The following is a 48135-nucleotide window of genomic DNA, read 5'->3' on the forward strand; positions in this document are numbered from 1 at the left end:
CGCCGCGCGCGCCCGCCGCGTTGGCCAGGATCACCGCCTGGGCTTGCACCAACTCTGCGCCCTGCCCGTCCAGCACACGCCACGCCTGACCGGCAGGCTCCACGCGCGCCGCCTTGCCCGGCAGCACGGTCACGCCAGCCGTTTCCAGCAGCGCATCGATCAGGCGGTTCGGCTGCACCAGCATGCCCTGGGAAAAGAACACGCCGCCGCGAGCCAGCGGCAATCCGGCCAGGGCGCTGGCCTCATCGCGGTCTACCTGGCGCACCCAATCGGCCGGAAACGCCAGGGCTTCCAAGGTGCCGGCCAGTGCGGCGGACTTGCCCGCATCGCGCTCGACCTGCACGGTCCCGCACACCCGCGGCGCGGCATCGCCCGCCAAGCCTTGCCAACGGGCCTGGGCGCGCTGGCTGCCCGCGCGCGACAGCCGCGCCCGCGCATTGTCGTCGCGCGCCACCACCGGCGTCAGCGCCGCCGCCAGATGGCCTGCATGCGCGGGTGCGCCCAGCGCCCGGCCCGCGTCCAGCACCGTGACGCGCCAGCCCCGGCCCGCCAACGCTTGCGCGATTCCGGCGCCTGCCAGCCCTGCCCCGATCACCACGGCATGGCCGGCGTCCACGCCCGGGGCGCTGGCCGCATGGCCGCCCGCCCGGACCGCGCCCATCGTCATTGGCTGTTTGCCGCCGAAACCAGGCTCGCTCCGCACATCGAACCCTGCGTCCTGCAAGGCCTGCCGCAACTGGGCCGTGCACGCCCAGGTCGCCATCGTCGCCCCGGGCGCAGCCAGGGCAGCCAGATCCCGCAACAGTGCCGGGGCCCACATCCCGGGATTGCGCTCGGGCGCGAAACCATCCAGGAAAAAGGCGTCGACCCGCGCGCTCAGGCGCGGCGCCAGCACCTGCGCATCGCCAAAACCCAGCGTCAACGTCACGGCGCCGTTCTCGAATTCCAGGCGATGCAGCCCCGGTAGCAGCGCGGGCCATTGCGCGATCAGGCGCTGCGCCAGCGCCGCGAATGGCGCTGCCGCCTCACGCGCCAGCAACGCGGACAAATCCTGTTGCGTGAACGGATGCGCTTCCATCGACACCATATGCAGTGTGGCGGGCCGTTGCGGATCGTCGCGCCACGCCTTCCACAGCGCCAGGAAATTCAGCCCCAGGCCAAAACCCGTCTCGCATACGGTGAACGACTGGCGCCCGCGCCAGCGGCCCGGCAGGCCGTTGCCGTGCTGGAACACGCGCTCTGCCTGGCCCGCCTCGCCCTCAGGCGAGTAATGGGCATCGCCATATGTACGGCTGTACAGCTTGCCGTCAGCATCGAATTCGACCACTGCGGGCGTCAAGGGAACATAAGGCGCGGACATGGAATCCCGGGAAATCAATCAAGGTTGCGACAAAAGCAAATTATCGAGCGTCGGCCGCGCCAGCGTTGGATGGACGCCACGCGAAGCCCGCGTTTCAGGCCTTTGCCTCAAATTTGTCGCATACATAGGCTTACACTGGTCCACATGGATACCTATGATCAGCCCCGTTCGCAGGCTTCGCCCATAGACCTGTGCGCCGCAATCGACGCGGCCGTCACTGCGGCTCATGGCGGTGCGGCCATCCTGCAATCCTACGCGCACCATCGCGCCGATCTCGTGATCGACCGCAAGGCGCGCAACGATCTCGTGTCCCAAGCGGACCGCGAGGCCGAAGCCGTCATTATCCAGGAGCTTCAGGCCCGCACACCCAAGTTCGGCATCGTGGCCGAAGAGACCGGCGGCAAGCCCAAGGGCATTGCCACCTGGTACATCGACCCGCTGGACGGCACCACCAATTTCCTGCACGACATTCCGCACTATGCCGTGTCCATCGCGCTGATCGCCCACGCGGGCACCGCAGTCTCGGCCACCGAGACGCTGACGGAAGACACGCCCGTGATCGGCGTGGTGTATGACCCCACCCGCGAAGAATTGTTCACCGCGGTGTACGGCATCGGCGCCTGGCTCAACGGCCGGCGCATCAAATGCTCGCGCACGCAGACGATCGAAGACGCCGTGCTGGCCACAGGGTTCCCGTTCCGCGACTTTTCTTTTGCCGACCAGTACATGCCGATGCTGAACGACGCCATCAAGCGCGCACGCGGCGTGCGCCGCATGGGCGCGGCCGCGCTGGACCTGGCGTGGACGGCCTGCGGGCGTTACGACGGCTATTGGGAAATGGGCCTGGCGCCTTGGGACGTGGCGGCCGGCACACTCATCTTGCGCGAAGCGGGCGGCGCGTGCTCGGACATGCACAAGCTGGATCCGTGGCCGATCGGCGGACGCGTCGTGGCAGGCAATCCCGCCATCGAACGCGCCCTGCATGAGATGATCGCGCCCCACCTCGCCAATCCCGGCTGAGTCGGGCGTTACGCGGTCGCCTTGCTTGCGGGCGCGGCGGCCGGCGCATCGGGCCGCAGTTCGCGGCGCAGGATCTTGCCCACGTTGCTCTTGGGCAGTTCGTCGCGGAATTCCACGAAGCGCGGGCGCTTGTAGCCCGTCAGCTTTTCACGGCACCAGTCCTGCACCTGCGCCTCGGTCAATGACGGATCGCTCTTCACCACGAACACCTTGACCGCTTCGCCCGAGTGCTCGTCCGGCACGCCGATGGCCGCGCATTCCAGCACGCCCGGCAGTTGCGCCACCACCGCCTCGACCTCGTTCGGATACACCTTGAAGCCGGACACCGCGATCATGTCCTTCTTGCGGTCGACGATGCGCGTGTAGCCCTGCTCGTCCATGATGCCGATGTCGCCCGTGCGGAAGTACCCGTCGGCCGTCATGGACTGGCGCGTCTCTTCGGGCTTCTGCCAATAGCCCAGCATGACTTGCGGCCCGCGGATGCCCACTTCGCCGCGCTCGCCCAGCGGCACTTCACGGCCGGCATCGTCAAGGATGGCCACGTCGGTGGACGGCAGCGGCAAGCCGATGGAGCCCGAGTAGGCCGTGGCATTGGTGGGGTTCACCGTGGCCACGGGCGAGGTCTCTGACAAGCCGTAGCCTTCGATCAGCGGCCTGCCGGTGATCTTCAGCCAGCGCTCGGCCACGGGTTGCTGCACGGCCATGCCGCCGCCCAGCGTCAACCGCAAGGCCGAAAAATCCAGCTTCGCGAAATCCGGATTGTGCGCCAACGCGTTGAACAGCGTATTGACGCCGGGAAACAGATTGACGGGCACCTTGCGCCACGCGTTGATCAGCGAGGGCTGGTCGCGCGGATTGATGATGAGCACGTTGCGCATGCCCGCATGCAGGCCATACAGGCCGCACACCGTCATCGCGAACACGTGGTACAGCGGCAGCGCGCTGATGATCGTCAGTTGGCTGTTCGCCAGGTCATGCACCACGGGCTGCGCCACCGCTTCCGTCTGCAGCACGTTGGCCGTCAGGTTGCGGTGCGACAGCATGGCGCCCTTGGGCACGCCGGTGGTGCCGCCCGTGTATTGCAGCACCGCCACATCGTCCATCGTCAGCGCAGGCGGTGTGAACGGCAGGCCCGCGCCTTCGTCCAGCACCTTCGGCAGCATGCGCGCGCCGTCGATCTGCCAGGCCGGCACGATCTTCTTGATATGGCGGGCGGCGAAGTTGACGATCGGCGCCTTCAGGCCGCCCAGCAAGTCGCCCGGCCCGGTCACGACGACATGTTTGAGCTGCCCGCGGTTCTTCACCGCCTGCAGCGTGTGCGCGAAGTTTTCCAGGATCAGGATGACGGACGCGCCGCTGTCCTGCAATTGGCGCTCGAGTTCGTCGGCCATGTACAGCGGATTCACGTTCACCACGACGAGTCCCGCGCGCAGCGTGCCCAGCATGCCGACCAGATACGCCGGCACGTTCGGCATCATCAGCGCCACCCGGGCGCCCTTGGGCAGACCCAGGCTTTGCAGCCATCCGGAGAACGCGCGCGCATGTCGGTCCAGCTGCGCATAGGTGATATCGCTGCCCATCGCCGTGCAGGCGATGCGCGAGGCGTATTGCTTGCAGGCCCGGTCCAGCAAGTCGGCCAGTGAGGAATAACCCTCAGTGGAGATCTCTGCCGGCACCCCCTGCGGGTAATGGGCAAGCCACGGACGCGTCATGGTAGTTGTCTCCATTAAATAGATTTTTGATTGATGATAACCTTGTTGCGTTCCCTTATTCCGCCTGACTTCCCCCATGAAACTGCTCGAACCCATCGTCGCCTGGCATCAGGATATCTCCAAGATCCGCCGCGATATCCACGCGCATCCTGAATTGGCCTTCGAAGAATTCCGCACCGCCGACGTGGTCGCGGCCAAGCTCGAAGAATGGGGCATCGAAGTCGACCGCGGCCTGGGCGGCACCGGCGTCGTCGGCGTCATCCGCGGCAACCAGCCCGGCGACCGCGCCGTGGGCCTGCGCGCCGACATGGACGCGCTGCCCATGCAAGAGGTCAACACTTTCGCGCATGCCAGCAAGAACGAAGGCAAGATGCACGCCTGCGGCCACGACGGCCACACCGCCATGCTGCTGGCCGCGGCGCAGTACCTGGCGAAGCACCGCGATTACGCGGGCACCGTCTACGTGATCTTCCAGCCCGCCGAGGAAGGCGGCGGCGGCGCCAAGCGCATGATCGACGACGGCCTGTTCAAGCGCTTCCCGATGGAAGCGGTCTTCGGCATGCACAACTGGCCCGGCATGAAGCCCGGCCAGTTCGGCCTGACGCCCGGCCCCATCATGGCGTCCAGCAACGAATTCTCGATCGTGGTCAAGGGCAAGGGCACGCACGCCGGCATGCCCAATCTGGGCATCGACCCCGTCATGGCCGCCGTGCAGTTGGCGCAATCGCTGCAGACCATCATCACGCGCAACCGCAATCCGCTCGATGCGGCGGTGCTCAGCATCACGCAGATCCACGCCGGCAGCGCCGACAACGTCGTGCCCAACCACGCCGAGTTGCGCGGCACCGTGCGCACCTTCACGCTGGACGTGCTGGACCTGATCGAACGCCGTATGGAAGCGATCACGCGCCACACCTGCGCCGCCATGGATTGCGAAGTGGAATTCACGTTCCAGCGCAACTATCCGCCCACGATCAACCACGCCGAAGAAGCCGCGTTCTGTGCCGACGTGCTGCGCGACATCGTGGGCGAAGCCAACGTCAACGACCACGTGCAACCCACGATGGGCGCGGAAGACTTCGCGTTCATGCTGCAGGAACTGCCCGGCTGCTACGTCTGGATCGGCAACGGCACGGGCGACCACCGCGACAGCGGCCACGGCCTGGGCCCTTGCATGCTGCACAACGGCAGCTACGACTTCAACGACGAATTGCTGCCCCTGGGCGGCACGTACTGGGTCCAGCTGGCGCTCAAGCGCCTGGCCAAGGCCTGACGCCTCCTACCCGCCGTCCGCCGCCCCGACCGCCAGGCACATCGCCAGGAAGCGGCCCGTGGCGCGGGCGGCGGCGTCCGCATGCGGCACCAGGATGCTCAGCGTCCGTGTCAGGGGCTTGGGCAACAGGCGCAATGCCGCCAACGCCCCGTCCTCGTGCCGCATCGACATGACCGACACGAACCCCACCCCCAAGCCGGCGCGCACCGCCTGCTTCACGCCTTCCACGCCCGCCAGCTCCAGCCCCACCGACGGCGTCAGCCCGGCATCCGCAAACGCGCGCTCGACCAGCCTGCGCACGCCCGACCCGGGCTCGCGCATGACCAGGGGAGACGCGGCAAGATCCCGCAACGTCACCGCCCCCTTGCCCGCCAGCGTGTGGTCGGCCCGCACGATCGCGACGACCTCGTCCTGCCGCCAGGCATGTACCGCGGTGTCCGCCGGCAGCCCAGTGGGCACGTCGCCTTCAATAAAGGCCAGGTCCAGCGCAGGCAGCCGTTCAACGATTTCCCGCGTGTTGCCATCCGACAGGTGCAGGCTGACCGCTGGGAAGGCATGGCGGAAATCCGCCACCAGGCGCGGCAACAGGTAGCTGGCGGGGGTGGTGCTGGCGCCCAGGCGCAACGCGCCCGTCTCCAGTCCGCGCCAGGTTTCGCGCACGGCCTGCGCCTGGCGGTACACCTGCCGCAGTTGCCGGGCCTGTTCGGCCAGGCGCTCGCCGGCCTCGGTCAGCGCGATGCCGTGGCCGCTGCGCCGGTACAGGGGTTCGCCGAACCATTCCTGCAGCATGCGCAGTTGGCCCGACACCGCGGGTTGGGACAAATGCAGCACCTGCGCGGCGCGGCTGATGTTGCCGGTATCGGCGACGCAGGCAAAGGTCAGCAACTGGTCCGGAGTCATGGCAGCCTTAATATCAGAATTTCTGATAGTACATATCGAAAATAAAGATTTTTCAAATAGTATGCCGAGATCTAATATTTCGTGTAGTTATTTAGATATGCCCCAAGGGCCCGTCATGAGCACCTCTTCCAGCACTACCGCCCCCCTCCCGGCCACCGCGCCCCCCGCCTCGGCGGCTCCCGCTACGGCTCCCGCTACGGCGCCCGCTACGGCGCCCGCTACGGCCGCCGCGGCCACCGCCACGCCCTGGCGCGACAAGCTCAACGGCGTGCTGTTCGTCGGCCTGATGGCGGGCGCGGTGATGCAACTGGCCGACTTGCCCGTCATTCGCCAACTGGGCTTTTCGCCGCTGGTGGTGGGCATCGTCTGCGGCATGCTCTACGGCAACTTCCTGCGCGGCACGATGCCGGCGGATTGGGGCGTCGGCGTGAATTTCACCGCGCGGCGCCTGCTGCGCATCGCCGTGGCCTTTTATGGCTTGAACATCAGCATCCAGCAGATCGCGGCGGTGGGCCTGCCCGGACTGGCCGTCTCCGTCGCCGTCGTGCTGGGCACGCTGCTGATCGGCACTGTCGTGGGGCAACGCGTGCTGGGCCTGGACCGCGACACCGCCATGCTGACCGCGGCAGGCAGCGCGATCTGCGGCGCGGCCGCCGTACTGGCGTTCGAACCCACGCTGCGGGCCGCCCCGCACAAAAGCGCCGTCGCCGTCGCGACCGTGGTGCTGTTCGGCACCCTGTCCATGTTCCTGTACCCCATTCTCTACCACGCAGGCTGGTTGAATTTCGATACCCAGGCGCTGGGCATCTATATCGGCGGCACCATCCACGAAGTGGCGCAGGTCGTCGGCGCCGCCAGCAATATCGACCCCGCCACCACCGAAGTCGCCACCATCGTCAAGATGACCCGCGTTGCGCTGCTGGTGCCGGTACTGCTGGTCCTGGGCATGTACCTGCGCAGCGCCGCCAGCCAGGCCGGCGGCCAGGCCAAGGGCGCCAAGCTGCCCATTCCCTGGTTCGCGGTCGGGTTCCTGGTACTGGCGATCATCAACTCGCTGAACATCATCCCCGCCGACGCCATCGCCGCCGTCCGCCGCCTGGACGTCTTTGCCCTGACCATGGCCATGACGGCGCTGGGCATCGAAACCCGCTTCGCCCAGATCAAGAAAGCCGGCCCCCGCGTGATGGCCCTGGGCTTCATTCTGTATGCCTGGCTGTTGGTTGGCGGCTACGGTATCGTGAAGTTGGCGACCTGATCGCCGGCCCGCCGCGGCAATGCGCCGCGGCGGGCTCTGCCGCGCACGCCGCTGTCTCGTTTTTCCTGCATAATCGGCTGGTTCCCTTGCTTTGGAGTCGGCCGCATGACCTCCAGCACCAAAACCCCGTTTACGACTCTGCCCGCCCATCGCGACCCGGTATTGCGCGTCATGCCGATGCCGGCGGATGCGAACATCCACGGGGACGTCTTTGGCGGCTGGATCATGGCCCAGGTCGACATCGCCGGATCGATCCCCGCCGCCCGCCGCGCCGCCGGCCGTGTGGCGACCGTCGCGGTCAATGCCTTCCAATTCAAAGAGCCCGTGTTCGTGGGCGACCTTCTCAGCTTCTACGCATCCATTGCCAAGACCGGCACGACGTCGGTCACGGTGTCGGTCGAGGTCTACGCCGAACGCCAGCGCCTGGACGCCGAAGTCGTCAAGGTCACTGAGGCCACGCTGACCTACGTCGCCACCGACGAAGCGCGGCGCAGCCGCCCCCTTCCCACTCTTTGAGCCGTAACGCATGACGCAGTCCGCCGCCGCGCAGAAACCGCCCGCGACGCCCCGCCGCCTCGACCCGGAAGACGCTCAGACCGCGTTGGCCGAGGTGCAGGAACGCCTGCGCCGCCAGCAGTTGGTCGCCGACCTGGTGCATCGCCAGGAAGAAGGCGATGCCAAGGCCACCCTGGTCGAAGACCTGGTGCACCGCCAGCACGAGGCCGAACTCAAGACACTGCTCGACGGCCTGCATCCGGCTGACATCGCCTTCATCCTGGAATCGTTGCCCAAGGACGAACGCCAGACCATCTGGAAGCTGGTCAGCCCCGAGCACGACGCGGACGTGCTGCTTGAAGTCGAAGACTGGGTGCGGGAATCGCTGATCGAAGCGATGGACCGCCAGGACCTGGTCGCCGCGACCGGCAACATGGACGCCGACGAGCTGGCCGACCTGGCGCCCGACCTGCCGCCCGACGTGGTGGCCGAAGTGCAAAAGGGCCTGACCGAAGAAGAACGCGCGCAGTTGCTGGAGGCCATGGGCTATCCGGAAGACAGCGTGGGCGCGATCATGGACTTCGAGATGGTCCGGGTGCGCGAGGACGTCACGCTGGAAGTGGTGTTGCGCTATTTGCGCCGCCTGCACGAACTGCCCGACCACACGGACCAGATCTTCGTGGTGGACCGCCAGGACAAGCTGCAAGGCATCCTGCCGCTGTCGCGCCTGTTGGTCAGCGAACCCGAAACCGAAGTGCGCGCCGTCATGAATTCGGATTTCCTGGCGCTCAATCCGCTGGATTCCGACGCCGACGCCGCCGGCGCGTTCGAACGCTACGACCTGGTGTCCGCCCCCGTCATGGACGACCAGGGCCGCCTGATCGGCCGCGTCACCATCGCCGACGTCGTGGACGTGATGCGCGAAGACTCGCAGGAACAGGCGCTGTCGCGTGCCGGTCTGCAAGAAGAAGACATCTTCGCGCCCGTCAGCACCGCCTTGCGCAACCGCGCCCCCTGGCTGCTGCTGAACCTCTGTACCGCCGCCACGGCCTCTTTCGTGGCATCCCAGTTCGAAGGCACGGTCAGCCACATCGTGATCCTGGCGTTCCTGATGTCGATCGTCGCCGGCATCGGCGGCAATTCGGGCAACCAGACCATGACGCTCATCATCCGGGCGCTGGCCATGGGCCGGATCACCGGGCGCAACCTGTGGCAGCTGGTCAAGCGCGAACTGTTCGTGACGTTGCTGGTGGGGCTGTGCGGCAGCCTGGTGGCCGCCCTGTTCGCCTGGGTCATCTCGCATTCGATCTCGATCGCGCTGGTCATGATGGCGGCGATGATCTGCAACATGCTGGTCGGCGCCTCGGTCGGCGTGCTGGTGCCGATGGTGCGCGCCCGCTTCGGCAAGGATCCGGCGATGGGTTCGTCGGTACTGCTGACCTTCGCCACTGACTCGCTGGGCTTCTTCATCTTCCTGGGCCTGGCCACGTTCTTCCTCTTGTAGGCTCGCCGCAACAGTCACTAAATGTCTTGTCTGTCTGCCCCACCCTTCTCCGTGGGCAGGCAAGGCGAATGCCATTCCATGACAGACAAGTGACAGGGAAAATACAGGTGGCGCCATGTAAAGTCATGGAACCGTCATCCTTTCCCCTAGCACCCGCAATGACCGCCAAACTCCGGGCAGCGCTCTTTTTGCTGCTGCTCTCGACTTTCGCCGCCACCGCGCAAGCCTGTGAATCGCTGCCCTCGTGGGCGCAGTCGGCCTGCAACCGCCTGGACCAGATCTGGACCGAAGGCGGCCACGACCTCTACGTGAGCGGCTACTCGTGGCACAACCGGGCCACCTACAGCCCCGAAAAGATCGCCAGCTTCAATGAACTGGCTTGGGGCGGCGGCTACGGCCGCAGCATCTACGACGAAGACGGGGACTGGCAGGGCCTGTACGCCATGGCGTTCCTGGATTCGCACAGCAAAGTCGAACCCGTCGCCGGCTATGGCTTCCTGAAGATCGGGCAGGTCAGCGAGAACTTCCGCCTGGGCGCAGGCTACACCGTCTTCCTGACGGCGCGCCACGACATCATGAGCTATGTGCCGTTCCCGGGGATCCTGCCGCTGGTGGGCGCCGGCTACAAGAACGCCATGCTCTACGCGACCTACATCCCCGGCGCGTCCGGCGCGGGCAACGTGTTGTTCGTCTTCGGCCGCTGGCACTTCTAGGGCGCGGGGCCGCCGCTTAGAACGCCTGGCCCAATTTGCGGACCAGGTCGCCCAGGCGCCAATCGTCGATGCCATGGGCGCGCAGCGCGCGTTCGGTTTCCACCACGTAGTCCAGGCAAGGCCCGGAGTGCCCCACGGCGTTGCGCACGGAGGCCAGCAGACGGTCGTCGCTAAGGTCGGCGGCGTACTCCTGGCAGGTACGGTTCAACAGGAAGACCAGGCCCTGCACGGGCGCAGCCTCGGTGTGGCAGGTCAGCCAACGGGGGGTATAGGCGCCGGTCACCATTTCGCGGCGCCATAGCGCCTGGAACACCGTCGGCACATCGCTCGCCGCGATCTGGAACGCCACGCCACGGCAGCATCCGCCGCGGTTCAGCCCGAACACCAGGCCGGGATTGTCCGGCGACCCGCGATGGTCGTGCGACCACAGGCAGAGCGACCGGTGATAGCCGCGCACGGTCGCCAGGCGGCGCTCGCGCCACGCGAAACCGGGATGCCAGATCAGGGATCCATAAGCGAACACCCACAGGTCGTCCACGCCGTTCCATCCGGCCAGCAGATCGTCCACCGACAGCGCTTGCCGCGCTTTTGCCAGACCGGCACAGCCGGCGGGTACTGCCAACGACATAGGGTCCTCTGATATCCCGATTCATTCCCTAGCAGGAATGAGCGATATCCTACGCCGACCGGCACGCAAAAGAATTGCGAGATTGGCCCTTCGCAACACGCCGAAAGAAATTTGCATCCGCCGCGACCCGTGTGCGCGGAAAAAATTTGCGCGCCGGCGGTCAGACCGCGTCCAGCGGCAATTCCGTGGTGCTTTTGATGATTTCCATCGAGAAGCTGGCGCTGACGTCCAGCAGGTCCACCGCGCCGATCAGGCGGCGGTAGAAGCGGTCATAGGCCGCCATGTCCTCGACCACGACTTTCAGCAGGTAATCGATATCGCCCGCCATCCGGTGGAACTCCACCACGTTGGGCAACGCCATGACGGCGTTGATCAGGCTCTGCGTCCATTTTTCGTTGTGCTGGCTGGTCTTGATGGACACGAAGACCGTCAGGTTCAAGCCCAGCGCGCGCGGGTCCAGCAGGATGGCGTTGCGGGCGATGACGCCGTCGTCCTTCAGCTTCTGGATGCGGCGCCAGCACGGCGTGACGGACAGGTTCACCTGTTCGGCGATTTCGGCGACCGAACAGGTGGCGTCCTTCTGCAGCAACGCCAATATCTTGATGTCGGTCTGATCCATGGTTTCCTCGACGCGGTGGGTGCCAATCTTGCCTGCTGCGCCTGCCGGCGTCCAGCAGCGGCTGCCCGCAACTGGCCTGCCCGGGATCAATACGTGCCCGGATAGCCCCCGCCATCGATCAGGAGGCTCTGCGCGGTCATGTAGCCGGAATGCGCGGAACAGAGATAGGCGCACAACGCCCCGATCTCTTCGGGCTGCCCGTAGCGGCCCGCCGGATTCGCGCGCCCACGCTCGTCCCAAAGCTGGTCGAACGTCTTGCCGCCGGATTGCTCGACCATGCCCTGGATATGCCGGACCTGCGCGTCCGTGGCGAAGGCACCCGGCAGCAGGTTGTTGATGGTGACGTTGTGCCGCACGGTCTGGCGGGCCAGGCCGCCTACGAAACCGATCAGGCCCGACCGCGCGCCGTTGGACAGACCCAGCTCGGCATGCGGCGCCTTCACGCTGCGCGACACGATGTTCACGATGCGGCCGAAGCGCCGTTCGATCATGCCGTCGACCACGCGCCGGATCATGTCGATCGGCCCCAACATCATGGCGTCCAGCGACGCGATCCAGTCCTCGCGTGTCCAGTCCCGGAAGTCGCCGGGCAAAGGGCCGTCGGCATTGTTGATCAGGATGTCGGGATGCGGGCAGGCGGCGATCGCCGCGTCCCGGCCCTGCGGCTGGGTCAGGTCGGCCGACACCCAGCCCACGCCGATGCCGGTTTCCCGCGAGATCTCGGCGGCGGCCTGCTCCAGCGTTCGCGGGTTGCGGGCCGCGATGGTCACCGCCACCCCTTCACGCGCCAGTTGCAACGCGCAGGCCCGGCCCATGCCGCGGCTGCCGCCAAAGACCAATGCCGTTTTGCCGCTGATCCCCAGGTCCATCCCGACTCTCCCGTTGAAGGCGACGGCGCCCGTCCCGGCCCCCTATGGGCCCGCTACGCCGACGCGGACCAGTATAGGAGCGCCCGCGGCCGGCTGGAACGGGATTTTTCCCTGATCCCCGTCGATCAGCCCATCCACTGGCTGACCGGCGCGGCCGCGTCCTGCAGGGGCTGCGCCACCACGTCGATCAGCGCCGGGCCGTCATGCTCCATGGCGGCCTTGATGGCGGCGTCCAGCTTCGCCGGGTCCTCCACGCGCCAGGCCTTCACGCCATAGGCTTCGGCGATGCGGGCATGGTCGGTGCGGTTGAAGTCCACGCTGTAGTAGCGCTGGTCGTAGCCCGCCTTCTGGCTGGCCTTGATCCAGCCATAGACCGAATTCGAAAACACGATCAGCAACAACGGCGCCTTGTGCCGCACGATGGTTTCCAGTTCGCCCACCGTAAAGCCGAAGCTGCCGTCGCCCATCACCGACACGCACTTGGATTGCGGCCGGCCGACCCAAGCGCCCAGCGCGGCCGACATCGAAAAGCCCAATGCGCCGTGCGCGCGGTTGGTGATGAAGTGCCGGCCAGGGCGCGACACGTCGTAATAGGCCGAAAAATACGGGCAAGGCGTGCCGGGGTCCGCGCACACCACGGCGTCGTCGGGCAACAGGCGGTTCAGCGACTGCACCACGCGTTCGGGGCGGATCGGCGCCTCCAGGCTATTGGCCAGCGGCTCCAGCTGCGCCAGGCGCGCGGCCTTGGCGCGTCCGGCCAGCACGGCGCCGTCGACCGCATCGGAATTCCGGTGCGCAAGACGGGCCTGCACTTCGGCGCCCAGCGCTTCCAGCGCCAGCTTGGCGTCGCCCACCAGGCCGACTTCGGTCAGGTAATTGGCGCCGATCACCATCGGATCGATGTCGATGTGCAGGATGGGCACGTCGCGGTTGGGGAAGCGCCAGTGCTCGGTCGACGTCGACCCGGCGCGGCAGCCCACGAACAGCACCGCGTCGGCAGCGGCCACCACGTCGCGCGTAGCCATCACGCCGCCGTTCGAACCCACCACGCCGGCATTCAGCGGGTGCGTGTCCGCCAGGCTGCCCTGTCCGCTGACCGTCACGCAAACGGCCGCTTTCAGCGTTTCGGCCAAGATCTGCAAGGCGTCGCTGGCGCCGGCGATGACGACTCCGCCGCCGCAGATGATCACCGGCGCGCGTGCGCCGATCAGGCGCTGCGCGGCACGGGCCACGTCCGCGGGATCAGGCGCGAAGCGCATGGACGGGAACTGGCCGTGCTCGGGCTGCGCCCAGACGTCGGACGCGTCCACTTGCTGCTTCATCACGTCATACGGGAAGCACAGGTGCGCCGAACCGGGCTTGCCGGTCGTCATGGCGCGGAACGCCGCGCGCACCATGCCCGGAATCTGATCCGCCCGGTCAATCGTGCGGTTCCACTTCGTCAGGGGACGGTACAGCGCTTCCTGGTCCAGTTCCGTCAACGGGTACTTGCCGCGCGAACCCACCGCCACGTCGGACGTGATGCCCAGCACGGGAATCGACGATTCGTTGGCTTCGACCAGACCCGGCAGCAGATAGGTCGCGCCGCCGCCGCTGGGGCCTTCGCAGACGCCGACCTTGCCGGTCACGCGGGCATAGGCGTCGGCCATGTAGCCGGCGCTGCGCTCGTCGCGCGTCAGGATGTGCTGCATGCCGTGGTCCAGGCGGTACAGCGCGTCATAGAACGGCAGGCTGGTGTCGCCGCACAGGCCAAAAATATGTTTGACGCCGTTGTGCTGCAGCATCCGCACCATGGCTTCGGCGCCGGTCAGGTTTTCCATGTCATCTCCACGTGTATCGTGGACGGGACCGGGCGGCATGCCGCCCGGCCGTCCGCCACTCAGTTATCCAGATTGATGTTGCTGCTCTTGATGAAGGCGCTCCAGCGGTCGTACTCCGACTTCACGTACGCATCCAGCGCGGGGCCGTCAGACGCCACGATCTCGAAGCCCGCCTCGGTGACCTTCTTCTTGATGTCGGGATCGGCCAGCACGGCCTTGAAGTCGGCGGTCAGCTTCTTCACCGTCGCCTCGGGCGTGCCCTTCGGCGCGAACATGCCGCTCCACGAATAGGCGACGAAGCCCGGGAATCCGGACTCGGCCACCGTCGGCACATTCGGCAGTTCCGGCAGGCGCTTTTCGCCCGCCACGGCCAGCGGCTTGATCTTGCCGGCCTGGATCTGGCCGCGCAGCGCCGCGAAACTCAGCCAGGTCATGTTGGCCTGCCCGCCCACCACGGCCTGGATGGCCGGCCCGCCGCCGCCATACGGCACATGCAGCAGTTCCACCTTCGACAGCCGCTTGAGCTCTTCCGGCGCCAGGTGGTTCAGCGAACCGACGCCCGTGGATGCATAGTTGAATTTGTTCGGCGACTCTTTGGCGGCAGCCGCCAGGAACTCCTTCAGGTCATCCCCAGGCACGCCGGGATTCGCGCCGATCACCAGCGGAAACCGCACCGTCTGCGAAATCGCCACGAAATCCTTGAACGTGTCGTAAGGCAGCTTGGGCTTCACGGCGGGATTGATGCCGTGGTTGTCGAAGCTGACCAGCAGCGTGTTGCCGTCGGGTTCGGCCCGGGCCACGAATGCCGTGGCGATCTGGCTGGCCGCGCCCGGACGGTTTTCCACCACCACCGCGCGTCCGCCCAGTTGCTGCGACAGGCGCGGCTGCAAGATACGCGCCAGGATGTCGGTGCTGCCGCCCGGCGGGTACGGCACCACCAGGATCAGTGGCCGTTCTTCGGCGGCGGCGGGTGCGGCGATCATGGCGCCCCCGGCTGCGGCCGTCGCGCATAGCGCCGCCAGTACCCGCTTCATCGTGTGAGTCATTGTTTTTCCCCTGCTGTCGTGGTGTTGGCCGGCGCTGCCTTGACGGGTTCGGCCTGGTCCCGCATGTAAATCGTTGAAAAGCCCGTGCGGATCACGTCGGTGATCTGGTCCAGCCGACGGCCGATATGCGTGCCCATCAACCCGGGCAAGGCATCGATGTCGCGCTGCTCCAGCGCCTGCACGATGCGCAGGTGCTCGCCCTGGGTGTGGCCGCGCCGGCCCTGCTGCATGTCGATCCAGCGCACGAAGTGGATGCGGGCGTTGACGCTTTCCAACGCACGCACGAACTCTTCATTGCGCGACAAGCGGGCAAGCTGCAGGTGGAAGGCTTCGTCCAGTTCCAGCAGACGGGTCGCATCGCTGTCTTCGGGCACATCCCGGGACCGTTCGACAAACTGGCGCAAATTGGCCAGTTCCTCATCGCTTGCGCGTTCGCAAGCCGCACGCACGATGCCTGCCTCCAGTACCGCGCGGTATTCGTACAGGCTGTGGATCTGCTTGGCGTCCAGCAAGCGGGCGATGAAGCCCCGGTTGACCGACCGGGTCAGAAATCCCTCCACCATCAACTGGTTCAGCACCTCGCGCAGCGGTGTGCGGCTGACATTCAGGCGCCGCGCCAGTTCGACCTCGTTGATGCGTTCGCCCGGCTTGAAGTCATAGCGCACCGCCATCGCCTTGACCGCGCCGTACAGCTCGGCCTGGCCGGCGGAGGTGCGGGCGGCGGGTCGGATGGCTGAAGGGGTTTGCGTCATGCCGGAGGAAGTTCTTCAGGGAAGATGAAGTGCATACTAAAGTGCATACACTTTGCCCGACAACCCGGGTTTGCCCGGACGTGCGCGGGCAAACGCCCACCATCATCGCAAGAAGATCAAGCCAAAGGAAAAATGAAAACGGGCCCCAGCGGGCCCGGATGAACGCTTGATAAGCCGGAATGAATTACAGGCCGGTATCCAGCGTGTAGTGCGCGCCGTCGCGATTTTCCAGCGTCAGCGTGGTCAGCACGGGCATTGCGGCTGCGGCATCCTGCTCTACGTGAATACGCAGATTGGCCAGCGGCACATCCCAGCCGCCGGTAGCGGCTTCAGCCGTGACGTCGGCCACCAAGGCCAGGCGCTCGGCCACGGCCCGCGCATCCGCCGAGCGGGCGCCAATGCGCAGCAGGCTGCGCGCGCCGTTGGGGTGCGCCATCAAATCAGGCGACCACACGCACTCGGGCGTCAGGTGGCGGCAGAAGTACATGCGGATGCCGGGCAAGGGCTGCTCGGCAAAACGCACGGTATGGAAACGGGCCTGCACTTCCTGGCCGTCCAGCATGGCCGGACGCGTCAGTTCCTGCACGGGGTTCACGGCAAACCCCGCCGCCTTCAACCGTTCATAGGTGGCTTCGGCGTCATAGGTGCGGAACACCAGCGCTTCCAGCCCGAACGGCGAATCGGCGATTTCCTTTCGGGCAGGTGGCGCCCCCGGGGGCCAGCCCAGCAGTTCGACATACGTGCCTTCCAGCACGATCAGCCGATTGCACGACCCCAGGTTATGCACCGCCTTGTCGCTCAGGTGAAAGCCCTGGCGCTCAAAATGCGGCGCCAGCGCATCCAGCCGGTCGCGCACCATCACGACGGCATGGTCGAATTCGGTACGGCCGACAGAATGCAGCATGGCGTTATCCCCGGGTCAGACCAGCTTGCCGTGGCACTGCTTGTACTTCTTGCCGCTGCCGCACGGGCACGGGTCGTTGCGGCCGACCTTCGGCAACGCATTGCGCACCGGCTGCGCACCCTCTTCCGAATCCGTTTGAGCCAACGCTTCGTCGTAGTCGGAGTGATGGTATTGCACGTTCTGCACATGCGGCTGGGCGGCTTCGGCTTCGGCCTGTTCGACCTGCTCCGAGGACTGCACGCGCACCGTCATCAGCACGCGCACGACGTCGTCGCGGATGCGGTCCAGCATGCCCGAGAACAGTTCGAAGGCTTCGCGCTTGTATTCCTGCTTGGGGTTCTTCTGCGCATAGCCGCGCAGATGGATGCCCTGACGCAGGTAATCCAGCGCCGACAGATGCTCGCGCCAGTGCGTGTCGATCGCTTGCAGCATGATCGAACGCTCGAACTGCGACCACGATTCCGTCCCCACCTGGTCGACCTTGGCCTGGTAGGCGTCGCGGGCCGCAGCCACCACGCGCTCGCGCAGGTCTTCGTCGGTCAGGCTGGTTTCTTTTTCCAGCATCTCGGTCAGCGGCAGATGCAGTTGCCAGTCGGCTTCCAGCGCCTTCTGCAGCGCCGGCACGTCCCACTGCTCTTCCACCGATTCCGGCGGCACGTAGGTGTTGAAGAGCTCGGTCACGGCGGCGTCGCGCAGGTTCTGCACGGTGGCGCTCACGCTGGCGGCTTCCAGCACGTCGTTGCGCTGCGAGTACAGCACCTTGCGCTGGTCGTTGGCCACGTCGTCGTATTCCAGCAATTGCTTGCGGATGTCGAAGTTGCGGCCTTCCACCTTGCGCTGCGCGGTTTCGATCGAACGCGTCACCATGCCCGCCTCGATGGGCTCGCCTTCCGGCAGCTTCAGGCGTTCCATGATGGCGCGCACGCGGTCGCCCGCGAAGATACGCATCAGCGAGTCTTCCAGCGACAGGTAGAAGCGGGACGAGCCCGGGTCGCCCTGGCGGCCGGCACGGCCGCGCAGCTGGTTGTCGATACGGCGCGATTCGTGGCGCTCGGTGCCGATGATGCGCAGGCCGCCAGCGGCCTTGACCTGCTCGTTCAGCGGCTTCCATTCAGCACGCACCTTCTCGATGCGCGCGGTCTTTTCGGCTTCCGACAGCGATTCGTCGGCACGGATCAGGTCGACCTGCTTGTCGACGCTGCCGCCCAGCACGATGTCGGTGCCGCGGCCCGCCATGTTGGTGGCGATGGTGATGTGGCCCGGCTTGCCGGCTTCGGCGACGATCTCGGCCTCGCGGGCGTGCTGCTTGGCGTTCAGCACTTCGTGCGGCAGCTTGGCCTTCTTCAGGAGGCCCGACAGCAGCTCGGAGTTTTCGATGCTGGTGGTGCCCACCAGCACGGGCTGGCCGCGCTCGTGGCAATCGCGGATGTCTTCAAGGATCGCGTTGTACTTTTCCGGATCGGTCTTGAAGACCTGATCGTTCTGGTCCTTGCGGATCATGGGCTTGTTGGTCGGGATGATGACCGTTTCAAGCCCGTAGATTTCCTGGAATTCGTACGCTTCCGTGTCGGCCGTACCGGTCATGCCGGACAGCTTTTCGTACATGCGGAAGTAGTTCTGGAACGTGATGGAAGCCAGCGTCTGGTTCTCGTGCTGGATCTTCACGCCTTCCTTGGCTTCGACCGCCTGGTGCAAGCCATCGGACCAGCGGCGGCCCACCATCAGGCGGCCCGTGAATTCGTCGACGATCACCACTTCGCCGTCCTGCACGACGTACTGCTGGTCGCGGAAGAACAGGTTGTTGGCGCGCAGGGCCACCATCAGGTGGTGCATCAGCGCGATATGGCGGGGGTCGTACAGCGACTCGCCCTCCGGCAGGATGCCCAGGCGGGCCAGGATCGCTTCGGCGTTCTCGTGCCCGGCTTCGGACAGGTAGACCTGCTGGCTCTTTTCGTCGACCCAGTAGTCGCCTTCGGGTTCCGGCTCCTGCGGCTTGGGTTCGCTGGCCATCCGCTTGAGCAGCGGCGGCACCGCGTTCATGCGGATGTAGAGCTCGGTGTGGTCTTCGGCCTGGCCGGAGATGATCAGCGGCGTGCGGGCTTCGTCGATCAGGATCGAGTCCACTTCGTCGACGATGGCGTAGAACAGCACGCGTTGGCGGCGGTCCTCAACACGGTATTCCATGTTGTCGCGCAGGTAGTCGAAGCCGAATTCGTTGTTGGTGCCGTACGTGATGTCGGCGGCGTAAGCGGCCTTCTTCTCGTCGTTGGGCTGCTGGGGCACCACCACGCCGGTCGTCATGCCCAGGAAATGGTACAGGCGTCCCATCCATTCAGCGTCGCGGCGGGCCAGGTAGTCGTTCACCGTCACGACGTGGACGCCCTTGCCGGCGACCGCGTTCAGGTAGACGGGCAAGGTCGCCATCAGCGTCTTGCCTTCCCCCGTGCGCATTTCGGCGATCTTGCCGTAATGCAGCGCGATACCGCCCAACAACTGGGAATCGAAGTGGCGCATGCCGAATACCCGCTTGCCGGCTTCGCGCACAACGGCGAACGCTTCGGGCAACAGGTCGTCCAGTGTCGTGCCCTGGGCGTATCGGGATCGGAATTCGTCCGTCTTGGCCGCCAGCTCCGCATCGGAAAGCGCGGAAATCTTGGGCTCTTGCCCATTGACCTGGGTTACCAGCTTGCGATACTGCTTAAGCAGCCGGTCGTTGCGGCTACCTATGAGTTTTTTGAGCAGAGAAACCATGCGTATGTCGGCCGCACGTGCCACGCCGCGCCTGCAAAGGGCCAGGGCAGCGTCACCCGTGACTTTGATGTTATTGGTTGAGCGGGGGTCCGCTGGGAAACGAACCAGTTTAACGCACCTGGAGCGTAATAGCCTGGATCTATGACCAGGGTGCTGTTGTTGTCCTGTTGGACCGGTCAGCGCGCCGCAGGTTCAGCGGCCGCCGCCTGCGCCACGGCAGGCGGGGCGTGCTGCTGCGACCCCAGGAACAAACGCGGGTCCAGCGGCTGCCCGGCCAGGCGGACTTCAAAGTGCAGGTGCGGGCCCGTCGAACGGCCCGAACTGCCCACGCGCGCCACTTGCTGACCGCGGTCAACCAATTGCCCCTGCTTGACCATCAGCGACGAGGCATGCGCATAGCGCGTGATCAGCCCATCGCCATGGTCAATCTCGACCATGTTGCCGAAACCCGGCTGGAACTTGGCTTCCAGCACCACGCCGCCCGAGGCAGCAAGGATCGGCGTGCCGGACGGGGCCGCGAAATCCAGCCCTTCATGCATGGCCGTGCGCCCCGTCACCGGGTTGCGGCGCCAGCCGTACGAAGAACTCAGATAGGGATAGTCGGTGATCGGCATGGCGGTGGGCATGCGCGCCTGGTCCGCCGACCGCTTGGTCAGCGCCGCGTCCAGCAGTTTCAGGTTGTCGGACTGCTGCGCCAGCCGGGCCTGGATTTCGTCCAGCTGGCGGCCCAGCGCTTCGGCCGACGCCGCGCTGGGCGGCGGGTGGTCGGTGAACAGGTCGTCCATGACCTGGGTGGCTTCGGGCTGGGTCAGCGCTTCGGGCTGCGCCAGCGCCAGCTGCTTGGCCAGTTCCGGGTCGGTGTAGGCCACGCCGGCGACCTTGGCCACGCGCTGCCCCAACCCGTCGATACTGACCAGTTTGGCCTGCAGGGCGCCCACTTTGGCGGCCAGCAGGTTCATGTTGCCACGCAGGAAATCAGTGTCCCGGCCCGGTTGCCCCGCCAGCGGCCAGCCCACCGTCTGTACGGTCGGCATGATCGGAGTAAGGTATCGTTGTAGCGCGGCGCCAAAGATGGCTGCCGTCATGAGCGCGGCCCCGAGAAACAACGCCAGCCGCGCGCCTCCCAGGGTGAAATGCCCGTCCCGCCCGTCGCGGGCGTGCATAATCACGATTTTCAAGGTTGCTTCCTAATTCTTTAGAGCCGGGATGAATAGACCTGCTTCAACCCGTCAACGTTCCGGTTCCAGCCGGCGGAAAGAAAATACCGCACTGGGATGGCTGGGTCATGACATGCGGGGCGCCGGGGTACTGGCGACTGCCCGCAAGCACTTGCAAATTCAGTATGCGGTGGCGGCGGTTCTGCCCGCCCCGCTGGGTGCTGTCTGCCAGGTGGGCAAACTGGAAAACCAGTGCCTGCATCTGGTGGTGCCCAGTGCCGCCCATGCCGCCAAGATGCGTCAATTGGCGCCGCGCATCGCGCGTGCTTTGGCCGACCAAGGCTGGAACCTTAACGAAATTGCCGTCAAGGTACAAGCGGGGTTACCGAAGCCCGGCGCCCGTCAGCCACGCCCTCCCAAAGAGGCGCAACCCTTGGGCGACAAGGCCCTGGGCGCGTTCGAGACGCTACGCGACAACCTGCGCCCCGGCCCGTTGGCCGACGCGGTCGCCAAGCTCTTGAGGCATCACAAGAGTAGCTGAAACAAACCGGACTTGTCCGGCGCCGGAGGCGCCCGGAAACGAAGCGAAACCAAGTTCTCGGGCGGATGGCCCGATGGTTTGCAACCGGATGGCGACTTTTGCTTGGGAGAGATGGCGGCCAGCGCCATCCTTAAGCAGGAACCTGAAGCGATCGGGGACGGGCCCCGGTATTCAGGTTCCGGGAAAGCCTGGCGTCAGGCCAGCTTCCACTCGTGGCGAAACGCCTGCGGCGCCTCTTCCTGCGATTCATAGGTGACCAGTTCCCAGGCGTCTTGCTGAGCAAGCAGCGCGCGGGCCAGCTGATTGTTCAGGCCGTGGCCCGACTTGCACGCCACATAGCGCGCCACCAGGGGCTTGCCCAACAGATACAGGTCGCCGATGGCGTCCAGGATCTTGTGCTTCACGAATTCATCGTCGTAACGCAGCCCGTCGCTGTTCAGCACGCGGTACTCGTCCATGACGATGGCGTTGTCCAGGCTGCCGCCACGGGCCAGGCCCATCGAACGCAAGGCTTCCACTTCGTTCACGAACCCGAAGGTGCGCGCACGGGCGATTTCGCGCACGTACGAATGCGTGGCGAAATCGATCTCGGCGAAATTGGCCGTGGAGTCGATGGCGGGATGGCGGAAGTCGATCGAGAACGCCAGCGCGTAGCCCTCATGGGGTTCCAGGCGGGCCCATTTCTCGTTGCGGCCTTCGCCTTCGCGCACTTCCACCGTCTTTTTGACGCGGATGAATTGCTTGGGCGCGTTCTGCTCGACGATGCCCGCCGAGCGCAACAGATAAACGAACGTTGCCGCACTGCCGTCCATGATGGGGACTTCTTCGGCAGTGAGGTCGATATGCAGGTTGTCGATACCCAGGCCGGCAAGCGCCGACATGAGGTGCTCCACCGTGGAGACGCGGACATTGCCCTGTTGCAGGACGGACGCCATGCGCGTATCGCCCACGCCAGTAGCTTGCGCGGGCAAGTCAACGACCTGCGGCAGGTCCACGCGGTGGAAAACGATGCCAGTATTGGGTTGCGCCGGACGCAGGGTGAGTTCTACCCGCCGTCCGGAGTGGACGCCGACGCCTGTCGTGCGGACTAGATTCTGAATGCTGCGCTGTCGGAACATGAGACTTGGGTGTTAGAGCCAGGAAGCCGGCACGAAGAGAACAGATTGCCGGCGTAACTGACGTATTGTAACGCTGTCCGACCCTTGACGCCATCCGGCGCGCGGGATCGACCGATACCTCCGTCCCTTATTGGAACCGTGCAAGGGAAACACGGACCGCTCCGCCTCCGGCTTGCCCGCGGGGACAGGCAAGCCGGAGATGAGGGAGTGCGCTTAGAGCCTGTGACCGGCTCTCTGGTTCAATCCGCCTGCTTGCGCAGGAATGCCGGGATGTCGAAATGATCCATGCCCGAGCTTTCCAGCGCACGCACCTGGGCAGACGCCTGGCTGCGCGGATTGCGCATGACCGACGGCATGTCCAGATTGCGGTAATCGCCACCTTGGCCGGCCGGCATCGTGCCCATGGGCATGTTGTCGGTACCGGTGCGGAGCACTTCAGCGGTGTTCTGAACCAGTTGCGGACGCGCTTGCGCACGGCCCAGGCCAGTTGCCACCACGGTCACGCGCAGGTTTTCACCCATCGTCTCGTCGTAGGCGGTGCCGAAGATCACGGTCGCGTCGTCCGAAGCGTAGCTGCGGATCGTTTCCATGATTTCGCGCGTTTCGCGCATCTTCAGCGAGCGGCTGGCGGTGATGTTGACCAGCACGCCGCGAGCGCCGTTCAGGTCCACGCCTTCCAGCAGCGGGCAAGCGATGGCGTGCTCGGCGGCGACGCGTGCGCGGTCAGCGCCCGATGCCGATGCCGTGCCCATCATGGCCTGGCCTTGCTCGCCCATGATCGTCTTGACGTCTTCGAAGTCGACGTTGACGTTGCCTTCGACATTGATGATTTCGGCGATGCCCGCGCACGCGTTGTGCAGGATATCGTCGGCCGAACGGAAGCAGTCTTCCTGCGTCGCGTCCTCGTCCATCAACTCATACAGGTTCTCGTTGAGCACCACGATGAGCGAATGCACGTGCTTGGCCAATTCCGAGATACCGTCCTCGGCCATCTTCAGGCGCTTGTTGCCTTCGAAGGTGAAGGGCTTGGTGACCACGCCTACGGTCAGGATGCCCAGTTCCTTCGCCACTTCGGCCACGACCGGACCTGCGCCGGTGCCGGTGCCACCGCCCATGCCGGCGGTGATGAAGACCATGTGCGCGCCGTTCAGCGCAGCACGGATCTCCTCGCGCGCGGTTTCAGCCGACGCGCGTCCCTGCTCGGGCTTGGCGCCCGCGCCCAGGCCGGTACGGCCCAGACGAATCTGCACCGGGGCATTGGTTGCCGCCAGCGCTTGCGCATCGGTGTTGGCGCAGATGAAATCCACGCCGTGCACGCCGTTGCGAATCATGTGCGCGACGGCATTGCCGCCCGCACCGCCCACACCAACGACCTTGATTACGGTCCCTTTGGTGTTGTTCTCAAGCATCTCAAAGTTCATCATGATGACTCCCTCACAAGTCCGATTTTGCAAATCACAAAAATTCCCCAACAGCCTATCTTTTGTGAATCGCCTCAAAGCCGACGCCGACTACATAGGTCCGCCACGGGTTTGAGACGCCTCCTCTTTCTGGTGTTCCCCGCAATACCGCCACGGATCGCACCAAGGAGCAGGCCCCAACCTGCACCCTTTAATTCATAAACCATTCCTTCATGCGCGCCAGCAGGCTTTTGAAATTGCCCGTCTGCGCCGCGACCTTGCGGCCGCGCACGCGTTGCATGCGCGCTTCCTGCAGCAAGCCCATCACCGTCGAGAAGCGCGGATTGCGCATCACGTCGGCCAGGCTGCCTTCGTACTCGGGTACCGCCACGCGCACCGGCTTCAGGAACACGTCCTCGGCCAGTTCGATCATGCCGGGCAACTGCGCCGACCCGCCGGTCAGGACCACGCCCGAGGCCAGCAAGTCTTCGTAGCCGGAATCGCGCACGACCTGCTGCACTAGCGTGAACAGTTCTTCCACGCGCGGCTCGATCACGGCGCCCAGCGCCTGGCGCTTGACCTGGCGCGGACCGCGGTCGCCCAGGCCCGGCACTTCCACGGACTCGTCCGGGCTGGCCAGCACCTGCTTGGCCACGCCGTAGCGCAGCTTGATCTCTTCGGCGTCCGGCGTCGGCGTGCGCAACATGGCCGCGATGTCGTTGGTGATCTGGTCGCCGGCGATCGGCAGCACGGCGGTGTGGCGGATCGCCCCGCCGGTGAAGATGGCGACATCGGTCGTGCCGCCGCCGATGTCGACCAGCACGACGCCCAGTTCCTTCTCGTCGGCGGTCAGCACGGCCAGGCTGGAGGCCAGGGGCTGCAGGATCAGGTCCTGCACTTCCAGGCCGCAGCGGCGCACGCACTTGACGATGTTCTGCGCGGCGCTGACCGCGCCCGTCACGATGTGCACGCGCACTTCCAGGCGCAGGCCGCTCATGCCGATGGGCTCGCGGATGTCTTCCTGGCCGTCGACGATGAATTCCTGGGTCAGCACGTGCAGCACCTGCTGGTCCGTCGGGATGTTCACCGCCTTGGCGGTCTCGATGACGCGGGCAACGTCGGTGGCGGTGACTTCCTTGTCCTTCACAGCGACCATGCCGCTGGAGTTGAAGCTGCGGATATGGCTGCCGGCAATGCCGGTGTAGACGTCGCGAATCTTGCAATCTGCCATCAGCTCGGCTTCTTCAAGCGCGCGCTGAATGGAATTCACAGTGGTCTCGATGTTGACGACCACGCCCTTGCGCATGCCGCGCGATTCGTGCTGGCCGAGGCCGAGCACTTCGAATCGCCCTTCGGGCAAAATTTCAGCCACCACAGCCACCACCTTGCTGGTGCCGATATCGAGGGCGACGATAAGGTCCTTGATGTCACGGGTCATGGCGTTAGCGTTTCTTGGGAGGTTTCGGTATGGATTTGGATTTGGCTTCCGACGCGGGCAACGGAGCCAGCGCCAGGGCGAAACCATTGGGATAGCGCAAGTCGGCCTGCGTGATGGTGCGCCCTTCCAGGCGCCCCGACACGGCGGGCCAAGCCTGCACAAAGCGTTGAATGCGAGCCGCGAACGGCAGCGCGCCGGGCAAACCATGCGGGTCCGGCGCATCGGCGCCCGGATCGCGGCCCAGGTCCAGCATCATGCCGTTGGACAGCACCACGCGCCAGGCATAGCGCGGGCTCAGTTCCAACTGTTTGACATGCATGTCCAGCGGCGCGAACCAGCGCGCCAATTCTGCGTAGCGCTGCACGACCAGCGGTTCCGTGCCCTCGGGCCCGGAGAACTGCGGCAGCACCGTTTCGTCGTCCACCTCGCCCGTGTTCGCCGTGAACGCTTCGCCCCAGGTGTTGATCATCTGGTTCTCGTTCCACAGCGCCAGCGGCTGCTGTTCCTCGATCCGGACGCGCAGCACATTGGGCCAGATCCGGCGCACGGTGGCATGGCGCACCCACGGCACCGATTCGAAGATCTCGCGCGCGTCGTCCAGGTCCACCGTGAAGAAGTTGCCCTTGAAGCGGCCGGCGATCGCCGCCCTCACCGCCCCCGGCGACACATAGTGCAGCTCGGTGTCCGGCATCGACTCCAGCTCGATGGCCGACAGCGTGAAGAACGGGCGCTGCGCAACCCACACCACGCCCGCCAGGAGCATGGCGCAAACCGCCAGCACGGCTAGCGTGTTGGCGATCAGGTTGGTAGTGCGAGCGTCGTTCCACACGGATTATCCAGGTCAAGCGTTACGGGAGGCTTCGCGCACTTTGCACGAGGCCTCGGACAGAATCGCCACGCACAGTTCGGCGTAGCTGATCCCCACGGCCTTCGCGGCCATGGGCACCAGGGAATGGCTGGTCATGCCAGGCGAAGTATTCATTTCAAGCAGCCACGGGCGGTTGTCGCGGTCCAGCATGAAGTCGGCGCGACCCCAGCCTTCGCAACCCAGCGCCCGATACGCCTTGACGGCGATCGCGGAGACTTCTTCAGCCACTTCCGGCGGCAACGTGGCCGGGCAGAAGTACTGCGTGTCGTCCGAGAAATACTTGTGTTCGTAGTCGTAATTGCCGCCGGGCGCCGCGATCTCGATCACGGGCAGCGCGCGCGCGGCCTTGCCGGAACCCAGCACGGCCACCGTCAGCTCGCGGCCGGTGATGAACTGCTCGGCCAGCACTTCGCTGTCGAAACGGGCGGCCGCGGCGTAGGCGTCCTTCATGTCCGAATAGCCCACGACTTTGGTGATGCCGACGGTCGAGCCTTCATGCGGCGGCTTGATGATCAGCGGCAGGCTCAGGCGGTCGGGCACCAGGCGCAATTCCGTGTCGGCATCCAGCACTTCGAATTCAGGCGTGGGCAGGCCATGCTGCAACCACAAGCGCTTGGTCATGGTCTTGTCCATGGCCAGCGCCGAGGCCATCGGGCCGCTGCCGGTATAGGGAATGCCCAGCAGTTCCAGGGCGCCCTGGATCGTGCCGTCTTCGCCATAGCGGCCATGCAGGGCGATGAACACGCGGTCGAACCCTTCGGCGGCAAGCTCTGCCAGGCTGCGTTCGCCCGTGTCGAACAGGTGCGCGTCCACGCCGGCGCTTGCCAGCGCCTGCTGCACGCCTTTGCCAGACATCAGCGACACTTCGCGTTCGGCGGAACGACCGCCGTACAGAACACCCACTTTGCCGAATTGCGTGCTCATGCCAGTTCTCCTACTTGGGCGGGGACTTTGCTGATGGACCCCGCGCCCATCACAATCACCACGTCGCCGTCGCGCACGAAGTCCACCACCGCCTGGGGCAGTTCAGCCACGTCTTCGACGAAAACCGGTTCGACCTTGCCGGCTACGCGCAAGGCGCGCGACAGGGCGCGGCCGTCGGCCGCCACCAGGGGCGGTTCGCCGGCGGCATAGACCTCGGTCAACAGCACGGCGTCGGCCGTGCCCAGCACGCGCACGAAATCTTCAAAGCAATCCCGGGTCCGCGTGTAGCGGTGCGGCTGGAACGCCAGCACGATGCGGCGGTCGGGCCATGCGCCGCGCGCCGCCGCCAGGGTGGCTGCCATTTCGACCGGGTGATGGCCGTAGTCGTCGATGACCGTGAACGTGCCGCCGCCATGGCTGGCCGGCACGGGAAATTCGCCCGTCTGCGTGAAGCGGCGGCCCACGCCCTTGAACGCGGCCAGCGCGTCGCAAATCGCGTCGTCGGCCACGCCCAGTTCGGTCGCCACGGCAATCGCGGCCAGCGCGTTGCGCACGTTGTGCAGGCCGGGCAGGTTCAGCTCGACCTGCAGCGGCGGCAGCAGCGTGTCGCGGTGCGTGCGCTGCACGTTAAAGCGCATGCGCGTGCCTTCCGGCCGCACTTCATAGGCGCGCACCTGCGCGTCTTCATTCAAACCGTATGTCGTGATGGGACGCGACACGAAAGGCATGATCTCGCGCACGTTGGCGTCGTCTGAGCACAGCACGGCGCTGCCGTAGAACGGCAGGCGCTGCGTGAATTCGATGAACGCGCTCTTCAGGCGCGCCACATCGTGCCCGTAGGTGTCCATGTGGTCGGCGTCGATGTTGGTCACGATGGCCATCACCGGCAGCAGGTTCAGGAACGACGCGTCGGACTCGTCGGCCTCGACCACGATGTAATCGCCCTGCCCCAGCCGCGCGTTGGCGCCGGCCGAATTCAGGCGGCCGCCGATCACGAAAGTAGGGTCCAGGTCGCCGGCGGCGAGCACGCTGGCCACCAGGCTGGTCGTCGTGGTCTTGCCGTGCGTGCCGGCCACCGCGATGCCGCGCTTCAGACGCATCAGCTCGGCCAGCATGATGGCGCGCGGCACCACCGGGATGCGCGACGCGCGGGCCGCGATCACTTCGGGGTTGTCGCCCGCGACAGCGGTGGACGTCACGATGGCGCCCGCGCCCGTGACATTGCTGGCCACATGGCCGATCGCGATGTTCACGCCCAGGCTTGCCAGGCGGCGCGTCACGGCCGACTCGTTCAAGTCGGACCCGCTGATCGTGTAGCCCAGGTTGAGCAGCACTTCGGCAATGCCGCTCATGCCCGAGCCGCCGATGCCTACGAAATGGATATGTTGAATTCTGTGTTTCATGATGAACGCCCCGCTGCTTGTTCACAGACGTCGGCGATATGGGCTGCCGCTTCCGGGTGCGCATGCGCGCGGGCCCGGATGGCGACGGCTTCGAGTTCTTGTCGGGTGCGCTGGGCGAGCCAGTCCGCCAGCCACTCGGGCGTCAAGGCGGTCTGCGGCTGCAGCCAAGCGGCCTCCGCGTCGCTCAAAAAGCGCGCGTTGGCGGTTTGATGGTCATCGATGGCGTGCGGGAACGGCACGAACAGGGCGGCGACGCCCGCCGCGGCCACTTCGGACACCGTCATGGCGCCCGCGCGGCAGATCAGCAGATCCGCGTCGCCCATGGCGCCCGCCATGTCATCGATGAACGCGCGGCAATCGGCCTGCACGCCCGCCTGGGCGTAGGCCTGCTGCAGCGCGGGCAAATGTTGTTCGCCTGCCTGATGGACGACCATCGGCCGGCTGTCTTGCGGCAGGCGCGCCAGCGCCTGCGGCACCGTCGTGTTCAGCGCTTGGGCGCCCAGGCTGCCGCCCACGACCAGCACGCGCAGCGGGCCCGTGCGGCCGGCATAGCGCACGGCCGGGTCCGGCAGTTCGCACAGGTCCGCGCGCACCGGGTTGCCCATGGCTTCGCCCTTGGGCAGCACGCCGGGGAATCCGCTCAGCACGCGGCGCGACATCTTGGCCAGGCACTTGTTCGCAGTGCCCGCCACGGCATTTTGTTCATGCACGACCAGCGGCGTGCCGCGCAGCGCGGCGATCACGCCGCCCGGGAAGGCCACGTAGCCGCCCATGCCCAGCACCACGTCGGGCCGCACGTCCGACAGGCGCGACCACGCTTGGGCAAAGGCGCGCAACAGCAGGAATGGCAGCTTCAGCAAGGCGGACGCGCCCTTGCCGCGCACGCCCTGGAAGCGCAACGGCACCAGTTCGATACCGCGCGGCGGCACGAGCTTGCCTTCCATTTTGTCGGGGTTGCCCAGCCACAGCACGCGCCAGCCGCGTTCGCGCAGCACATCGGCCACAGCCAGGCCGGGCATGATGTGCCCGCCGGTGCCGCCGGCCATGATCAGGATGGTGCGGGCCGCGGTCATACCCGCCCCCCGCGCATCATGACCCGGTTTTCCACGTCCACCCGGATCAGCATGGCCAGGGCGCACAGGTTCATCACCACGCCCGAACCGCCGTAGCTCATCAGCGGCAGGGTCAGGCCCTTGGTGGGCAGCAGCCCCAGGCACACGCCCATGTTGATGAAGGACTGCACGCCGAACCACATGGCCACGCCGTGCGCGACCAGGCCCGCAAACGTGCGTTCCATGGCGATGGCCTGGCGGCCGATGTCGAAACCGCGGTAGACGATGATGGCGAATAGCGTGATCACCAGCATGACGCCGGCAAAGCCCAGCTCTTCGCCCACCACCGCCATCAGGAAGTCGGTGTGCGCTTCGGGCAGGTAATGCAGTTTTTCCACGCTGGCACCCAGACCCACGCCCAGCCATTCGCCGCGGCCCAGCGCGATCAGCGAGTGCGACAGCTGATAGGCGCTGCCGTAGGCGTTGTCTTCGTTCCAGGGATCCAGGTAGGCGAACAGTCGTGCGCGGCGCCACGGCGACAGCCAGATCAGCATCAGGAAGGTGCTGACCAGCACGGCCAAGAGGCTGCTGAAGTATTTGCCGTTGATGCCGCCCAGGAACAGGATGCCGATGGCGATCGCGACGATCACCATGAAGGCGCCCAGATCGGGCTCCAACAGCAGCAGCATGCCCACGCCAGCCAGCGCGAACGCCATCGGCAGGAAGCCGCGGGCGAACGCCTGCATGTGTTCCTGCTTGCGCACGGTGTAGTCGGCGGCGTAGAGCAGCGCGGCCAGCTTCATCAGTTCGGAAGGCTGGAAGTTCAGCGGACCCAGCGGAATCCAGCGGTGGGCGCCGTTGACCTCGCGGCCGATGCCCGGGATCAGCACCGCGACCAGCAGGATCATCGCCACCACGAACAGCGGCACGGCCATGCGTTGCCAGACGCGGATCGGGATCGCCAGCACCACCGCGCCGGCAAGCAGCCCGGCGCTGACGAACAGGCCGTGGCGGATCACGAAGTAGTAGCGGCCATAGGAGGCATAGCGCGGACCGTCGGCCAGCGCAATCGACGCCGAATACACCATCAGCAAGCCAAGCAGCAACAACGTCGACGCCGCGATGACCAGCGGCAGATCGAAGTTGCGCATCTTGGTACGGCCGGGCCGTACGGCATTGACGCTGGCGGTGAGGTCGGCGATCAGGCTCATGCCACCTCTCCACGGTCGCGGGCCAGGTCTTCGACCTCTTCCACGAACACCTGCCCGCGATGCGGGTAGTTGCGGAACATGTCCAGGCTGGCGCAGGCGGGCGACAGCAGCACGGCGTCTCCGGGCTGCGCCAGTTCCGCCGCGCCGCGCACGGCGTCATGCAGCGAATCGACGGTGACGCAAGTGACGCCGGTCGGGGCCAGCACGCGGCCGATCTCGGGCCCGTCCAGGCCGATCAGCATCACGGCGCGCGCATGGCGCGACACCACCGGGATCAACGGCGAGAAATCCTGCCCCTTGCCCTGGCCGCCCGCGATCAGCACCACGGGTTGCCCCAGGCCTTCCAGCGCGGCGACGGTCGCGCCCACGTTGGTGCCCTTGCTGTCGTTGATGTAGTCGACGCCACCGATCTGGCGCACGAAGGCCGCGCGATGGGGTTCGCCGGAGTACTCGCGCAGCGCCCGCAGCATGGCGCCCCAGCCCAGGTCGAGGCAGCGCGCCAGCTGCAACGCGGCCAGCGCGTTCAAGGCATTGTGGATGCCGCGGATGCGCAAGGCGTCCACCGGCATCAGGCGGCTCATGCGGCCGTTGGCGCGCACCGGTTCCGGCGCGTCCTTCTTCTTGCGCACGGGCGGCGCAGGTTCATCGAAATCGCTGGGTTCGGCCGCCACCAGCCAGGACACGCCCTGACCGAGTTCCAGGCCCATGTCGCCCACCAGCTCCGGCATGTCGCGGCCGAAGCTGCGCACGTTCAACGCGTTCACGGTCTGCACCATGCGCACGGTCAGCGGGTCGTCGCGGTTGACGATGGCGATGCGCGACATCTTCAGCAGGCGCGCCTTGGCCGCCGCATACGCGTCCATGCCACCATGCCAGTCCAGATGGTCTTGCGTGACGTTCAGCACGACGGCTGCATCCGCCATCAGCGAACGGGTCGTCTCCAGTTGGAAGCTGGACAGTTCCAGCACCCAGACCTGCGGCAGCGCGTCGTTGTCCAGCGCGTCGATCAGCGCCGTCAGGGCGGCGGGGCTGATATTGCCGGCCGCCACGACCGACAGGCCGCTAGCCTCGATCAAGTCGCGCGTCAGCGCGGTCACGGTGGTCTTGCCATTGGTGCCCGTCACCGCCAGCAGGCGCGGACGGTACTCGCGCGTGTCGGCCAGGTCGGCCAGCGCACGTGCGAACAATTCGATTTCGCCGACGACTTCGATGCCGCGGGCCTCGGCTTCGCGCAGCAGATCGCCGGCGGGCGCCTGGGCCGGCGCCAGGCCGGGGCTCAGCACGACTTGATCCACGCCATCCAGCAGTGCCGTGTCGAACGACGCGTCGCAACCCAGGCGGTATTCCACGTCGCTCTGCGCCAGCGCCTCGCGCAGCGCGGCCAATCCACCCGGCTCGGCGCGCGTGTCGGCCACACGCAAGCGGGCGCCCAGGCGGGCGCACCAGCGTGCGGCGGCGACACCCGTCTCGCCCAATCCGAGGATCAGGACGAGCGGCGCGTCAGCGCGGGAGGTTTCCATCGTATTCATCGCAACTTCAGGGTAGAGAGACCAATCAGCACCAGCATCATGCTGATGATCCAGAAACGCACGACCACCTGGGTTTCCTTCCAGCCGCCCACTTCAAAGTGATGATGCAACGGCGCCATGCGGAATATGCGTCGACCTGTTCCATAACGTCGCTTCGTGTACTTGAACCAGGTCACCTGGATCATCACCGACAGCGTTTCCACCACGAACACGCCGCCCATGATGAACAGCACGATCTCCTGGCGCACGATGACCGCGATGGTGCCCAGCGCGCCGCCCAGCGCCAGCGCGCCGACGTCGCCCATGAACACCTGGGCCGGATACGCGTTGAACCATAAAAATGCCAGGCCCGCGCCCCCGATCGCCGCGCACAGCACCATCAATTCAGAGGCGCCGGGGATATACGGGAACAGCAGGTACTTCGAATAGTCCACGCGGCCGACCACGTAGGCGAAGATGCCCAGCGCGCTGCCCACCATCACGGTCGGCATGATCGCCAGGCCGTCCAGGCCGTCGGTCAGGTTCACGGCGTTGCTGGTGCCCACGATCACGGCCCAGGTCAGCGCCACGAAGCCCAGCACGCCCAGCGGATAGCTCACCGATTTGAAGAACGGCACGATCAAGTCGGCGCGCGTCGGCAACGCCATCGTGAAGCCGCTGCCGACCCAGGCCTTGAACAACGGCCACAGTTCGGTGTTGGCGGGGGCCGACACGGCGAATGCCAGGTACACCGCGGCGATCATGCCGATGGTGGCCTGCCAGAAGAACTTCTGGCGCGCGGGCATGCCTTCCGGATCGCGATAGACGACCTTGCGGTAATCGTCCCGCCAGCCGATCCAGCCGAAACCGAACGTCACCAGCAGCACCACCCACACGAAGCGGTTGGTCCAGTCCGCCCACAGCAAGGTGCTGATGGCGATGGAGATCAGGATCAGCACGCCGCCCATCGTAGGGGTACCGGTCTTGACCAGATGCGTTTCCGGACCGTACGAACGCACGGCCTGGCCGATCTTCATTTCGGTCAACTTGCGAATCACACGCGGACCGGCGACGAGACCGATCAGCAACGCCGTCGCGCACGCCAGCACGGCGCGCAAGGTGATGTACTCGAACACGCCCAACGCGCGCACATCATCGGAAAGCAGACGGGCGATCTCAAGCAGCATGGTGCTCTCCCTGCCCCTTGGCCGCCTGTCCGTCATTCAAAGAAAAAGCCGTCACTACCCGCTCCATGCGCATAAAGCGCGATCCCTTTACCAATACGCAGGACGCGCGCAAACCGCGCAAGGCGGCAACCACTTCGTCTACCGATGCGCAGGCGTGCGCGCCAGTTCCGAATGCGGCCGCGGCCGCCCGGCTGGCTTCGCCCAGCGTGACCAGCGCGTCAAGCCCATGCTCGCGCGCGTAGATGCCCGCCTCGGCATGCAAGGCGGGACCGTTGTCCCCGATTTCACCCATGTCGCCCAACACCAGGACGCGCTTGCCGGCCATGCGGCCCAGCACGTCGATGGCGACACGAACCGAATCGGGGTTGGCATTGTAGGTGTCATCAATGAGCAACGTTCCGTCACCCATTTGCTTGTGCTGCATGCGGCCCGCAACGGGGACAAATCCCGCCAGGGCGCGCACCGCGCCGTCCAGCGGCACGCCCGCCGCGATGGCGCTGGCGATCGCGGCCAACGCATTGCGCAGGTTGTGCAGACCGGGCACCGGCAGGGACAGATCCGCCGTTCCGACCGGCGTCACGACGCGGCAGCGCGTGGCGCTCACGTCGGCAAGAATATTTTCCGCATAGACGTCCAGACCGGGCTGCAGGCCAAAGCGCAGCACGCGGCGCGGTTCGGCCAGCGCGTCCCAGATCGCGCAGTACGGTTCGTCCCCCGGGTACACGGCAATGCCGTCGTCCGGCAGGGCCGCGATCGCGGCGCCGTTTTCGCGCGCCACCGCTTCCACGGTATGCATGAATTCCTGGTGTTCGCGCTGCGCGTTCGTCACCAGCGTGACCGTCGGCGCGGCCATGGCGGCCAGCTGCGCGATTTCGCCCGGATGATTCATGCCCAGCTCGAAAACGGCCGCGCGATGTTCGGGGCGCAGGCGCAGCAGCGTCAGCGGCACGCCGATATCGTTGTTCAGATTGCCGGCGGTGGCCAAGCGACCTGCCTCGCCCCGCCACTCGGCCAGCATGGCCGAAATCATTTCCTTGGTCGTGGTCTTGCCGTTGCTGCCCGTCACCGCCACCACGGGCAGCGAGAACTGCGAACGCCATGCCGCGCCGATGCGCATCAGCGCCAGGCGGGTGTCGCCCAGCACCAGTTGCGGCAGCTTGGCGTCGCCGACGGCATGCGCCACGACCGCCGCGCAGGCGCCACGGCCTTCGGCCTGGTCCAGATAGTTGTGCGCGTCGAAGTTTTCACCGACCAGCGCCACGAACAATTCGCCCGTGCCGATACGGCGGGTGTCGGTGGACACGCCCTTGACCTGCGGCAGCAGCAACGCCAGGCGCGCCCATTCGCGGTCGTCGAAGGGCAGCTTTTCGCCCCCGATGTCCTGATAGGTTTCGTGCCCCTTGCCTGCCAACAGCACCACGTCTTCGGGCAAGGCGGCCCAGATCGTCTGCATGATGGCGCGTGCGCGGTCGACCTGGACATCGGCCTGCGCCGCTTCCGGGATGCCGGCCAGAATCTGTTGGACGATCGCTTCCGGCGATTCGGTGCGCGGATTGTCGCTGGACACCACCACGTGGTCGGCCAGTTCCGCCGCGATGCGGCCCATTTCCGGGCGCTTGCCCGGATCGCGCTCGCCGCCGCAGCCGAACAGGCAGATCAGGCGGCCCGAGCGGGCAACCGCCACGGCGCGCAATGCGGTCAACGCGCGCGACAGCGCATCCGGCGTGTGCGCGTAGTCCACCACCACCAGCGGGCCGCGGCCCGTGTGGGCTTGAGTCGTGACCGGCACCGTTTCCACGGTCTGCAGCCGGCCGTCCACCGGATCCGTCGCGGCCAGTTCGCGTGCGATCTGCGCGAACGGCAGGCCCAGCTTGTACAGCACGCCCGCCACCAGCAGCAGGTTCGACACGTTGTGCGCGCCCAGCAGGCGCGTCACGATCTGGGCTTCGCCATGCGGCGACACCAGCGTGAAGATCTGGCCTTGGGACGTGGCCTGAAGATCGCGCGCGCGCATCGCGGCGGGGATCTCGGGCGCATCGCTCAGGCTGTAGCCCATCGCGCCCGTGCCGGCGGGCAGGCTTGCGATCAGCCGGCGTCCGGCCGCGTCGTCGGCGTTGACGATAGCGGCGGTCAGGCCCGGCCAGCGGAACAGGCGGGCCTTGGCGGCCTCGTAGTGTTCCATCGTGCCGTGGTAATCAAGATGGTCGCGCGTCAGGTTCGTGAAGGCGGCCAGCGCAATGCGCACACCGTCCAGACGGCCCTGCTCGATGCCGATCGACGACGCTTCCATCGCCACGGCCTTCGCGCCGGCGTCGCGCATCGCGGCCAGCGTGCGGTGCACGGTCAGGACGTCGGGCGTCGTCAGGTCGCCGCCCAGCGTGCGGCCGTCGGGCAGCACGGCGCCCAAGGTGCCGAGGGTGCCGCAAGGCTTGTCGTTGCGGCTCAGCGCATGCGCGATCCATTGCACCGACGAGGTCTTGCCGTTGGTGCCCGTCACCGCCACCACCGCCAACGCGGCGGACGGACGGCCGTACCAGGTGTCGGCCAGCTCGCCCAGCAGGGCGCGCAGTCCGGTTACCGGCAACATCGGCGTGTCGGCTCCGGCGGCCTGGACGGCTTCGCTGGCCGGCGCTTCGTACAGCACCGCGCTGGCGCCCAGCGCCAGCGCCTTATCTATATAGAGACGTCCGTCGCTGGACAGGCCCGGGCAGGCGACAAACACATCGCCCGGCTCGATATCGCGCGAATCCAGCTTGAGGTGCGCCGTCAACGAGACGCGCGCATGCAACCACGCCACGATTTCAGCAACCGTGGCGACAGGGGAAGAGAGGAAGCCTTTGGCGCTCATCTGCCTGGCTCCTTGAGACCAGCAACAATCGTGGATTCAAAAGGCGCGTCCGGGCGCACCCCCATCAGCCTCAGGCTCCCCCCCACGATATGGGAGAACACGGGCGCGGCGATCGCGCCGCCGTAATAACCGCCGACCGTCGGTTCGTCGATGGACACGGCCACCACGATCTTCGGGTCCGACACCGGAGCGAAGCCCACGTACGAGCTCCGATAACGCTGCATGCTGTACTTGCCGTCGACGATCTTGCGCGCGGTGCCGCTCTTGCCGGCCACGCGGTAACCCTGCACCTGGGCGGCTTTCGTGCCTTCGGGGCCGGCGGCGGCCTCAAGCATCGCGCGCACCATGGCGGTGGTCTTCGGCGTATAGATCTTGACGCTGGTGGGGTCGCTGTCGCGCTTGACCAGCGTCAGCGACACCATGTCGCCGTTGCGGGCGAAGACGGTATAGGCGCGCGCCACCTGCAGCAGCGACACGGACAAGCCGTAGCCGTAGGCCATCGTCGCCTTTTCGATCAGGCGCCAGCGGTCCCACGGACGCAGACGGCCCGGCGCCGCACCGGGAAATCCCACCTGGGGCGCCTGGCCCAGGCCCAGCTCGGTGAAGCGGTCCCACATCTCGCGGGAATCCAGCTTCTCGGAGATCATGGTCATGCCGATATTGCTGGACTTGCGCAGCACGCCGGCCACGTCCAGCGTGCCGTTGCGGCTCACGTCGCTGATCGTGCTGCCCTGGTAGGTGAAGCGGCCGTTGCCGGTTTCAAACAGCGTCGACGTCGTGATGCGGCCCAGGTCCAGCGCCAGCGCGGCGGTGAACGGCTTCATGATCGAGCCCGGCTCGAAGGTATCGGTGATCGCCTGGTTGCGCAGTTTGGACCCGTGAAAGCTTTCGCGCTTGTTCGGATCGAAAGTCGGCACGTTGGCCAGCGCCAGAATCTCGCCCGTCTGCACGTCCACGACCACGGCGGTAGCGCCCTTGGCCTGGTGCTTGTCCATGGCGTCCTTCAATTCCTTGAACACCAGGTACTGCAAGCGGGTATCGATGGACAGGCGCAAGTCGCGGCCGTCTACCGGCAACGTCACCGCCTGCACGTCTTCGATGACCCGGCCCAGCCGGTCCTTGATGACGCGGCGGCTGCCCGGGCGGCCCGACAACTGCTGGTTGAACGTCAGCTCGACGCCTTCCTGGCCCTGGTCTTCGACGCTATTGAAGCCCACCACGTGGGCCATCACATCACCGTCCGGGTAGTAGCGGCGGGTCTCGGGCTGCTGATGCACGCCCGCCATGCCCAACTGCTTGATCTTGTCGGCCACGTCCATCGAGACCTGGCGCTTCAGGTAGACGAAGTTCTTGTCTTCGTCGACCAGGCGGTGGCGCAGATCGGCCACCGGCACTTCCAGCAGCTTGGCCAGCGCATCCATCTGCGCGGGCGTGCCCTGCTTGGCGTCTTCGGGAATGGCCCAGATGGCGCGCGCCGGCACACTGGAGGCCAGCACCGCGCCGTTGCGGTCCATGATCTTGCCGCGCGTGGCCGCCAGGGTCAGCGTGCGTTCGTAGCGGCGTTCGCCCTGCTGCTGCAGGAACTCCGTCGACAGCCCTTGCAGGAACAGCGCGCGGCCCGCCAGCACCGTGAACCCGCCGAACAGCAGGATCAGCACCAGACGCGCGCGCCAGGTGGGCAGTTGCCCACGCAGCACGGGGTTGTCGAAGAAGGGAACGCGTTTCATTGCGCGCCTCCGGGCGTGGAGACGGGCGCCTGATTCAGGTACAGCGTGCGGTCCGGAACGATGGGAATCATCTTCAGTCCGTCGCGCGCAATCACATCGACCCGCGCGTTGCGGGCGAGTTCGGCGCGGTCAAGCTGCAGCCGGCGCCAGTTGGTTTCCAGGTCGCGTTCCTGGGCCTGATCACGTCCCAGCTCAACAAAGAGCTGGCGCGACTGATACCGGCTGGTGACCAGGGAAATGGCCGACAGCATCAGTAACGCCGCAATGATCAGGTTGACACGACCCATTAGCGCCGCCCCCCCTTGCCGCCGCGGCGAGGCGGCGGGGCCAGGTCGCTGCCGGGCAGCGAGCCGATCTTCACGAACGCGAAGCCGCCCTCGGCGGGCAGCGGCGTTTCGGTGCGTTCGGCAACGCGCAGGACAGCGGAGCGGGCGCGGGCATTGGCCGAGACCTCATCGTCTTCAGCCTGGACACGGCCCAGGGAACGCAGGACGGGTTGGGGCATTTCACTTTCGCGCAGGGGCAGGCGCGCATGCGCGGCAGCCGGCCGAGCCGCCGCCACGATGCACTGCTTGACCATGCGGTCTTCAAGCGAATGAAAGCTGATCACCGCCAACCTCCCCCCCGGGGCAAGCAGGTCTAGAGCTGCCGCGAGGGTGCGCGCGAGCTCTTCGAGTTCCCGATTGATGTAAATCCGTAAAGCTTGAAAGGTGCGTGTGGCCGGATGCTGCCCCTTTTCGCGCGTGCGGACGGCGCTGGCGACGCACTCGGCAAGCTCGAGCGTGGTGCGCAGCGGCCTTGTTGCGCGGCGAGCAGCAATCGCCTTTGCAACCTGAAAAGCAAACCGTTCTTCGCCATAATCCGCTATGACCTCCCGCATCTCATCCACACTGGCTTGCGCCAGCCAATCCGCCACCGTGGGACCACGAGTGGTGTCCATCCGCATATCGAGCGGGCCGTCTCGCATGAACGAGAAACCGCGCTCGGCATCGTCAATCTGAGGCGACGAAACGCCCAGATCCAGCATCACGCCATCGACCTTGCCGATGCCGAGCTGCTCCAATTCTTCGGCCATGGTGGCAAAGCCGCCATGCACCACTGTGACCCGGGGGTCCGCCGCCGCCAACGCATGGGCTACCGCGATCGCCTCGGGGTCCTTGTCGAACACCACCAGACGCGCGTCTTTGCCCAAGCGCCCGAGCAGTTCGCGACTGTGCCCGCCGCGGCCGAAAGTGCCGTCGACAAACACGCCGCGTTCCGCACGCGTAGCCGTATCCGGCTCGGTCTGCGTGTGCGACCGTGTCGCGCCCTTGCCGCCGAAGTCGGGCAGCAAGAGTGCGTCCACCGTCGGCTCCAGCAGAACGGGCCGATGTTCGAATTCCATAGATTTTTCAGAACGAAAACTGATTCAACACATCCGGCATACCCTTGGCCAGGTCCTCAGCCTCGCGGCTGGCCAGGGTAGCGGCGTCCCACAGCTCGAAGTGCGCGCCCAGACCGAGCAGCATCACATCGCGCGTCATACCGGAAGCGTTGCGCAGTTCAGGAGCGATCAGGACCCGGCCGGAGCCATCCAGTTCCACGTCCTGAGCGTTGCCCAGCAACAGCCGCTGCAACGCACGAGCCGTCATGGGAAAGGCGGCGATCTGCTCGCGCTTCTTTTCCCACTCCGGCCGCGGGTACACCAGCAAGCAGCCGTCGGGGTGGCGGGTCAGGGTCAGCCGGCCATCGGCCTGCGACACGAGCGCGTCACGATGCCGGGTCGGAATCGAGATCCGTCCCTTGGCATCCAGCGTGAGCGCGCTGCTTCCCTGAAACACCACTTTTACCCCACTTAATTGCACAATTTCCTACTATTTCCCACTCTACGGTATGGCACAGGGGCGGTCAAGCGCGTGGTTGCAATTTTTTCAATCACAACAAGGACTTAGATCAATATGTAAAACCGCAAAAAGAAAAACCCCCTAATAAATCAGGAGGTTGCGGCACACTCTACAAGTCCTTCTTCAGAAGTAGCGCCTAAGGATGACTTTGCATTGTTTTACGAAGGGCCGTATCGCCCGTTCTGGCGAGGCTTCCCGCCCGGCGCACGGCCCGCGGCCATCAAAAAAATGGCGCGGCCGGTTCTGCCGGTCACGAACCCGCGCGACCAGGCGCGGGGCCTGGTCAACTCGATGGTGTGAATTCGATGCAAGACGGGTCTATAGGCCGGATTCTGTACACCAGGTTTCCCTGGCGGACGATCATTCCTCTACGCGGATCATTGCTGAGCCGCTCTAGCCACCTACCCGCATGCTTGGACGGAGCCGCCCTTCGCGACCCGAGGGCCGCACGCATGCCTATTTGATGTTGCTCCGGGTAGAGGTTGCCGCGTTTCACCCTGCGATGCCGCCTTTCGTTGCCGAATGGCGCGATACGGAGATGGCCGTACCTGTGCGTGCAAGCACGCCCGCTTCGCAGTCTCGTCTCTGTGGCCCTATTCCTCAACCGCGCCCGAAGACGCGACCGGACGGCCGTTAGCCGTTACCCTGCCCTATGGAGTCCGGACCTTCCTCGATGGATTCGCATCCACCGCGATCGTCCAACCCGCCTTGCGGTCCGTATTCTATTACAGGTCACGGCTCCGTCCCCGAAGCCCGCCTTGGCCGGACGCGCCGGCCGGCTGCAAACGAGCTTGCAGGGTTCCTGCGACAATACGCCCTGATCCGCTTAGACGCCGCAAAAAATACCCGATACATGGCCCTCGCTACTCTCATCACTCTTACCGACATCCAGCTGGCCTATGGCCACCATCCGCTGCTGGACCACGCCGACTTCGCCATCCAGGCCGGCGAGCGCATCGGCCTCATCGGCCGCAACGGCGCCGGCAAGTCGTCGCTGCTGAGGTTGCTCGACGGCAGGACGCTGCCCGACGACGGCGACATCGCCCGCACCTCGGGCCTGCGCGTCGCCACGGTCGAACAGGAACCCGAACTGGACGAAAACGCCACCGTGTTCGATGTCGTCTGCAACGTGGAAGGCGACCATGAAGACTGGCAGCGCCCCTCGCGCGTGCGCGCCATACTGGAAAAGCTGGGCTTGCCCGCCGATGTGCAGATCGCCGGCCTGTCCGGCGGCACCCGCAAGCGCGTCGCGCTGGCGCGCGCCCTCGTCGAAGAGCCCGACCTGCTGCTGCTGGACGAGCCCACCAACCATCTCGACTTCGACGGCATCGCCTGGCTGGAAGAGATGCTGCGCAGTTGGCGTGGCGCCGCGGTCATCATCACCCACGATCGCCGCTTCCTGGACGCCGTCACCACCCGCATCGTCGAACTCGACCGCGGCCGCCTGCTCAGCTTCCCGGGCAATTTCTCGCAATGGCAGGAGCGCAAAGCCCAGTGGCTGGAGTCCGAACGCCTGGAACAGGCCCGCTTCGACAAGCTGCTGGCCCAAGAGGAGGTCTGGATCCGCAAGGGCGTCGAAGCCCGCCGCACCCGTAACGAAGGCCGGGTCCGCCGCCTGGAGAGCCTGCGCGTGCAGCGCGCTGAACGCCGCGAACGCATCGGCGACGTCTCGCTGGCGCTGGCGGAAGGCCAGCGTTCCGGCAAGCTCGTGGCCGAACTCGAACATGTCGGCAAGACGTTCGGCGACAAGATCGTGGTGGACGACTACTCCACCACGATCCTGCGCGGCGACCGCATCGGCATCATCGGCCCCAATGGCGCCGGCAAGACCACGCTGCTCAAGCTGATCCTGGGCGAAATGCAGCCCGACACCGGCTCCACCCGCCTGGGCACCAACGTGGCGGTCGCGTACTTCGACCAGATGCGCGCGCAGCTGGACGAAAACGCTACGCTCGTCGACATCATCAGCCCGGGCAGCGAATGGGTCGAAATCGGCGGCACCCGCAAGCATGTCATGACGTACCTGGGCGACTTCCTGTTCTCGCCCGCCCGCGCCGGCTCCCCCGTGCGCAGCCTGTCCGGCGGCGAACGCGCCCGCCTGTTGCTGGCACGCCTGTTCGCCCGCCCCGCCAACGTGCTGGTGCTGGACGAACCCACCAACGACCTGGACATCGAAACGCTGGAATTGCTGGAAGAGCTGCTTCAGGAATATGCCGGCACCGTGCTGCTCGTCAGCCATGACCGCGCGTTCCTGAACAACGTCGTCACCCAGACCATCGCCTACGAAGGCGACGGCCGCTGGCGCGACTACGTCGGCGGCTACGACGAATGGGTCGCGCAGCGGCCCGCCCAATCCGCGCCGGCCGCCGATGCGGACGCCGCCGCCAAGCCCCTGGACGAAAGCGCCGCCCGCGCCAAGGTCGCCAAGCCCAAACCGGCCAAGGCCACCAAGATGAACGCGTGGGATCTGCGCGAACTCGAAGGCTTGCCCGACGCCATCGCCGCCCTGGAAGCGCAGCAGGCCGAACTGGCCGGAAAGCTGGCGGACGGCAGCCTGTACCGCGACGCCCCGGCCGAAGTCGACCGCATCAACGGCGAACTCGCCAAACTTGAAAGCGAACTCGAAGAGCGGTTCGCCCGCTGGGAGTTGCTGGAAGCGCGCCGCGATGGCACGCTCTGACAGCGCGCTCTATATCTATATAGAGCACACTCGTCCTGCTGCAAAAAAACGGGGGAACGGCGCTAAGCCGCTCCCCCCGTTTTTCATGGCCGACGCACGCCGGCGGCTCAGACCTTGGCGCGCCAAGCGAGGGATTCGCCAGCCGCCAGCGGCACCAGCGTGGTGTTGCCGAACGCCAGCTCTTCCGGCACCTGGTACGTCTCGCGCAGCAGCGTCAGCGTACCGGTGTTGCGCGGCAGGCCGTAGAAATCCGGGCCATGGAAGCTGGCGAAACCCTCCAGCTTGTCCAGCTTGCCCACGGCATCAAACGCCGTCGCGTACAGCTCCATCGCATGCAGCGCCGTGTAGCAGCCGGCACAGCCGCACGCGTGCTCCTTCAAGCCGCGCGCATGCGGAGCGCTGTCTGTGCCCAGGAAGAAGCGCGGGCTGCCGCTGGTGGCCGCCTCGACCAGCGCCAGACGATGCGTCTCGCGCTTCAAGATCGGCAGGCAATACAGATGCGGGCGCACGCCGCCCTGGAAGATCGCATTGCGGTTGTACAGCATGTGCTGCGGCGTGATCGTCGCGGCGATCGGCCCTTCGGCGTCGCGCACATACTCCGCCCCTTCCTTCGTCGTGATGTGCTCGAACACCACCTTCAAGGCCGGAAACGCGCGGCGCAGCGGCTTCATGACGCGTTCCACGAAAATCGCTTCGCGGTCGAACACATCGATCGCCGGGTCGGTCACTTCGCCGTGCACCAGCAACGGCATGCCGCATTTTTCCAGTGCTTCCAGCGCCTTGGCGCACTTGCCGAGCAAATCGGTGACACCCGCGTCGGAGTTGGTCGTCGCGCCTGCCGGGTACAGCTTCACAGCATAGACCTGGCCCGACTCATGCGCGCGGAAGATCTCTTCCGCCGAGGTGTTGTCGGTTAGATAAAGCGTCATCAGCGGGGTGAAGGCGTCCGGGTTCCCGCCGGCATTGCCGAGCGCCTCCAGGATGCGACCGCGATAAGCCAGGGCCTGCTCGGTCGTCGTCACCGGCGGCTTCAGGTTCGGCATGATGATGGCGCGCGCGAACTGGCGTGCGGTATCCGCCACCACGGCCTCCAGCGCCGCGCCATCGCGCAGGTGCAGGTGCCAGTCGTCGGGGCGGGTGATGGTGAGCTGATTCGTGTTTGAAGTAGACATGGAAGGCTTCTTAATCTGCCAGCGGCATGCCCCGTTCGGCCAGCGCGCAGAACATCGCGCTACCCAGGGGAATGACGGCATCGTTGAAATCAAAATGCGAGTTATGCAGCACGCAGCCCGACTCGGCGCCGCCTTGCCCCAGACGGAAATACGCCCCGGGCTTGCTCTGCAACATGAAGGAGAAATCTTCGGAACCCATCGACGGTACCAGATCGCGCACCACGTTTTCCTTGCCGATCATCTCGGTCGCGATGTCGGCCACCAGGTTGGCGTGTTGCGGCGTGTTCAAGGTCGCAGGATAGATGCGTTCGTAAATCAGCTCGGCGGACCCGCCGAACGCGCCGGCGATCGCAGTGACCAGTTCGCGCATGCGTGTCTCGACCATTTCCTGGACCGACTTGCGGAACGTGCGTACCGTGCCCACCAACCTGGCTTCGCGCGGAATCACGCTCATTGCGCCAGGGTGCCCGGCCTGCATGGACCCGATCGACACCACGGCGGAATCCAGCGGGTTCACGTTGCGCGACACGATGGTCTGCAACGCCGTGATGATCTGCCCCGCGATCGTCACCGGATCAATCGTCTGATAAGGGTGTGCGCCGTGGCCGCCGCGGCCCGTGATCTGAATCTCGAAGCGGTCGGCCGCCGCCATCATCGGCCCCGGGTTGATGCCGATCGTGCCGGGCCGCAGGCCAGGCCAGTTGTGCAAGGCATAGATCGCATCGCACGGGAACGTGTCGAACAAGCCGTCTTCCAACATGGCGCGAGCGCCGCCGCGCCCCTCTTCGGCCGGCTGAAAAATCAGCACGGCCGTGCCGTCGAAATTGCGCGTCTGCGCCAGATACTTCGCCGCGCCGATCAACACCGCCGTGTGCCCGTCATGGCCGCAGCCGTGCATCAGGCCCGGCTTGGTGGACTTGTAGCCGAAGTCGTTATCTTCGGTCATGGGCAGGGCGTCCATGTCGGCACGCAGTCCGATCATGCGCCCGCTGTCGCAGCGTTTGCCGCGGATCACGCCCACCACGCCGGTCTTGCCAATGCCGCGATGCACCTCAATGCCCAGCGCCTCAAGCGCGCCGGCCACGATCCCCGAGGTGCGGACTTCCTCGAAGCCCAACTCGGGATGCGCATGCAAATCGCGCCGCAGCGCCGTCAATTCGTCATGAAACAGGCGAATTGATTCCAAAGGAGATCGTGCGTACATAGGAGGTTACAGAATGACGTGGTAGGGGGGACAGTCTGTGCATTTTAGTTGCTACAGAGGATAAATGCCTTTGTCTTTACGAGAGAGACACGTTATGCTCCGGCCGCAGGACAATTTTTCCAACAGCCAGAGAAGGAGCGCCGCATTATGGCCACAACCTCCAAACCCGCGACCGCGCGCAAGCCGAACGCTGCATTCATGAAGCCCCTGACCCCCAGCGCCGAGTTGGCCGCTGTCATCGGCTCGGAAGCCGTGCCGCGTACCGAGGTCACCAAGAAGATCTGGGAATACATCAAGAAGCACAACCTGCAAGATGCCAGCAACAAGCGCAACATCAACGCCGATGCCAAGCTGCGTCCGATCTTTGGCAAAGATCAGGTCACGATGTTCGAACTGACCAAACTGGTCAACGCACATCTGAAGTAAGCAGGCAAAGGGCGTACCTCGTACGTCCCTGCCTCTTCGATTGTCGCGACGCCCTGGCTCTCCGCCGGGCTAGCACGCCCTCTCCGCGCAAGCTCCATTTCACGCGCGGCAGCCTGCTCCACATTCGGTGGACATGGCCTCTCCCCTTAGCAGTCTCCTGTCGATCCCATTGGGCTGATCGCTAGCCTTGGCGCGCCTCTTCGAGCAACCAGCTCCGAAATGCGGCAACCTCCGGACGTTGCGCGGACGACCTCGCGTACACGATCCAATAGCTGTAATCGTTCGGTAATGTGTGATCAAACAGCCGCACCAGGCGCCCCGTCCGCAGATCATTCGCCGCCAGCATCAAGCGCCCCAACGCAACGCCCTGCCCGTCGATCGCAGCCTGCAGCACCAACGCCGCGTCGTTGAAGACACCCCCCTGCGACAGGTCCAACATCACCTCCGCATGCTGGCACCACTGCTGCCAAGCCATGCGAGGCTGGTCGTGCAATAGCGGCACATGTTTGAGGTCTTCCGGCCGCGTCAAGGCCGGCGGCCCGACCGCCAACGCAGGGCTGCATACCGGGCTCAAGAACTCCCTCGAAATCAGATCCGCTTTCACGCCAGGCCAGCGGCCCAATCCCGAACGGATCCCGATGTCGAATGTATCGTCGCCGCTCCAAAGTTGTATGGAACTCGTCACGCGCAGATCCACGTCGGTATGCTTCACGCGAAATGCCGGCAGGCGCGGCAGCAACCAGCGTCGGGCGAATGAGGGCAGCACCGAGATTCGCAATGGCCCCTCGCTTCGACCGCGCACGCGCTCAGTCGCCGCCGCCATCTGATTTATCGAAGGGATGAGAATAGATCGTTTTGCCCGACGCCGGAAGCGCTCTCTACTAGGGCCTCGCCCGCGCACGGAAGCACCGTGATGACGGCGCCAACACATGCAAAGGAATCGATAATGATCGGGTGGGAGAGTTGGGCGATTTTCCTGGGCTATGCCGTACCCATGATCGTCAGCCCTGGGCCAGGCAACACGCTTTTGGCCACGGCCGGCGGACGGTACGGGCTCAGGGGCTCAATGCCGTTCTGGATCGCCTTCGTGATCCTGGGCCTGTTCTGTCATTTCCCATGGATCTATGGCGGCCAGGTCATTCTGGGGCGCTTCAATTCGCCCCAGGCGGTTCGCATCCAAGCCGCGGTTTTCGGCATCTCGATGCTTGCCGTCGCTGCGTACGTGGTTCTGTCCTGACCCGTGACGCATCGCGCATGAAAAAGGCCGGCGAATTCGCCGGCCTCGCATTTGCCCGAGTCGCTGTCAGATCAGGCGTAGGTGGTGGGCGCGGCGCCTTCCAGCAACGCCAGCCAGCCCTTGATCAAGCGGTACAGCACCCACACGACCGTCGCAATCAGGCCAATCCATCCAATAAAGATGTACAGGGCAATACCGCTGATGGCCAACCACAGCATGGCCCACCAGAACGTGCGCAACATCCAGTCGAAATGGGCGGCGTAAACCGTGCCGGCAGCGTCCGAGCGCTTCAGGTACATCAGCACCACGGCAGCTAACGTCGCGATGCCCAGAATTCCACTCGTCAAAAAGCCCAAGGCAAACAAGCCATAAGCCACGTGGGTCAACGTGCGCAGGTCCAACTTCGTACCGGGCACGGGGGTCTGGGTATCACTCACGATAACGCTCCAACGAATTGACTCGGTCAATCTTACCGCACAAAGCCCCACCGCCCACGGGCGTTGTTATTTGTGCACAATCAACATTGGCGCGGCTTGCAGCCTGGTTGACTGTCCTGTGAGGGTGCTTGCCAACGCCCAATCCAGGGCACCCCTGGCGCGTGATTCCCGCAAAGCATCGCACAAAGACAAAGCCCCGCCGGATACCGGCGGGGCTTTGCGGGATAAGAGCTTGACGATGACCTACTTTCACAGACGTCCGTCCACTATCATCGGCGCGAAGGCGTTTCACTGTCCTGTTCGGGATGGGAAGGAGTGGTACCACCTTGCTACGGTCGTCAAGCGTAACTGCTTGAGCGGCTGTCGACTGCATCAGCCGCTCGAATTCTGTTTGCTTCCGGGAAACTTGCCCGGGTGCTACCTGAGTACTGCAATGGATCCGGCTCTACGCTGGTGAAGGCGAATAACGCCGCCATCAGAAACGCATGGGTTCTCACTCTATAAAGACAAAACCCCACAGGATCACCTGTGGGGTTTTGCGGAATAAAAGCCTGACGATGACCTACTTTCACAGACGTCCGTCCACTATCATCGGCGCGAAGGCGTTTCACTGTCCTGTTCGGGATGGGAAGGAGTGGTACCACCTTGCTATGGTCATCAGGCGTAACTTGTTGAGCTGCTGCGTGTGAACGCAACCGCTCCAATCTTGGAAGAAACACAACGTGTGGTGATCAGAGACTAGCTCGATGATCACGCACAGGGGGGTGTAATTGGTGTTGGCTGGCTGCCGACGGTGCAGCCAGATTTTGTATTGAACGACACTTGGAACGCTATATCACCAGGTCAATAACCATCAGTGTTATAGGATCAAGCCTCACGAGCAATTAGTATCGGTTAGCTTAACGCATTACTGCGCTTCCACACCCGACCTATCAACGTCCTGGTCTCGAACGACTCTTTAGGGGGATCAAGTCCCCGGGATACCTAATCTTCAGACGAGTTTCCCGCTTAGATGCCTTCAGCGGTTATCTCTTCCGTACTTAGCTACCCGGCAATGCCATTGGCATGACAACCGGTACACCAGAGGTACGTC

General features: G+C 65.5%; 41 protein-coding genes, 3 rRNA genes and 1 other RNA gene (1 of these 45 cut by a window edge). 10 read left to right on the plus strand and 35 right to left on the minus strand.

Going from position 1 to position 48135, the window contains the following annotated elements:
- Nucleotides 1–1360: the 5' portion of an FAD-dependent 5-carboxymethylaminomethyl-2-thiouridine(34) oxidoreductase MnmC gene (gene mnmC / locus A9973_RS14055; protein ID WP_183014371.1), read on the minus strand. Its footprint begins 509 nt before the window's first position; the window shows 1360 of its 1869 coding nt (coding positions 1–1360); its start codon is at nucleotides 1358–1360; its stop codon lies beyond the left edge, outside the window.
- Nucleotides 1361–1504: 144 nt separating this feature from the next.
- On the opposite strand from mnmC, the gene A9973_RS14060 reads away from it, so the two are divergent.
- Nucleotides 1505–2380 (plus strand): inositol monophosphatase family protein, encoded by an 876-nt coding sequence (locus A9973_RS14060; protein WP_183014372.1) that lies wholly within the window; start codon nucleotides 1505–1507, stop codon nucleotides 2378–2380.
- 8 nt (nucleotides 2381–2388) lie between these two features.
- Here A9973_RS14060 and A9973_RS14065 read toward each other — a convergent pair whose 3' ends face one another.
- Nucleotides 2389–4092 (minus strand): AMP-binding protein, encoded by a 1704-nt coding sequence (locus A9973_RS14065; protein WP_183014373.1) that lies wholly within the window; start codon nucleotides 4090–4092, stop codon nucleotides 2389–2391.
- A gap of 76 nt (nucleotides 4093–4168) precedes the next feature.
- Between A9973_RS14065 and A9973_RS14070 the strand changes: the two genes are divergently transcribed.
- Complete coding sequence (locus A9973_RS14070; protein WP_183014374.1) at nucleotides 4169–5365, plus strand: M20 aminoacylase family protein; 1197 nt, start codon at nucleotides 4169–4171, stop codon at nucleotides 5363–5365.
- Nucleotides 5366–5371: 6 nt separating this feature from the next.
- Here the strand turns inward: A9973_RS14070 and A9973_RS14075 are convergent, their stop codons facing one another.
- Nucleotides 5372–6265, minus strand: a complete 894-nt coding sequence (locus tag A9973_RS14075; protein WP_183014375.1) for a LysR family transcriptional regulator — start codon at nucleotides 6263–6265, stop codon at nucleotides 5372–5374.
- 115 nt (nucleotides 6266–6380) lie between these two features.
- Between A9973_RS14075 and A9973_RS14080 the strand changes: the two genes are divergently transcribed.
- The 4 genes from A9973_RS14080 (at nucleotide 6381) to pagP (ending at nucleotide 10232) form a co-directional block, all read left to right on the plus strand.
- A complete protein-coding gene (locus tag A9973_RS14080; protein ID WP_220805504.1) occupies nucleotides 6381–7520 on the plus strand; it encodes a YeiH family protein in 1140 nt (379 codons plus the stop codon).
- A 105-nt stretch (nucleotides 7521–7625) separates the two neighbouring features.
- Nucleotides 7626–8036, plus strand: a complete 411-nt coding sequence (locus A9973_RS14085) for an acyl-CoA thioesterase (protein ID WP_105555505.1) — start codon at nucleotides 7626–7628, stop codon at nucleotides 8034–8036.
- A gap of 10 nt (nucleotides 8037–8046) precedes the next feature.
- On the plus strand, nucleotides 8047–9519 hold the full coding sequence (gene mgtE / locus A9973_RS14090; RefSeq protein ID WP_183014376.1) for a magnesium transporter: 1473 nt from the start codon (nucleotides 8047–8049) through the stop codon (nucleotides 9517–9519).
- Between the two features lie 158 nt (nucleotides 9520–9677).
- On the plus strand, nucleotides 9678–10232 hold the full coding sequence (gene pagP / locus A9973_RS14095) for a lipid IV(A) palmitoyltransferase PagP (RefSeq protein ID WP_183014377.1): 555 nt from the start codon (nucleotides 9678–9680) through the stop codon (nucleotides 10230–10232).
- 16 nt (nucleotides 10233–10248) lie between these two features.
- Here the strand turns inward: pagP and A9973_RS14100 are convergent, their stop codons facing one another.
- The 9 genes from A9973_RS14100 to A9973_RS14140 form a co-directional block, all read right to left on the minus strand.
- Entirely contained in the window at nucleotides 10249–10860 is a 612-nt protein-coding gene (locus tag A9973_RS14100; protein WP_183014378.1) for a gamma-glutamylcyclotransferase, read from the minus strand.
- A 160-nt stretch (nucleotides 10861–11020) separates the two neighbouring features.
- Nucleotides 11021–11479: an Lrp/AsnC family transcriptional regulator gene (locus tag A9973_RS14105; RefSeq protein WP_006226278.1), complete on the minus strand. Its 459-nt coding sequence runs from the start codon at nucleotides 11477–11479 to the stop codon at nucleotides 11021–11023.
- An 86-nt stretch (nucleotides 11480–11565) separates the two neighbouring features.
- Nucleotides 11566–12348, minus strand: a complete 783-nt coding sequence (locus A9973_RS14110; protein ID WP_183014379.1) for an SDR family oxidoreductase — start codon at nucleotides 12346–12348, stop codon at nucleotides 11566–11568.
- 125 nt (nucleotides 12349–12473) lie between these two features.
- Entirely contained in the window at nucleotides 12474–14168 is a 1695-nt protein-coding gene (locus tag A9973_RS14115; RefSeq protein ID WP_183014380.1) for a thiamine pyrophosphate-binding protein, read from the minus strand.
- A 59-nt stretch (nucleotides 14169–14227) separates the two neighbouring features.
- Nucleotides 14228–15214 carry a tripartite tricarboxylate transporter substrate binding protein gene (locus A9973_RS14120; RefSeq protein WP_183014381.1) on the minus strand — a complete coding sequence of 329 codons (987 nt, stop codon included), beginning with the start codon at nucleotides 15212–15214 and terminating at the stop codon, nucleotides 14228–14230.
- Nucleotides 15211–15966, minus strand: coding sequence for a GntR family transcriptional regulator (locus A9973_RS14125; RefSeq protein WP_183014382.1), 756 nt, complete (start codon nucleotides 15964–15966; stop codon nucleotides 15211–15213). Before A9973_RS14125 ends, A9973_RS14120 begins: the two co-directional genes overlap by 4 nt.
- Before the next feature lie 184 nt (nucleotides 15967–16150).
- Nucleotides 16151–16870 (minus strand): VOC family protein, encoded by a 720-nt coding sequence (locus A9973_RS14130; RefSeq protein ID WP_183014383.1) that lies wholly within the window; start codon nucleotides 16868–16870, stop codon nucleotides 16151–16153.
- Between the two features lie 15 nt (nucleotides 16871–16885).
- On the minus strand, nucleotides 16886–19621 hold the full coding sequence (gene secA / locus A9973_RS14135; protein ID WP_183014384.1) for a preprotein translocase subunit SecA: 2736 nt from the start codon (nucleotides 19619–19621) through the stop codon (nucleotides 16886–16888).
- A 176-nt stretch (nucleotides 19622–19797) separates the two neighbouring features.
- The gene (locus A9973_RS14140; RefSeq protein ID WP_183014403.1) at nucleotides 19798–20784 is read right to left on the minus strand and encodes a M23 family metallopeptidase; all 987 of its coding nucleotides are present in this window, start codon (nucleotides 20782–20784) and stop codon (nucleotides 19798–19800) included.
- 127 nt (nucleotides 20785–20911) lie between these two features.
- Between A9973_RS14140 and A9973_RS14145 the strand changes: the two genes are divergently transcribed.
- On the plus strand, nucleotides 20912–21319 hold the full coding sequence (locus A9973_RS14145) for a DciA family protein (protein WP_183014404.1): 408 nt from the start codon (nucleotides 20912–20914) through the stop codon (nucleotides 21317–21319).
- A gap of 194 nt (nucleotides 21320–21513) precedes the next feature.
- Here the strand turns inward: A9973_RS14145 and lpxC are convergent, their stop codons facing one another.
- The 16 genes from lpxC to rnpB form a co-directional block, all read right to left on the minus strand.
- On the minus strand, nucleotides 21514–22437 hold the full coding sequence (gene lpxC, locus A9973_RS14150) for a UDP-3-O-acyl-N-acetylglucosamine deacetylase (protein ID WP_183014385.1): 924 nt from the start codon (nucleotides 22435–22437) through the stop codon (nucleotides 21514–21516).
- 239 nt (nucleotides 22438–22676) lie between these two features.
- Nucleotides 22677–23861, minus strand: coding sequence for a cell division protein FtsZ (gene ftsZ, locus A9973_RS14155; RefSeq protein WP_035213763.1), 1185 nt, complete (start codon nucleotides 23859–23861; stop codon nucleotides 22677–22679).
- A gap of 187 nt (nucleotides 23862–24048) precedes the next feature.
- Nucleotides 24049–25275, minus strand: a complete 1227-nt coding sequence (gene ftsA, locus A9973_RS14160; RefSeq protein WP_006217473.1) for a cell division protein FtsA — start codon at nucleotides 25273–25275, stop codon at nucleotides 24049–24051.
- A gap of 4 nt (nucleotides 25276–25279) precedes the next feature.
- Nucleotides 25280–26104, minus strand: coding sequence for a cell division protein FtsQ/DivIB (locus A9973_RS14165; protein WP_183014386.1), 825 nt, complete (start codon nucleotides 26102–26104; stop codon nucleotides 25280–25282).
- Nucleotides 26105–26116: 12 nt separating this feature from the next.
- Complete coding sequence (locus A9973_RS14170) at nucleotides 26117–27067, minus strand: D-alanine--D-alanine ligase (RefSeq protein WP_183014387.1); 951 nt, start codon at nucleotides 27065–27067, stop codon at nucleotides 26117–26119.
- Nucleotides 27064–28470, minus strand: coding sequence for a UDP-N-acetylmuramate--L-alanine ligase (gene murC / locus A9973_RS14175; RefSeq protein WP_183014388.1), 1407 nt, complete (start codon nucleotides 28468–28470; stop codon nucleotides 27064–27066). Before murC ends, A9973_RS14170 begins: the two co-directional genes overlap by 4 nt.
- The gene (murG, locus tag A9973_RS14180; protein ID WP_183014389.1) at nucleotides 28467–29543 is read right to left on the minus strand and encodes an undecaprenyldiphospho-muramoylpentapeptide beta-N-acetylglucosaminyltransferase; all 1077 of its coding nucleotides are present in this window, start codon (nucleotides 29541–29543) and stop codon (nucleotides 28467–28469) included. Before murG ends, murC begins: the two co-directional genes overlap by 4 nt.
- A complete protein-coding gene (gene ftsW / locus A9973_RS14185) occupies nucleotides 29540–30733 on the minus strand; it encodes a putative lipid II flippase FtsW (RefSeq protein ID WP_175177523.1) in 1194 nt (397 codons plus the stop codon). Before ftsW ends, murG begins: the two co-directional genes overlap by 4 nt.
- Nucleotides 30730–32262 (minus strand): UDP-N-acetylmuramoyl-L-alanine--D-glutamate ligase, encoded by a 1533-nt coding sequence (murD, locus tag A9973_RS14190; protein ID WP_183014390.1) that lies wholly within the window; start codon nucleotides 32260–32262, stop codon nucleotides 30730–30732. Before murD ends, ftsW begins: the two co-directional genes overlap by 4 nt.
- Entirely contained in the window at nucleotides 32259–33428 is a 1170-nt protein-coding gene (gene mraY / locus A9973_RS14195) for a phospho-N-acetylmuramoyl-pentapeptide-transferase (RefSeq protein ID WP_105555524.1), read from the minus strand. The genes murD and mraY overlap by 4 nt, the downstream gene beginning before the upstream one ends.
- Nucleotides 33418–36276, minus strand: a complete 2859-nt coding sequence (murF, locus tag A9973_RS14200) for a bifunctional UDP-N-acetylmuramoyl-L-alanyl-D-glutamate--2,6-diaminopimelate ligase MurE/UDP-N-acetylmuramoyl-tripeptide--D-alanyl-D-alanine ligase MurF (protein WP_183014391.1) — start codon at nucleotides 36274–36276, stop codon at nucleotides 33418–33420. The genes mraY and murF overlap by 11 nt, the downstream gene beginning before the upstream one ends.
- Nucleotides 36273–38003: a penicillin-binding protein 2 gene (locus A9973_RS14205; RefSeq protein WP_183014392.1), complete on the minus strand. Its 1731-nt coding sequence runs from the start codon at nucleotides 38001–38003 to the stop codon at nucleotides 36273–36275. The genes murF and A9973_RS14205 overlap by 4 nt, the downstream gene beginning before the upstream one ends.
- Nucleotides 38000–38290: a cell division protein FtsL gene (gene ftsL, locus A9973_RS14210; RefSeq protein WP_169273345.1), complete on the minus strand. Its 291-nt coding sequence runs from the start codon at nucleotides 38288–38290 to the stop codon at nucleotides 38000–38002. Before ftsL ends, A9973_RS14205 begins: the two co-directional genes overlap by 4 nt.
- Entirely contained in the window at nucleotides 38290–39387 is a 1098-nt protein-coding gene (gene rsmH / locus A9973_RS14215; protein WP_183014393.1) for a 16S rRNA (cytosine(1402)-N(4))-methyltransferase RsmH, read from the minus strand. Before rsmH ends, ftsL begins: the two co-directional genes overlap by 1 nt.
- A 7-nt stretch (nucleotides 39388–39394) precedes the next feature.
- Nucleotides 39395–39823 carry a division/cell wall cluster transcriptional repressor MraZ gene (gene mraZ, locus A9973_RS14220; RefSeq protein ID WP_057287234.1) on the minus strand — a complete coding sequence of 143 codons (429 nt, stop codon included), beginning with the start codon at nucleotides 39821–39823 and terminating at the stop codon, nucleotides 39395–39397.
- 368 nt (nucleotides 39824–40191) lie between these two features.
- An RNA gene (gene rnpB / locus A9973_RS14225) (RNase P RNA component class A) lies at nucleotides 40192–40596 on the minus strand.
- Nucleotides 40597–40739: 143 nt separating this feature from the next.
- On the opposite strand from rnpB, the gene A9973_RS14230 reads away from it, so the two are divergent.
- Nucleotides 40740–42566: an ATP-binding cassette domain-containing protein gene (locus tag A9973_RS14230; RefSeq protein WP_183014394.1), complete on the plus strand. Its 1827-nt coding sequence runs from the start codon at nucleotides 40740–40742 to the stop codon at nucleotides 42564–42566.
- A 107-nt stretch (nucleotides 42567–42673) separates the two neighbouring features.
- On the opposite strand, the gene pyrC is transcribed toward A9973_RS14230, so the two are convergent.
- Nucleotides 42674–43753: a dihydroorotase gene (gene pyrC, locus A9973_RS14235; protein ID WP_183014405.1), complete on the minus strand. Its 1080-nt coding sequence runs from the start codon at nucleotides 43751–43753 to the stop codon at nucleotides 42674–42676.
- A complete protein-coding gene (locus A9973_RS14240; RefSeq protein WP_183014395.1) occupies nucleotides 43749–44942 on the minus strand; it encodes a M20 aminoacylase family protein in 1194 nt (397 codons plus the stop codon). Before A9973_RS14240 ends, pyrC begins: the two co-directional genes overlap by 5 nt.
- 147 nt (nucleotides 44943–45089) lie before the next feature.
- On the opposite strand from A9973_RS14240, the gene A9973_RS14245 reads away from it, so the two are divergent.
- Nucleotides 45090–45368 carry an SWIB/MDM2 domain-containing protein gene (locus tag A9973_RS14245; RefSeq protein WP_006217453.1) on the plus strand — a complete coding sequence of 93 codons (279 nt, stop codon included), beginning with the start codon at nucleotides 45090–45092 and terminating at the stop codon, nucleotides 45366–45368.
- Between the two features lie 181 nt (nucleotides 45369–45549).
- Here A9973_RS14245 and A9973_RS14250 read toward each other — a convergent pair whose 3' ends face one another.
- Nucleotides 45550–46191 carry a LysR substrate-binding domain-containing protein gene (locus A9973_RS14250; RefSeq protein ID WP_255469152.1) on the minus strand — a complete coding sequence of 214 codons (642 nt, stop codon included), beginning with the start codon at nucleotides 46189–46191 and terminating at the stop codon, nucleotides 45550–45552.
- A 90-nt stretch (nucleotides 46192–46281) separates the two neighbouring features.
- On the opposite strand from A9973_RS14250, the gene A9973_RS14255 reads away from it, so the two are divergent.
- Nucleotides 46282–46605, plus strand: a complete 324-nt coding sequence (locus tag A9973_RS14255; protein WP_255469153.1) for a hypothetical protein — start codon at nucleotides 46282–46284, stop codon at nucleotides 46603–46605.
- Between the two features lie 71 nt (nucleotides 46606–46676).
- Here A9973_RS14255 and A9973_RS14260 read toward each other — a convergent pair whose 3' ends face one another.
- The 4 genes from A9973_RS14260 to A9973_RS14275 form a co-directional block, all read right to left on the minus strand.
- Nucleotides 46677–47042 (minus strand): hypothetical protein, encoded by a 366-nt coding sequence (locus A9973_RS14260; RefSeq protein WP_183014398.1) that lies wholly within the window; start codon nucleotides 47040–47042, stop codon nucleotides 46677–46679.
- Nucleotides 47043–47272: 230 nt separating this feature from the next.
- Nucleotides 47273–47385: ribosomal RNA gene (gene rrf / locus A9973_RS14265) — 5S ribosomal RNA — on the minus strand.
- A gap of 206 nt (nucleotides 47386–47591) precedes the next feature.
- Nucleotides 47592–47704: ribosomal RNA gene (gene rrf / locus A9973_RS14270) — 5S ribosomal RNA — on the minus strand.
- 201 nt (nucleotides 47705–47905) lie between these two features.
- Nucleotides 47906–48135: ribosomal RNA gene (locus A9973_RS14275) — 23S ribosomal RNA — on the minus strand; the annotation flags it as partial.

The sequence above is a fragment of the Achromobacter sp. UMC46 genome (assembly GCF_014170335.1).
Taxonomy (GTDB): Bacteria; Pseudomonadota; Gammaproteobacteria; order Burkholderiales; family Burkholderiaceae_B; genus Achromobacter.

Coding starts and splice junctions, on each gene's coding strand:
- A9973_RS14060 (WP_183014372.1), top strand. CDS start 1,505: ATGGATACCTATGATCAGCCCCGTTCGCAGGCTTCGCCCATAGACCTG.
- A9973_RS14065 (WP_183014373.1), bottom strand. CDS start 4,092: ATGACGCGTCCGTGGCTTGCCCATTACCCGCAGGGGGTGCCGGCAGAG.
- A9973_RS14070 (WP_183014374.1), top strand. CDS start 4,169: ATGAAACTGCTCGAACCCATCGTCGCCTGGCATCAGGATATCTCCAAG.
- A9973_RS14075 (WP_183014375.1), bottom strand. CDS start 6,265: ATGACTCCGGACCAGTTGCTGACCTTTGCCTGCGTCGCCGATACCGGC.
- A9973_RS14080 (WP_220805504.1), top strand. CDS start 6,381: ATGAGCACCTCTTCCAGCACTACCGCCCCCCTCCCGGCCACCGCGCCC.
- A9973_RS14085 (WP_105555505.1), top strand. CDS start 7,626: ATGACCTCCAGCACCAAAACCCCGTTTACGACTCTGCCCGCCCATCGC.
- mgtE (WP_183014376.1), top strand. CDS start 8,047: ATGACGCAGTCCGCCGCCGCGCAGAAACCGCCCGCGACGCCCCGCCGC.
- pagP (WP_183014377.1), top strand. CDS start 9,678: ATGACCGCCAAACTCCGGGCAGCGCTCTTTTTGCTGCTGCTCTCGACT.
- A9973_RS14100 (WP_183014378.1), bottom strand. CDS start 10,860: ATGTCGTTGGCAGTACCCGCCGGCTGTGCCGGTCTGGCAAAAGCGCGG.
- A9973_RS14105 (WP_006226278.1), bottom strand. CDS start 11,479: ATGGATCAGACCGACATCAAGATATTGGCGTTGCTGCAGAAGGACGCC.
- A9973_RS14110 (WP_183014379.1), bottom strand. CDS start 12,348: ATGGACCTGGGGATCAGCGGCAAAACGGCATTGGTCTTTGGCGGCAGC.
- A9973_RS14115 (WP_183014380.1), bottom strand. CDS start 14,168: ATGGAAAACCTGACCGGCGCCGAAGCCATGGTGCGGATGCTGCAGCAC.
- A9973_RS14120 (WP_183014381.1), bottom strand. CDS start 15,214: ATGACTCACACGATGAAGCGGGTACTGGCGGCGCTATGCGCGACGGCC.
- A9973_RS14125 (WP_183014382.1), bottom strand. CDS start 15,966: ATGACGCAAACCCCTTCAGCCATCCGACCCGCCGCCCGCACCTCCGCC.
- A9973_RS14130 (WP_183014383.1), bottom strand. CDS start 16,870: ATGCTGCATTCTGTCGGCCGTACCGAATTCGACCATGCCGTCGTGATG.
- secA (WP_183014384.1), bottom strand. CDS start 19,621: ATGGTTTCTCTGCTCAAAAAACTCATAGGTAGCCGCAACGACCGGCTG.
- A9973_RS14140 (WP_183014403.1), bottom strand. CDS start 20,784: ATGCACGCCCGCGACGGGCGGGACGGGCATTTCACCCTGGGAGGCGCG.
- A9973_RS14145 (WP_183014404.1), top strand. CDS start 20,912: ATGCGGGGCGCCGGGGTACTGGCGACTGCCCGCAAGCACTTGCAAATT.
- lpxC (WP_183014385.1), bottom strand. CDS start 22,437: ATGTTCCGACAGCGCAGCATTCAGAATCTAGTCCGCACGACAGGCGTC.
- ftsZ (WP_035213763.1), bottom strand. CDS start 23,861: ATGATGAACTTTGAGATGCTTGAGAACAACACCAAAGGGACCGTAATC.
- ftsA (WP_006217473.1), bottom strand. CDS start 25,275: ATGACCCGTGACATCAAGGACCTTATCGTCGCCCTCGATATCGGCACC.
- A9973_RS14170 (WP_183014387.1), bottom strand. CDS start 27,067: ATGAGCACGCAATTCGGCAAAGTGGGTGTTCTGTACGGCGGTCGTTCC.
- murC (WP_183014388.1), bottom strand. CDS start 28,470: ATGAAACACAGAATTCAACATATCCATTTCGTAGGCATCGGCGGCTCG.
- murG (WP_183014389.1), bottom strand. CDS start 29,543: ATGACCGCGGCCCGCACCATCCTGATCATGGCCGGCGGCACCGGCGGG.
- ftsW (WP_175177523.1), bottom strand. CDS start 30,733: ATGAGCCTGATCGCCGACCTCACCGCCAGCGTCAATGCCGTACGGCCC.
- murD (WP_183014390.1), bottom strand. CDS start 32,262: ATGAATACGATGGAAACCTCCCGCGCTGACGCGCCGCTCGTCCTGATC.
- mraY (WP_105555524.1), bottom strand. CDS start 33,428: ATGCTGCTTGAGATCGCCCGTCTGCTTTCCGATGATGTGCGCGCGTTG.
- murF (WP_183014391.1), bottom strand. CDS start 36,276: ATGAGCGCCAAAGGCTTCCTCTCTTCCCCTGTCGCCACGGTTGCTGAA.
- A9973_RS14205 (WP_183014392.1), bottom strand. CDS start 38,003: ATGAAACGCGTTCCCTTCTTCGACAACCCCGTGCTGCGTGGGCAACTG.
- ftsL (WP_169273345.1), bottom strand. CDS start 38,290: ATGGGTCGTGTCAACCTGATCATTGCGGCGTTACTGATGCTGTCGGCC.
- rsmH (WP_183014393.1), bottom strand. CDS start 39,387: ATGGAATTCGAACATCGGCCCGTTCTGCTGGAGCCGACGGTGGACGCA.
- A9973_RS14230 (WP_183014394.1), top strand. CDS start 40,740: ATGGCCCTCGCTACTCTCATCACTCTTACCGACATCCAGCTGGCCTAT.
- A9973_RS14240 (WP_183014395.1), bottom strand. CDS start 44,942: ATGTACGCACGATCTCCTTTGGAATCAATTCGCCTGTTTCATGACGAA.
- A9973_RS14245 (WP_006217453.1), top strand. CDS start 45,090: ATGGCCACAACCTCCAAACCCGCGACCGCGCGCAAGCCGAACGCTGCA.
- A9973_RS14250 (WP_255469152.1), bottom strand. CDS start 46,191: ATGGCGGCGGCGACTGAGCGCGTGCGCGGTCGAAGCGAGGGGCCATTG.
- A9973_RS14255 (WP_255469153.1), top strand. CDS start 46,282: ATGACGGCGCCAACACATGCAAAGGAATCGATAATGATCGGGTGGGAG.